The sequence below is a fragment of the Legionella wadsworthii DSM 21896 = ATCC 33877 genome (genome assembly GCF_000701265.1).
Taxonomy (GTDB): Bacteria; Pseudomonadota; Gammaproteobacteria; order Legionellales; family Legionellaceae; genus Legionella; species Legionella wadsworthii.
In genome coordinates, this window is sequence record NZ_KL370759.1 from 1127234 (window position 1) to 1184904 (window position 57671).

The following is a 57671-nucleotide window of genomic DNA, read 5'->3' on the forward strand; positions in this document are numbered from 1 at the left end:
CATTAGGGCCTAATTGGATATTAGGGTTTGGCTGAACATTCGCACCGGGTGCTGCATTAGGGCCTAATTGGATATTAGGGTTTGGCTGGACATTCGAACCTGGTGTCACATTAGGACCTAATTGTATATTGGGATTTGGCTGAACTTTGTTATTAGGGTTGTTAGGATTAGTGGGGATATTTGAACCTGGTTGCACTGTTGTTCCAGGTTGCACTGTTGTTCCAGGCTGCACTGTTGTTCCAGGTTGTACTGTTGTTCCAGGTTGTACTGTTGTTCCAGGCTGCACTGTTGTTCCAGGTTGTACTGTTGTTCCAGGTTGTACTGTTGTTCCAGGCTGCACTGTTGTTCCAGGTTGCACTGTAGCACCTGGTTGTACCTTGTTATTAGGTTGTTGTATCGTTCCAGGTTGGACCGTAGCCCCAGGTTGTGGGGTGGTACCAGGGTGTACTTTTTTACCAGGATATATCTTTGTGCCAGGCTGGATATTTGTGCCAGGCTGGATATTTGTGCCAGGCTGGATATTTGTGCCAGGTTGGATATTTGTGCCAGGTTGGATATTTGTGCCAGGTTGGATATTTGTACCAGGTTGGATATTTGTACCAGGTTGGGTAGGCTTACCCGAGTTTATTTTATTGCCATTTGACCCAGGTTGCATTTGAGGCGCTGTTTGTCCTCCTTGAATTGGGCTTGCCCCTGTATTAATAATAGTTGGCTTTCCATGCACGATAGGCTGATTAGTGTTCGCATTATTTTTTTCTCCCTTTATAGTTCTTATTTCTTTAGGCGTTAAGGGTTTGCCTGCTTTTTTCATAAGAATAGATTGAACTTGGGAGAATTGAGGAGGTGGCGACAAGGGCTGTGTTTTAACTATAACTGGTCTTGAGAAGACTTGTGCAGGAGGTATTGTTTGAGCGAAGCTCTTTCCTCCGTACAAACTAATTGTTTGAGGCGCAATAGGTGCTATATGTTTCACTACTGAATTAAAAAGTACTTTTTTGGAAACACGGGAACGTAGATTTTTTACAGCTCTAGAACTCATAAAATCTTTAGTTGTCACGACAGTAACAGCATTTGTACCTTGTATATTTCTGTAACGGATTTTCATATGACGATGCTGATATATGTTATTGATGTATGTCACATTAATCACAGTATTATTTAAATTAATTGCATAAAAATAATTTGGGGTTACGGTGTAAGGCGGTATGTAAGGTTCTCCTGGTGCCAAAGGAAACCAGCCTATGCCTAGCCCACCATCAACCACGAATTCAGGATTATTTCCACCGATAAATACAGTTAAAGCAGGTGCATACATGGGATGGGCATCAATGGGTCCGGGTACCCAGCACCATCTATTTTTTTTAAATGCCCAGCGGCCATAATGAAATGGAGCAAAGCCCCAGGGTTGATTATCAACCCAAGTCCAACCATAAGAGCTTAACCAAATCCATTGGCCGTCCTGGTACGGGGCCCAATCTGATCCTACATCATTAGGAACCCATACTGGACCATATTGCTCATCTTCTGTCCATGATCCATAATTCCCAAGATCTTCATATCCAATAGTATAAGGAGAAATATATTGAGTTGAGACAGTTCCTGCAATTTTATCTCGTTCTAAGCTCCATCTTCCAAACTCATCCGCATCACCAAGACTTGTGCATTGGTATCCATCTAGATTGGTTCCAGTGACACTGCATGATTCCCCTACTGTAATCGTATGGGTATCATTCACGCCATAAGCTGTTCCCTGTCCCTCCCGCACACTTACCGTTGTAACATTATTATCCATTGTTACATCAAAACGATAATAACCCGGTTCGGTAATTGTAAACACCAGATTTGGTGTATCTACTTCATATACTTGTTGCCTATTGATCCGCTTGATACTTAAGATAAGTGTTCCTTGGGTGATCTGAAGTTGTGCCATCCGATCATCTAAATTCAGTATTTTCAGAGCGGCTTGGCTTCCAATTCGAACAGTAGCGCCAGATAATTGCATTTCCGCAAAAGAACCAGTATCGGACCAAATCTGATCATTAGGAATTAAAGGACGATTAAGGCTGACCCCAACCCATTGTGTTTCTCCAGCTGGTATAAAGCTCACAGCTCCATTAATGAAGCTTAATCGAGCCACTTGGTACATGGGATCCGCATAAGTCAAAGATGAGAATAAGAAGACGAAGCAAGCAATTAGACTCGTTTTTATTCGGTTTGGCGTAAATAACCTTGGTGTCATGCTAATCTCCATATTATTATATATTATCCCTAATATATTAAGGAGGGGCTTTATTGCTGATTCTATTCTCTTAGTTCTCATAACCTTGTCTAAGTATAGACAAACTTATAGTGATCCTATAATAGATTGTTAACTTTTATTTGCAATTTCTAACCTGGTATGGTTTTTTTGATTAAAAATTTAGACCAGACACCGCGCTAAAGCCAAGGTGTCAGGTAATAGAGTCTGAACAAATAAATCAATATCCTGGTTGGAGAACCACAATTTTTTAGAAATGATGTTTAAGGAATTATGCAGAAACAGGCTACACAATAATCAAGCCCCCGTTTCAACTCGCTCAATCTTAATCTTTTACGTCCCGCGATTTGTTCGCGGGCTCATGTTTTTAATTGAAACGGTAAGCATTACGCAAAGAGTGAAAAAACAGTTATCATTAGAATTAAACCATTTCTGATTCAATATCATCTTTATTCACTATGGCCTTTTTATTTCTTTCTGATGATTTCGCAGAATGAGGACGACGCAATTCCTCATCATTAAAATCGTCCACTTTGATCACGTCCTGGCGCGCCATTTCTGCTTCGGTTAATTGATTGGCTTCTTTTTCAGTAAGCAAACCACATGCTAAAGCCTCATTTATTTGTTCAAGTAAAGTCAATGATTTTAAAACATGGTCTTTTACAGACCTCATAATTCTTTTTTCTAATTCTTCAGCAGCACAAATTTTATGGAAAGCCTCCTCCATACGACCTAATGGGCAATTGTCTCCTGGTTTACTATAAACTAAACGAGTTAGGCGTGACCGCGCTTCACAAGGCTCAATGAGAATACGAGCCAGTCTGTGACCTAATTGATCATTGGGTTTATTTCTTCGATTTCCTAAAGGTTTTAAAATGAAACGTAAAACAATTCGAGCCCAACCAACAGGGAAATTGACGATAACACCATGCATGGCAGTTTCGCATTCATACAATAATTGCTGACAACTCCATTCGACTATAGGCAAATCAGCTTGAGGTTCAGCGTCTTCATGAAATCGTTTCAAAACAGCTGATAGTAAATATAATGAACTCAGCATATCTCCAAGACGAGAAGACAGTTTCTCTTTGCGCTTTAAATCACCCCCTAAAAGAGTCATTGAGAAATCAGCAAGGAATGCCAAATTAGCGCTGTATTTATGTAAGAGTTGGTAATAACGTTTCATACTGCTCACGGGAGCTCTGGACATATGAGCATCAGTCCAACCAAATAGAATGGATTTGGTCAGGTTTGCAATAATAAATCCGGCATGAGCAAAAAATGCATTATCGAATGCAACCAGATCGTTATTTCTAATACTTTCAAGTTCTTTAAATACATACGGATGACATCGAATGGCTCCCTGGCCAAATATAATTAAACTGCGGGTTAATATATTTGCACCCTCAACTGTAATGGCGATGGGCGATCCTTGATATCCTCGGCCTAAATAATTGTTTGGACCTAGGCAAATGCCCTTCCCTCCGTGGATATCCATGGAATCACAGGATACTTGCCGAGCCAATTCTGTTGTATGATATTTTAAGATTGCTCCGACAACAGAAGGTTTCGCACCGTTGTCAATAGCAGCAGCAGCCATTGTAACAGCAGCATCAATGATGTAAGTATTTGCTGCAATCCTTGCTAAGGGCTCTTCAATCCCTTCAAACTTTCCAATAGGCTGATTAAATTGTTTGCGAATACGTGCATAAGCGCCTGAAGCTAAAGCAGCAGCTTGAGCACCTCCGTTAGCACTGGATGGAAGGGATATGGCCCTACCGGCACTCAAGCACTCCATCAACATGCGCCATCCACAACCGGCCATACCCACACCACCAATTAAGTAATCCATAGGAATGAATACGTCCTTTCCTTGGGTAGGACCATTTAAAAATCCTGTATTCAAAGGAAAATGACGACGGCCTTTTGTAATACCTGGAGTATTTGCAGGAATCAAAGCACAGCTAATTCCAACATCCTCGCCTTTACCCAATAAATTATCCGGGTCAAATAATCTAAATGCTAAACCAATGACTGTAGCTACAGGACACAATGTGATATATCGTTTATCCCAATTTAAACGTATACCTAATACTTTTTTACCGTTCTGTTCTTGATAACAAACAACACCTTTGTCTGGTATCGAAGCGGCATCAGAACCGGCATTAGGACCTGTTAATGCAAAACATGGAATTTCTCGTCCATCGGCTAATCTCGGGAGATAATAATTTTTTTGTTCTTCAGTTCCATATTTCAGTAACAGCTCGCCTGGACCAAGGGAATTCGGTACAGATATCGTTGTAGCAGCTGTAATGGAGCGGCCATAAACTTTAACTAAGATGGACATTTGTGCAGTCGCAGAGAATTCTAATCCGCCATAGCGTTTTGGAATAATCATGCCGAGAAATTTATTTTCTTTAATGAATTGCCAAATTTCTGGTGGCAAATTGGTGAGATTATGGGTGATATCCCAATCATCGATCATCGAGCATAAGGTATTTACAGGACCATCTAGAAACGCTTGCTCTTCATCAGTCAACCGTATGGTTGGAGAGTTTCTAAGCACAGAAAAATCAGGATCTCCACTAAATAAATCACCTTCCCAACTTACTGTCCCCGCTTCGAGAGCCTCTCTTTCTGTTGAAGACATGGCCGGCATTGCTTTGCTCACGGCTTTAAAAAAGTATTGAGATAATAATACTCGCCGCAATGGTTTTATTGCACCTACGATTAAAACAAGTTCAATTAATATCAGTGTTATTTGACTGATGATACCTGGCGATCCATATAGGAAAACGAGAGTACTAAATAAAGCAAAGCAAATCGCCCATACTGAAACAGCAGCCTGCCTGGTTAGTAATATCCCTGCAGCGCCAATAATCATGAGCACTAAAATAGCGTGTAGCACATTATTCTCCTTAATTATTTCGGATCTTTTGATCCCAAGTACCTTTTAAGTTAAAACCAGACACAACTTTTATAATCTGCTTTGCTACATCTTCAGGGTGCTCCATAGGAAATAAATGGGTGCCCTTCGTTCTATAGCCAGCTACATTGAAATATTTTTTCATGTAGCGTACATCCATTTTACCAACCACATTACTTTTGTCACCATAAATTAATGCTGTTGGAATGATCAACTTACCTTCATAGTTTGGAATAACGTGGGGAATAGTGCGATAAATTTGATACTCAATATGTCGGTCGAATCTTAAATAATACCCATCTTCTTTATATTCTAGACCATAGTTTATATAATCATTAAGGCAAGCATCAGTAAAAGTTTTAAATAAATCCCGTGTTTTTAAATAAGCCCACAATTGATCACGATTTTCCCAATACATCCGACGATTTCGAGTCCTAAATGCAGGGGTAATCCTATCAATAATTCCCAGAGCTTTAGCAAGACGAACCATGCTGGATTTGAATGAGCCAATTAATGGTGAGTCCAACATAATGACTGCTTTAAAGAGATTGGGTTTTTCTATTGCCGCCAACAAACTCAAAACACCTCCTAAAGAATGGCCTACTGCAATGACAGGACAATTGGCTTGCTCTTCAATACTGTAAATGACTTCCGAGACCAAATTATGCCAATTTTCACTAACGGGGAATAAGGAATTGTGTCCAATTTTATCAATGTAACAGCAATCAAATTCCTTTTCGAGATGATTCAGCATTTGCCTATAACACAAAGCGGGAAAGCCATTTCCATGAGCAAAATGTATTAACTCTTTCATAAAGTCACCACAAGCAAGCACTCCCTATCCGACCTGATGCATCCTATCAAGAAAGATTAATTGTTCCATTTATACTTTGACAATACGTCTGCTTTCGGATCGCAATGAAAATAAAGCAAAACTGTAATATACAATCAGCAGCGCAAGTAAAATAAACCCAGACCCTTGAAAGATAGAGTTTAGCGTTAGTAAAAGGAGTAGGAGTAATAACATAGGTGTACCAGCAACAGTCAATAATCGACAAGATTGTGGAAAGGTCACATTAAAAGAAAAGAATATATTTGAGAAAACCTGCCCTAGAAACGCCAACACCAGGAAAAAAGTAATAAAAATTGAAAAAAATATAGAAACAACCATGGGATAAATCATTAGTTGTGAGAAAAATTTCAGTTCTTTAATTGAACTTTGATCTGCAATAGATTTGCCATCAAACACCAGGTTAGTTCCTTTATCAAATTTTTGGACTAAAGGAACACCTTTGCTGGGTTTTGTTTCTGTCATATTAAAAAGTTTTAGGCTTGGAACCTTCAATGATATTTGGTCTTTATTTATTAAAATGGTGAGATAGGGATATTGGGCTGGAAAATCATTGTTTTTCCCTGTTGTATCAATGAGCACAACGACTTGTCCTTGATCGTTCTTGATTAAATAAGGCATTGGTTTTTCGAATAAGACTTCACCATTTTGGATGTAAAAAACAGGAATTTTAGATAGTGGATCTGTAATTTGGTCCTTAAAAGATTGATTTAAGCTAAAACCCATTCTCAGAGCAAACGGGATAGAACATAAAGCAATAACTAAGATAAGATAAAGAATCCCAAATCCTTTCCAACGTTTCCCTACATCCACATAAAGAAGACGTGAATAAAAGGACATATATAATGCAGACCAATAACTATAGGCAGGAGTATCAATTGGTTTTAGTGCGTTTTTTTCTTTATTCAAGCCATTCTCCAATACGTTTTCCGGATGTACGTTCAAAAGGATGTAACTTAATTTTAGGTAGCTCAACACAGAGTTGTCCACTCGAAATTTCTTGATCCGCTGTGACCCTCAAGTTGAGCATCTGTCCGTTTTTGACACATTTAGCACGGATTAACTTATCAGCGCCCATATCATCAATATATTCAACATGAATGGGAATGCCTTGAGGATTGTGCTGGGAGCAAGTCACAATATGTTCCGCTCGAATTGCTAGAATTAATTCATCTTTATCTTTAAGGTTTTGCGGACTCTTTGGTAATAAATAATTAATACCTACATCAGTGTGCACTGAATTACTGCTTTTATCAAAAATTCCAGAGATTAGGTTCATGGGGTATTGTCCAGTGAATCCTGCCACAAATAAAGTTTGCGGATTTTGATATAGTTCCTGGGGAGTACCTATCTGCTCTATAATCCCCTGGTTCAGAACCAAAATTCGTTCCGCCATGGTCATGGCCTCTGTTTGATCATGAGTGACATACACGCTGGTTGTATTTAATTGATGATGTAAGCGTCTAATTTCATGGCGCATTTCCATGCGTAGTTTCGCATCCAGATTAGATAAAGGCTCATCAAATAAAAAAACAGCTGGAGAACGTACCATAGCCCTGCCCATAGCGACTCTCTGTTTTTGTCCTCCTGAAAGTTCTTTAGGTTTTCGCTCTAAATAGGGTGTTAAATGCAATAGTTGTGCAGCTTGGCCTACCCTTTGTTTGATATCTACTTTTTTAAATCCTCTCATTTTCAATCCATAAGCCATATTATCAAATACAGTCATATGGGGATAAAGCGCATAATTTTGAAATACCATAGCCATATCTCTCTTGGCCGGTGGTATTTCGTTGACACATTGGTCATTAATTAGTATGGAGCCTGAGCTTAAGTTGTCTAAACCTGCAATTAAGCGTAATAAAGTCGTTTTGCCACATCCAGAGGGGCCTACAATGACCATAAATTCCCCTTTTTTGATGCTGATATTTATCTTATCCAGAATAGTTGTTGATCCAACCTTCTTTGACACTTCGATGAGATTGACCGTTGCCATACTTATTTTAACCCTTTTTCAAACCAGCGCTGCATCAACAAGACCACCAAACAGGGTGGAATTAGAGCAATTAATGCAACTGCCATAATATAATGCCACTGTGGGACTTGATCAGCCACTCCAGCTAAATAGCGGATGCCCATAACCACTGTAGCCATTTTTGTTTCGGTTGTAATGACTAAAGGCCAGAGATATTGATTCCATCCATATACAAATAAAATAACAAATAAAGACGCAATTTGAGTTTTAGATAAAGGTAAAACGATATCAAAAAAGAAACGCACAGCCCCTGCTCCATCTAATTTTGCGGCATCAACAAGTTCTGAGGGTATTGTTTTAAAAAACTGACGAAATAAAAAAGTACCCGTAGCTGACACAAAAAGAGGTAAAGTTAATCCAGTAAACGTATTTAACAATTGAAAAGAGGCAACCACTTGAAAAGTTGGTACTATCCGAACTTCAATTGGTAGCATCATCGTCGTAAAAATTAATGCAAAACACAGTTTTTTAAAAGGAAAATCAAAATAAACCAAAGCGAATGCAGAACCAAGGGCAAAAATTATCTTGCCCAATGCAATAGTGATCGCCATAAGAAAACTGTTGAGCAACATAAAAGTAAGAGGCTCTCCACCTGTCACGGCTAATCCTTCAGTCAAGACAACTTTTAAATTTTTAAATAATAAAGCTCCGGGAACCAGAGGAATTTGCGATTGCATCATCATGTTTCCTTCATGGCTCGCAGCAACAAGTGCCAAATAGACGGGCAGTAACATCAACATGACAAAAAAGCACAGAAACATATGCGAGCAAACACGAGTGAAATATGATTTCATGCGTAATGGACCTTTTTTTCGAGGTATTTAAATTGTGCTACAGAAACAATAATGACGATGATCATCAACAAAACTGATTGTGCTGAGGAACTCCCCAAGTCCATTCCTTCAAATCCATCCTGATATACTTTATAAATTAAATTAGTGGTACTGTTACCTGGCCCTCCATGAGTCATAACCTGTATAATGCCAAATGTATCAAAAAAGCCATACATTAAGTTAATAATGAGTAAGAAGAATGTGGTAGGAGATAAAAGAGGAAAAATAATTTGCCAAAAACGACGCCAACCTGTTGCTCCATCTATAATCGCGGCATCAATCAATGTACTGGGAACCCCCTTAAGTGCTGCAAGGTAAAATAGAAAATTATAACTAAATTGTTGCCAACTCGCTGTGAGTATCACCACTAGGAAAGCCTGTTTCACATTATTTACATAATCAAAATGAATTTCAAACGCATGAAGAAATTGGGTGACCCAACCAAGAGTAGGATGACATAGAAATCGCCATAAAATTGCGGCTACTGCAGGAGCTACTGCATAAGGCCAAATCAATAAAGATTTATATACCCCTTGCGTCTTCCCCTTATTGTTCACTAATATGGCGAGAAGTAGTCCTGAACTCATTGTAATAAAAGTGACGCTCAAAGCGATAATAAACGTGGTAGCAATTGCTTTGCTGTAACTTGGGTCAAGGAATAAATCTACAAAATTGGAAAATCCAGCAAATTTTTTATGTAGACCAAAAGCATCTGTATAAAATAAAGACTGTAATAATGCATTACAAGCAGGCCAAATAAAAAATATTAAAGTAACAATTAGTTGTGGAATTATAAAAAACCAAGCAGAAAAACGTTGGTGGTTAAATTTAGCCATTGCCCAATGTATAAGAGGGACTGTATAAGCATTATATAGGTATGATTATTTAAGTAAAGTAGTACATTTAACAGAGAATAAGGAAAATATCTTGCGCTATGTACATATCGAAAACCCCGGATCTCATAGTCGATTGATTATTGAAAGTGGATCAAAACCTGAATACAGGAAATCACAAATTTTAATTCGAGTTAAAGCAACAGCCCTTAACCGTGCCGATATCATGCAACGATATGGAAAATATCCACCACCGGCAGGGGAATCAGACATTTTAGGATTGGAAGTGGCTGGTGACGTCGTCGAAGTGGGTGCTGATGTAACCCGGTTCAAGGCAGGCGACAAAGTCTATGGTTTAGTGGGTAGTGGCGCCTATGCAGAGTTTTGTCCTGTAGAAGAGTCATTAGCGCAGCATATCCCCGAAAAATGGAATTATACAATTGCAGCAGCCCTCCCAGAATCTTTAATGACTGTTTACGCCACTCTATTTGACGTAGGGCAATTGAAATCAGGACAATCTTTATTAATTCACGGTGCAGGAAGCGGTATCGCTTCCATGGCAATTCAGATGGCCAAATTGATTCAGGCGAAAGTCATTACTACCGTAGGAAAGGATGACAAGATAGATAAAGCATATAGGCTTGGTGCCGATCAAGTAATTCATTATAAAAAACAGGATTTTGAGGACTTGATCGAAGAGCACAGTGTCGACTTGATAGTCGATTTTGTAGGTGGTGATTATTTCAACAAGCATCTCCATTTGCTTAAGCCTAAAGGCAAACTCATTCAAATTGCTTGCTTAAAAGGAAGTAGCGTGGACTGTAACCTTGCAGTAATCATGCGTAAAAGATTACAAATTATTGGTTTTGTGCTCCGTTCACAATCGCTGGAGGAAAAAAATAAATTATGGCGCGATGCGCATAAAAAATGGTCAAAAACTATAAATGAAAATATTTTAATCCCTGTCGTAGATTCAGAATTTAAATTGGAACAAATTGAAGAAGCTCATCAATACATGCAAACAGGATCTCATTTCGGCAAGATTGTTATTCTTCTAGACTAGTGGACAATGAAGACCTTTAACAAGGTAATATTATTTATAAGGTTTCTTCTTGACATGAAGCGTTCGGTTTAATAATTGCTCATAAATAGGACCATTATTGGTTAACTGTAAAACAATAGTTGCGGTAATGCATGCCATCATTACAGGGAAAATGAGATAATAATTATGCGTCATTTCGACCACCAATACTGCTCCTGTTATTGGGGAGCGGGTAGAGGAACCAAAAAGTGCGGCCATCCCTGCTACAGCAAACATACCTGGCTGCGTTAATAAATCAAGATGCACAAAACTTAAAACCTGAAAGATAGCTAAACCGAGAAGCGTTCCTAAAGAGAGGATAGGCGCAAAAATGCCTCCTGGAACTGATGTTCCATAGCAGGCCATCGTTCCAATGAATCTTATGATTAACAGGAAACATAAAAGGCCGAATCCTGGTGATAAAGTTAAGGCTTGATGTATGATGTGCATTCCCCCGCCTACTGCTGCCGGATGATAAACTGCTAAAAAGCCAATCAAAAATCCTACAGCCAATACATAATAAGATTTTTGTTTTGCATTGAGTTTGTCTATTAGATTTAATGTCTTTAGCAGTGATAGATTAAATATTAGGCCAACAAAGCCGACAACAATTCCAAAAAGTGCAAATAACCATAGAGAATCCAAATGAGGAAATTCCATGATACTCATGGGAATGGTCGGTTGGGTCCCCACAATTAAATCAAGAATAACGGTAGCAGTAATACAACAAATAACCACCATACTAAAACTTGTAAAAGAGTAGTTGAACTGATTGCGCATTTCTTCCATGACAAAAATAACGCCCGCTAATGGAGCATTAAATGCAACGGCAAGACCCGCTGCCGCGCCTGCGGCAATTAAACTGTCTATTCTGCGTCTGGAAAGGGTAAACAACCCTCCTAACATTTCTCCCAAGCTGCCTCCAATGTGGATCGTGGGTCCCTCACGACCTAAGATCATTTTTGCAGAAAGTGCCAAAATACCGAAAAAAAATTTAACAGGTAATAAACGACGCCAGGATATTTTCCTTAGGTGTAATAAGGCACCTTCAATTTCCGGCACCCCGCTTCCTGATGCTTCAGGGGCAAACTTTTTGACAGCAAAATAAGAAGCATAGACCATAACCATCGAGAGCAAACCCGAAATTAAAGCCGCTGGCCATCCTTGAAGACTGGGAATCTGAAAAAAATGATCTAATACATTTCCAAGTACATCAATGGATAGCCGAAAGGTTGAACCGACAAGCCCAACCACAATACCCAATACAAAAGATACATAATAGAGTTTTAATATCTTTTTGCGCATTGGCCTAAATCATCCCCATTAAGTTATTTATTATTTTAATTCCGGCTTGATTCACCAAAGACAATATTGTCTCTGGATGGAATTGCACTGCATGAATTGGTAGTTTCCGATGAGATATAGCCATTACAATCCCATCGTCACTCATCGCGGTAACCTTCAACTCATCGGGGATTGAGCTTAAACGAGCATATAACGAGTGGTATCTTCCCGCTTTAAAACATTGACCTAAACCAGAAAATAATTTTGGCTCATCAATTACTTCTATCATTGAAGGCTTTCCATGCATTGGATAATCTAATACATCCAAATCTCCGCCAAAATATTCTACCATTCCTTGTAGGCCCAAGCACACGCCGAATAAGGGAATTTTATAAGCTATAGCTGCAGCGATTGTTTGTGATAAATTAAAATCAGAGGGTTTTCCAGGTCCTGGAGATAACGCAACAAGATCATATTTTCCATTTTCTAAATACTGTAATGATTTATCAAAACGAACTGTGCTGACTTCAGCTCCTGTTTGACGAAAATAGTTCGCAAGGGTATGCACAAAGGAATCCTGGTGATCAACAAGCAAAACATGCTTCCCTTTTCCGTTCAAAGGAAAGCTCATGGAGATTTGTGACGTTGTTTTATTTTTTTTCTGCAACATATCTAAAAATGCAGATGCTTTGAGTCGCGTCTCCTGTTCTTCCGCTTCAGGAATTGAATCGAAAAGCAAAGTCGCCCCCACTCTAATCTCCGCAATTCCATTTTCGATACGGACAGTCCTTAAAACTAAGCCGGTATTTAAATTGCCATTAAAACCAAACCAGCCTACAGCACCTCCATACCATTTACGGGGAGATTTTTCGTGCTCTTCTATAAAATTAAGAGCCCAAATTTTAGGCGCGCCAGTAACAGTAACCACCCACATGTGGGTTAAAAAAGCATCTACAGCATCAAAATTTTTTCTTAATATTCCTTCAACATGATCTACGGTATGGATTAACCGAGAATACATTTCTATTTGTCTTCGTCCAATGACTTTTACTGTACCTGCCTCACAAATTCGTGATTTATCATTTCTATCCACATCGGTACACATCGTTAATTCAGATTCTTCTTTTTTCGAATCTAACAATAGCTGAATGTTTTCTGCATCTTCAATCGCATCTGCGCCCCGTTTGATCGTTCCTGAAATTGGGCATGTTTCTACTCTTCTTCCCTGAACCCGAACATACATTTCCGGAGAGGCGCCGACCAGATACTCTTCATGACCCAAATTAATAAAAAAACCATAAGGCGAGGGATTTAATTGACGCATTTGTTTGAATAAGGAAGAGGGCTGCTCTTGATAATGGGTATAGAACGTTTGGCTGGGGACTACCTCAAATAAATCACCGCAAGCAAAACGCTCCTTCGCCATATGGACGACTTTCGCATATTCACCAGGTTCATGATCGCAATCTTTGTCTGGTTTGTTAGGGTATTTGTATGCCAAAGACGCCCCATCCCTTGGCAAAGATTTTGTGGATTGGTTTTGATAATGAAAATCATAGCGTCTAAGAAACGCTTCTTCCTTACGATGATTCACCACATAAATTTCATCCGGTATATAAAGAACCATATCCCTTTGCAGTGGGTCTCTTTTTTTATGCTGCTTTAATTCCTCAAATTGAAAAATCAAATCAAAACCTAAAGCGCCATATAATCCCAAGTAGGGTTCTTCTTCCATTTTAAAAAAAGATAATATTGAGCGAATGACGGTAAATACCGAAGGTTGTTGGCTTCGTTCTTCTTCACTGAATATTTTTTTAGTAGATTGTATATGAATTTGCAACAATTCATCGCTTCGTTTGGTAAGGTTTAATAAAGACTCTTTTTCCAAAACGGGAATCATAAAAGCTAAAAGTACTTTGCCCCGTTGATTTAAGGCATCAATTTGAATTAAATCCTGTTTGCAAATCACGGCCAAAGGTGGATTATAGAAACCTATATCCCAGCAGGTATAACGCCCTGGAAATTCAAAACTCGAGGCAAACAAAGCACCCCTATGTGTATCCAGGCGCTCAAGAAGACTCTCTATACCTTGTGGATAATCTAAGGAGGTCTGAGCACACTCTACTTCGACGCCCCCCTGGGTTTTATAATGTTGTAACATGAATCACAAGCTCAATGTAAATAAGGTGATTCTCATTCTACTTTAAAAATGGTGTTCTGCAACAATTGTACTTAGACTGCTTTGAGGTTCCAAGGAAAAACCATGTAAATTAGCTGTTTTTTTTTAATCAGAATTTCGAATTAACAGGAGGATGGATTCCCGCCTAAGTGGAAATAATAGGGAATGGGGCAAAATAAATAAAAACTTTGCATGGATTTTAATTCGTCATTCCCGCTTAGGCGGGAATCCATCTTATCAGCACAATCAGTAATTAAGTGCAGGATATATTTTTTAACTTACAAAAAATTGAAAGAGTTAAATAATAAATTTGGTACGCATCATCACTTAATTAAGGGTTATTAATTTTCATAATCTCCTCAAGAGAACAATTTTTATCAATGGCATCTTGCACCCATTGGCCAACCTGATGATGTGCGTCCCTAAAAGGAACTCCTTGCAAGACTAGAGACTCCAATACTGCAGTGGCATTCAGAAAACCTGTATTCGCTTTTTGACCCATCCATTTCGTATTAAATGTCACACTTTCAAGAAAAGGTGTCATGATTCCCAAACACCCAGTTAATGTATTTACCGTATCAAACAAACATTCTTTGTCTTCCTGCATGTCCTTATTATAAGCAAGAGGTAATCCTTTCATTACAGTAAGAATCCCTATTAAATGACCGAATACACGACCGCTTTTCCCTCGAATTAACTCTAAAACATCCGGATTTTTCTTATTGGGCATTAAAGAAGAGCCTGTTGAAAAAGCATCATCAAGAGTAATAAAACCAAATTCCTGAGTAGCCCAAAGGATTAAATCTTCAGCAAATCGTGATAAATGCATCATGATAATTGAAGCAGTAGCACAAAATTCAATGACAAAGTCCCGATCACTTACAGCATCCAGAGTATTCTCTATCACGCCATCAAAACCCAAAAATTCTGCAACCCATTTTCGATTGAGTGGAAGAGAACTTCCTGCTAATGCGCCAGCGCCCAAGGGAGAGAAGTTCATTCTTTTTTGCCAATCCTGCAAACGACCTAAATCACGTTGAAACATTGACGAATATGCAGCAAAAAATTGGCCTAAAAATATAGGCTGAGCTTGTTGCAAATGAGTATACCCGGGAATTTTATCCTTAGCATGACACTTTGCCTTCTCTTCCAAAACAAGGTTTAAACGCTCCAGGAGATCTTTAATATGTATGCCTGCTTCACGAGAGTACAATCTTAAATCAAGAGCTACTTGATCATTTCGGCTACGGCCTGTATGTAATTTTTTACCTACATCACCTATTTTACTAATTAGTAATTGTTCCACAAACATATGGATGTCTTCAGAAGTCTCATTGAACTCATAGACGCCCTCTTCGATTTCCTTCTTTATCTCTTGCAATGTGCTACAAATCAAATTTGCTTCGGCATTAGAAATTAATCCTTGAAGAGCAAGCATTTGTGCGTGCGCCTGACTACCCAGAATATCGTGGACATATAGGACCTTATCAAAGGCCAAAGAAGCATTAAAATGCATCACTCTTGAATCAAGTTCCTTTTTGAATCGGCCTCCCCAGGTTTTATTGGCCATTAGTTGTCTCCTTTATGTACTTTGCCATAGACTTGTGCTGATAAAGAAAATAAATTAATAAACCCTTCAGCATCCTTTTGGTTATAAACCCCATCCTCTTCGAATGTAGCCAGTTCAGGATCATGCAAACTAAAAGGAGAATGCATTCCATAAGGAAGGATATTTCCTTTAAATAATTGCAGGTTAACTGTTCCAGTCATATGCTGCTGTGTTACGTCAATTAATGCATCAAGTGCTTTTTTAGCTTGTGAAAACCATCGCCCCTCATAGACGAGGTTGGCATAAGTTTGTTGTAATGATTGTTTCAAATGTAATGTGGACCGATCAAGACATAAACTCTCAAGCATTTGGTGTGCTTTATAAAGAACTGCTGCACCAGGTGATTCATAGACACCTCTTACTTTCATGCCTACCAATCGATTTTCTACAATATCTGCTACTCCAATCCCATGAGCACCCGCAATTAGATTTAATTTTTGAAGCAATTCCACAGGAGGCATTTCTTTTCCATTTAATGAAACGGAAATCCCATTTTCAAATCCGATGCTGATCAATTCGGGTTGGTTTGGAGATTGCTCTAATGAAGCAGTCATAAGCAATAAATCATCTGGTTTTGGTTGGCTTGGATCTTCTAAAACACCACCTTCATGTGAAATATACCAAAGATTATGATCCCGGGAATAAGGTGATTTAGGAGTTACGGACACTTCTATACCATGCAATTGAGCATATTCAATAGCCTCTTGTCGTGATTTAATCTTCCAGGATCTCCAGGGTGCAATGATTTTAAGTTCAGGAGCGAGTGCTTTTACGGTATATTCAAAACGAACCTGGTCATTCCCTTTACCAGTAGCCCCATGTGCAACAGCATCTGCTTTTTCCAGAGTTGCTATCTCCACCAGTTTTTTGGCAATGAGCGGACGTGAAATGGTTCCTAAAATGTATTGATTTTCATAAAGGGCTCCTGCTTTAACCAAACACCACAAATAATCTTGTACAAATTCTTCCTGTACATTAAGGACATAGGCTTTTGAAGCGCCGCTTTGTATCGCCTTTTCCTTAATTGCAGCCAAATCTTCATTTTGTCCTAAGTCACACACCATTGCGATAATATCTGCTTGTTCATAATGCTCTTTAAGCCAAGGAATCATTACTGAGGTGTCGAGTCCCCCAGAATAGGCAAGAACAATTTTTTTAATGGATTCAGACATGATTTACTCCTGATAATATTGTTTTAAATAAATAATAGGTTCAGCCAACTCTTTAGGAACAACATCTGCCACTATCTCCCCTCTTTTTAAAATAATTAAACGATCCGATATTTTGTTTAAAAAATCGAGATCATGGGAGGCGATAATCATGGTTACACCAAAAGATTTCACTGAATTTAATAAATGGATTACTTCATCAATTGTTGCCAAATCAAGACCGGATGTAGGTTCATCACAAAGTAATAAATCAGGCTCCATCATTAAGCTTCGTGCCAAAGCAACTCTTTGTTTTTGTCCCCCAGATAGTTGATGAGGATAAGCACATGCTTTATCACTTATCCCCAAACGTACCAATAACTGTTGTGCATGCTCCTCATGATTTAAATTTTTATTCTGAATACGTGGTGCATAAATTAAATTTTGCATGACAGTCATATGAGGAAAAAGCTGAAAATCCTGAAACATAAAACCGTTCTGACCTGCTACTTTAATTTCACCCGAATCCAGCATTTCCAATTGCTGGATGCATCGCAACAAGGTGGACTTACCACTTCCAGATGGACCTGCAAGGCCTAACACCGTTTGAGCATCTACCTTTAAATTAATATTATTTAATATCGGTACTGTACCGAATTTTTTATACGCCTGATTAATGACTAACATACAGACCTCTTTGTTGAATTCTTTTACCGAGGAACTCAATTAAGAGAACCATACCGTAGTAAAAGCATCCTGCAATACACAAAGGAACAAAATAAGTAAATTGCTCTGCCGCAACCGACTGTGCCCTGCGCATTAAATCCATTCCCCCTATAGTGGCAATCAAAGCAGTCTCTTTTAAAAGAGCTATCATTTCATTGATAAATGCAGGAAAAATATTTTTTATTACCTGGGGTAAAACTATATCTTTCCAAAGGTAGAAACTGGGTATTCGTAAAGTTTTTGCTGCTTCAAATTGTCCCTTAGGTAAATGCTCGATTCCCGCTCTCATAATTTCAGCGATGTATGCGGAGCTATTTAAACCAAAGGTCAGAAGTCCTGCGACCAGTATATTGGCTTTAATGCCCATTAGAGCTGGTGCTGCAAAATAAATAAAGCTAAGCTGCAATATAACTGGAGTTCCTCTCATGACTGAAATAAATCCATTAATCACTGGCTTCATGATTCCTTGATATCGAAGTAAAGCCATTAATGTTCCCAAGAGCGTACCAATCAATAAACTGCCTAACAATAAAAATAAAGTCACGAGAGTTCCTTCCCCTATAAAAAGAACGTTTTGTTTTAACTCGTCCATTGAACGCCCTCCAACCATTTTTTCTTGAGTGTAGAAAGCGCCCCGCTCACCTCTAATTCATGCAGGATTTGGCTTACTTTTTTGGTTAATTTGGAATTTTTTTTCAGGGCGATACCATACCCTTCTTCAGATTTTGCTATGATTGCAAATGATAATCCTGGATTTTTTTGACTAAAGACATCCCCTTGAACCCCATCCAACAAAACCATATCGACATGGCCTGCTTTAAGGGCTGCTATGGTTTGATTGTTGTTATCCATGACTAACAAATTAGCATTAGGAACATTCTTTTTTAGCCAGATTTCCATTGTGCTGCCTAATTGAACGGCTATTTTTTTACCATCCAAATCTTTGACCTCGATAATCGGATTTTTCTCTGGAAAGACTGCAGCCATACTTTCAAAATAGTAGGGCTCAGTAAAATCAAAACTTTCTTTCCGCTGCTCTGTAATCGTTATTGTGGAAATGGCCGCATCGACCTGCCCAGTAGTTAAGGCAGGTAAAATGCTACTGAATTGCATGGCATTAAACCTGGCCTCTTTTCCTAATTTTTTTGCAATCAATTGCGCCAGTTCAATATCGAAACCTTTAATATCCCCATGGTCATTATATTCAAATGGTGGATATTCTGGGGCGACAGCAAAATCAATGTATTTTATTTTCTCATCCTCAATATTTCCATAGCAAAGCGTAACAATTACTGTAAAACCAACTATAAAAAGGAAAAATATCTTTTTCATGTGAATACATATCCAGTTTTTATGCGTTTTATCAATTTATCAACCCGGACTTGTTCTGTCAAGAGTATTTGAATATAATTTCATTCAAGTTGGTAGTGTATTCAAAGTAATTGGAGGATTAGAATGAGTCAAGATGCTGCACTGGATGGTCATATTTTAAATATAGTGCAAACGGAAACCATTGCAGAACAAGTGGATTTACAAAATATTTTAAAACACAGAGGATATAATATTCCTCAAGCGACTCTATCCCGCCGTTTAAAAAAATTGAAAATTGCAAAAGTTGGTGGCACTTATCAGGTGGTTGATTTCAATATTCCCAATCTTCCCTTAGTACTAAACATGAGCGTCTCAGATTATGGACTGATTGTTTTGCATACTCATCCGGGAAATGCAAACAGTCTTGCTTTTTTTATGGATAGAAAATTTGTTTCTTTTTCACCCCAAAATGTCCACAACTCAGGTATATTGGGCACGATTGCCGGGGATGACACGGTTCTTCTTATTATAAAAAGCAAAGGACAACTGCAACAGGTAATTGAACTATTACATAATGAATTTCCTTATTTAAAAAAATAATTGAATAAAGGGCAAGCTCGTTTCAACTTGAGATAACAAAGCGGATTTAAAATATCGGTTCTGACTTCGCACATATATTGAGGAATAAATCCCCATCACCACATTTATAAATTTTATTTATAAGTAAAGATATCCTCGTTATAATAAGTTGTTCATTCTATAAGGCACTATTATGACCCTTTCGGCAAAAGATTTAGAAAAAATTGCTCAATTAGCTTATCTGGATACAGCCCAAGAGCATTCATCCAAGCTCATGGATGACCTTAACGCAATTATGAATTTTGTCGATCAACTGGGATCTCTAAATACCCAAGATATAGAACCTCTCTTTCATCCGCTGGCCTTAAATCAGCGCTTAAGGCCAGATAACATCACGGAAAATAATTGTTTGAATCAATTAAAAAAGCAGGCACCACACTTTGAACAGGATCTCTATCTGGTACCCCAAGTGATAGACCAGGATAAATAATATGGAAAAGTTATCATTAAAAAAAATATCCGAAGCCTTACAACAACGTGATATCTCGAGCGTTGAATTAGTGCAGCATTATTTAACACAAATCCACAATCAAAAAGATTTAAATGCTTTTATTAGTATAGATGAGGAACATGCTCTTTCGGAAGCCCAAAAAGCTGATCAAAAAATAAGTAAGGGTGAGGGATCTGTTTTGACAGGTATTCCCATGGCTTTAAAGGATCTGTTTTGCACGATTCGCATGCCCACCACTTGTGGATCTAAAATGTTGAAGGATTTCCAATCCCCTTATGAAGCGACCTTAGTGAATAAGCTTCTTGATCAAGGATCCATTCTAATTGGTAAAACCAATATGGACGAATTTGCTATGGGTTCATCGAATGAAAACAGTTATTTTGGTGCTGTAAAAAATCCATGGGATAAAGAACGTGTTCCTGGGGGCTCTTCAGGTGGTTCTGCTGCAGCTGTTGCTGCAGGATTGGTTCCATTTGCCATCGGCTCAGATACTGGAGGTTCAATACGCCAACCGGCAGCTTTATGCGGAATTAGTGGAATAAAACCCACTTATGGCCTGATTTCCAGATATGGAATGATTGCTTATGCATCCAGCTTAGACCAAGCAGGACCTTTGGCCAGAAACGCGGAAGATTTGGCCTTGGTTCTTCAGGCAATGGCTGGGTTTGATCCTAAAGATTCTACATCAGTTGAAACAAAAATTCCTGATTATTACGAAGACCTCAATAAACCTTTATCCAAAATGAAAATTGGTTTACCTTCTTGTTTTTTCCAACCGGAGGTAGAAAAAGAAATACAAGAAGGTATTATTTCAGCTGTAAAAATTTTTGAACAGATGGACGCTGAAATAGTTCCTCTTGATTTACCGCTTCAACCCCTTTGGGTTCCTTGTTATTATGTTGTTGCTTGTGCCGAAGCCTCCTCTAATTTATCTCGTTATGATGGCGTGCGATTTGGATACCGGAGTAATCAAGCAGATACTTTAACTGAACTTATTCGTAATTCTCGCACTGAAGGCTTTGGCATTGAAGTCAAGAGACGAATACTGACAGGAACCCATGTGCTTTCAGCGGGATATTTTGATGCTTATTATTTGCAAGCCCAAAAAATACGCCGTCTTATCCAGCAAGAATTAATCACTCATTTGAATACAGTGGATGTTATTCTTGGACCAACAACACCCACTTGTGCTTTCAAGATTGGTGAAAAGATAACTGATCCCATTCAAAATTACTTGGCAGATGTTTTTACAGTAGCAGCTAATCTTTGTGGATTACCAGCAATTTCAATCCCGGCTGGATTCAGTAAAGGATTACCCATGGGATTACAACTTATGGGGAAACATTTTAGTGAAAGCAGTTTGCTCCAAATAGCACATCATTATCAACAACAGACCAGCTGGCACCTTGCCAGTCCAAACCAATAAGGTGCATTATGGAATGGGATACAGTCATCGGCCTTGAAGTTCATATTCAGCTCAAAACAAAATCAAAGCTTTTTTCTGGCGCGCCCACTGCTTATGGATCAGCGCCAAACTCACAAACCTGCTTTATAGATGCAGGATTTCCTGGCGTTTTGCCTGTATTGAACCAAGAAGCCGTGATCATGGCGATTCAGTTTGGTTTAGCGATTCAAGCAGAAATTAATGATCAATCGGTTTTTGAACGAAAAAATTATTTTTATCCCGATCTACCTAAAGGATATCAAATTAGTCAATTTCAAAAACCTATTGTAAGTAATGGTAAATTAACAATCAGTTTGAATGACGATACTTTAAAAGACATTCTAATAGTCCGAGCTCATCTAGAAGAAGACGCAGGAAAATCATTACATGGAATTCATTCAGGTTATAGTGGTATCGATCTTAATCGAGCAGGTACACCCTTGTTAGAAATAGTCACCGCCCCCTGTTTATTCTCAAGCCACGAGGCCGTGAGTTATCTCCGAAAACTTCACCAATTGGTTCAATTTTTAGAAATTTGTGACGGCAACATGCAAGAAGGCAGTTTTCGTTGCGATGTAAACTTATCTTTAAAACCTAAAGGGTCTTCAGTTTTAGGAACACGGACTGAGTTGAAGAATTTAAATTCGTTTCGATATATCGAAAAGGCAATTTCTTATGAGCAGTCACGGCAACAAGATCTATTAGAAAATGGAAAACAAGTCATCCAAGAAACACGGCTTTATAACCCGGACTCGCATTCAACGCATGCCATGCGTAGTAAAGAAAATGAAAATGATTATCGATATTTTCCAGATCCTGATTTACTACCCATTCAAGTCACCTCTTCCCTTATCGAAAAAATAAAAAACAGTCTTCCAGATTTGCCTGATAAAATTTATTCTGAATTAAAGAAAGTCTCATCCTTAAAGGAAGAGGATATTCATTTTATTCTATCCTCTCCCGCAACCTATAAGTTTTATAATTCAATACACTCCCAAAGTCACGCCACAGAAAAAATGATCATCAATTGGCTTAAAGGACAATATGCAGCCGCTTTAAACGAGGCAAACCTCACTTTTGAAACCCCTCGTGTATCTGCCGAGCTAATGGCCAATCTCCTAAATAAACTGCATGACAATATCTTATCTTTGAATCATGCAAGGGCTATTTTCGCTTTATTGTGGTCAGGAGAGAGCGATATTGATGCCATTATAGAGCGTGAGGGGTATCACCAAATAAACGATACAGCGGCTTGGGAAGAAATGATTATTCAATTGATTCAACAGTATCCAGAACAGGCAGCGGATTATCGAGCCGGGAAAGAAAAATTATTGGCATTTTTTGTAGGACAAATCATGAAACAAACACAAGGAAAAGCCAATCCCGAGCAAATCAATACCCTCTTAAAAAAACATTTAGCTGGAAAAGAATAAAGTTTTAAAATTGCAGGGAATAACATTCTAAAAATATTAATTGGCATAAAAAGCTATTTGTCAGTTCTCTAACCAAATGTTCTTTCCCTCTGACTGAAAGGATAAAAAAGATATCGGGCGTGAAGCTGCCAAGGACTGAAATAACAATGTCTCAAAATAATATATTATTGTTTTGAAATAGAAAGAGTCAGTCGATAAGCCGGGTTCTGTCGCGGACAATCATTCATCTGGGGCAAGCGTCACCGCTAGCCTCAAGCGACCTACCCGAATCCCATGCGGGTCACATGTTATGACTTTTCAGTCAAATGGATTCCTATTTGGTCTTGCTCCGAGTGGGGTTTTCCCTGCCACGACTGTTACCAGACGCGCGGTGCGCTCTTACCGCACCATTTCACCCTTACCTCAAAGAGGCGGTATATTTTCTGTGGCACTTTCCGTAGGTTCACACCTCCCAGGCGTTACCTGGCACTCTACCCTTTGGAGCCCGGACTTTCCTCCCTTTGCAAACAAAGAGCGATTGTCTGACCAACTCTGTTATCAATAGTAGCAGAGTGCCTAGCTAAAGACCACTGTATCAGAAAAATTTTGTGAGAAAACCAATGAATGAGATTATCTAATTAATTAGAAATCACGAGTTCCGATAAATTCGTCATCAAAGTAACGCTTTAGTTTAGTACGTAAAGTACCACGGCTTACGCCAAGAACACGTGCAGCTTTTGATTGGTTGTAACGAGTTAACTCCATTACTGTACGAAATAATGGCGCTTCAACTTCTTCTACAATTAATTGATACAAATTTAAGTTAGAATCTTTATTGCTAACACTGGTTAAATAGCCCTTAACAGCATGAATTACTTGATGTGAAAGTGCTTCGCTGCTTTGCACCATTGTTTCTGTGCTCATTTAAGTCTCCTAGTACAAATTAATTAAATAAAATTATGCCCAGTACATACACTCACCGAACACTATGGACTATATAGTACCAAACATCTCAAAGAGTGTAAATATTGTTTTAATGATATTCATTTCTTAAGGAAATATTAAGTAAAAAAAATTTTACCATTTTAAGAGTTCTATGGACAAGACGAATTTTTAATTAATTAATGGGTAAGGACATTTCTCAAATAAGTTGCTGAAATAAAATAATAATTTTTGGTGCGATGCCCTTATAGGAATGGCTTAACGATAAAATAAATCCATGTCGAAATTAATTTATTAAAATAAAATTTATTTAAAAGATTAAGAAAAAATTAAGAATGGGCATGATTTTTAAAAAAACATACCAGGGATTTGTATTGCCGCATAATGGAATCCTGGTTAGGAATTTTCGAAAAAAAATCACTAAAATAACTTATTGAATTAAAGCAGTTATTTCATTTCATATCATTTCCAAAAAAATCTTATAATTTGAACTTAATTTGGATAAGATCCGGTTGTGTTATTTTGAAACTATTTCATTTAAACAAAAAGGGATTTCACTACCATTAGAAGTATAAGTATCAGTGCGACCTTTCAGGCTTCCAGATCGGTAGGTGGTGTCCTAATCCACGGTAAAACTTTCTCCGCACCCGCATTGTCCTGTTTGGTTGGGATTATTGAATACAAATTTATAATTTAATCCCTGTCGGACATAATCCACGCTCATGTTTTTTAAAAAAGGGTAACTGGATTTTTCAATACATACGATGTAATTTTGTGTCAAATCTAACACCAAATCCTCTTCTTGTGGCGTCAATACATAATCTATGACATAGGATAGCCCAGAGCATCCTGTTTTTTTTACTGACAAACGAACCCCTTTATATTGCGTATTTTTCTGCAAATAAGAAACTACATGTGCTACCGCATCTTCGGTAAAATGAATTTCAGGTACTTTTGATTCAATATGATGCATTACGACACTCATGATACTACCTCTTAAATTTGATGGTTCCTTTTCATTAAAAGCAGTGCTTCTTCATACACATTTTTAATTCTTATTGCTAAAGGATACTGGGTTAAAGGTATCTCTAATTCTTTAACAATCAGTTGATAATCTATTTGTGGAGTAGCATGAATACTCTTCCCTTCCACAAACCGGCATAACCACTCCAGACCTGCAATCACAAAAGGATTACAACTACTTCTAAAGCAAGCCCGAACAATTGTACCATTCGAATTACATTGCAGGTAGAGCTCGATCATTCCTTGACCTTTCTGGTGGTTTTTAGCAACCACTGCAAAATGATTTTTAAGATCGATCTCCCCTACATGCCTTGGTTTAAAAAAATAGTCGTGTACAAGTCTATTATACATTATAGTGGCGACATTTCGTGCAATCTAGTTACTTGAGTACAAATTACCTGAGTCGCGTAATCTACTTCTTCCTCCTTAGTAAAACGTCCCAACGATAATCTAATAGTACTCTGAGCTATTTCATCACTTAACCCCAAAGATCTTAAAACATAAGAAGGCTGAATACTGGCAGAACTACAGGCTGATGTGGTGGATATAGCTAATTCATTGAAGGCATAAACCAAGGAATCCCCATCCAGTCCTGGAAAACTTATATTAAGATTTCCTGCAATACGTTTGTCCTCATCACCATTCAACTGGATACCAGGCAAGTGCTTAATACCATTCCATAAACGTTGGCGATACTTCAAAATCCGGGGTTGCTCCTCTTCCCTTAGGCTTTCAGCTAATGCAAATGCCTCACCCATTCCTACTATTTGATGGGTCGCTAGAGTTCCAGAGCGTAAACCGCCCTCCTGTCCTCCACCATAAGTTTGAGGTTGTAGGCGGATTCGCGGTTTATGCCTGACATATAGGGCACCTACACCTTTAGGTCCATAAGTTTTATGTGCAGAGAATGACATTAAATCTACTGGTAGGTGTGTGAGATCAATGGGAATTTTACCGGCACTTTGTACTGCATCTACATGAAAAATAATTCCTTTACCTCTTAATACATCCCCGATAGCTTCAATATCCTGTATGACGCCAATTTCATTATTCACATGCATCATGGAGACTAGAATAGTATCGGATCTCAGGGCTTTGGCCAATTTTTCAATATCCAGCAAACCGTTCGCCTCTGGGGCTAAATAGGTCACTTCGAAGCCATCTTTTTCCAAATGATTAAAACTATCAAGCACAGATTTATGCTCTGTAGTCATTGTAATGAGATGCTTGCCTTTATTTTTATAAAAATGAGCCGCTCCGATGATGGCTAAATTATTCGCTTCCGTGGCCCCCGAAGTGAAAATGATATCTTGAGGTGAAGCCTTGATTGAGTCAGCTACCTGTAAACGCGCATTTTCTACTGCGACAGATGCAACCCGACCATACTCATGGGTGACTGATGATGGATTTCCATAATCGCCATCCGGACCTAAGTAATGGACCATCCGTTCTATAACCCGTGGATCCACGGGAGTTGTTGCCATATAATCAAAATAAATTGGTTTTTTTATTACCACTTTTTACTCCTGCCCTTTTTTTCTTGCCCATTCCAAAGATTTTTGTACCTGACTCAACATACCGCGTAATAGATTCACTTCCATTTTTTCTAGATTGACTCGATTAAACAATCTACGGACACGTTGCATCAAACGTCTTGGATTTGCTTCCTTTAAGAATTGCACCTCTATAAAAACTTTTTTTAGATGGCCATAAAATTGCTCAATTTCATCTGCTGTAGCAAAGTCATCTTGCCGTAAAGAAACTTCCGCCTTAGGCGCTAATAATTTCATTCTCAATTCGTATGTAATGATTTGTACTGCTTGCGCAAGATTCAGCGAACTATACTCTGGATTGCTTGGAATATGGATGTGATAATGGCACTTTAACAATTCTTCATTGGTTAAACCTGCGTGTTCTCTTCCAAACACAATAGCAATTTGAGTTTCTTCTGTTTGTTGGCCCACTAAATCGGCACAAGATGAAGGCGTTAAACCAGGTAAAGAGATTCCTCGAGGTCTAGCGCTTGTTCCCAAAATCAACTGAGCGCCAACCAAAGCCTCCTCCAAAGTTTCAGTAACTACAGCACTGTCTAAGAGATCATCAGCGCCAGCAGCCATTTCCTGAGCTCTTTTGTCAGGAAATGATTTTGGCTGAACCAGGTAAAGGGAATTTAACCCCATGGTTTTCATTGCTCTTGCTGTGGAGCCTATATTCCCTGGATGTGAGGTGGCTACTAAAATAATACGTATTGAACTTAGCTTCATAAATTGATTATTAATGCTTATAAATCCCTATATCATACCATTGAACTCCATTTTTTACGATTTTTGATTTTTTAATATTTAATTCTCTTTGCGTAAAAAAAATATGCTAGAATTCCCGGTTTTGTAGATCAAAGAGTATATTCATGGAACCACTTTTAAATATAGCAATAAACGCAGCACGGTTAGCTGGTGAAATTATAATCCGACATATGGAGCAAGTGGATCGTATCAAAGTAACCCCTAAAAATACCCATGATTTTTTTAGCGAAGTTGATATTAAAGCCGAACAAACAATCATAAATACCATCCATAAGGCTTATCCTGAACATGGAATTCTTGCTGAAGAAAGTGGGGTTCAAGAGGGTGATGGGGAAACGATTTGGATTATTGACCCACTGGATGGCACATCGAATTATCTACATGGCTTTCCTTTTTTCTCAGTTTCAATTGCAGTTAAAGTTAAGGGAAGAATCGAGCATGGAGTTATTTATGATCCTTTGAGGCATGAATGTTTTGCTGCAAGCCGAGGGCGTGGGGCGCGGTTAAATGATCGCAGGATTCGTGTTTCCAAGCAAACGCAACTTATTTCCTCATTGTTGGGTACTGGTTTCCCTTCGCGAGATATTAAAGTGGCTCAAAAATATTTGCCTACCTTTGAGGCACTGATCGGAAAATGTGCTGGAGTGAGAAGATTGGGATCAGCTGCATTAGACCTGGCTTACGTCGCCAGCGGTCGTCTTGATGGTTTTTGGGAGCTTGGTTTACGTCCCTGGGATATTGCAGCAGGAGCATTATTAATCCGGGAAGCAGGTGGTTTAATCAGCGATTTGCAAGGTGGCGATGATTTTCTAAATCATGGAAACGTGGTAGCCGGTACGCCTAAGGTATTTAAATCATTATTACAAACGATATCACCTGCTTTGAAAACAGAACAGTAAAACTGCTGTCTAAGTAATTTGTCAATTTTCACGCAGTAACATCTGGATGGATTCCCGCCTACGCGGGAATGACATTCCAAAAAGAGATCCTGACGAAGCGAAGATGTTCGTTGAGATGCTAGACCCCGCGGACAAGCCGCGGGGCGTAGGCCGCGGGGAACAAAACTTTGCTCTAATGACATCCCTCCGCTTGCTCAATATCTACGTCCCAACTCTTTTTATCCCGGCTCCCAAACCCCTACGCTTGGGCATTACACCCCTACGTTCCAGCTCTAAACCCCCTACATTCCGGCGCAACAACCATACGTTCCGGCTTAAACCTCCCACGTTCCGGCTCTACACCCCTATGTTCCGGCTCTACATCCTATCGCCTCAATACCCTACGTTCGCGACTTGTTCGCGGGATCTGAGATTAATCAGCGATTTACAAGGGGCAATTTTATAAACCATGAACACGTGGAGCTGATAACCTAAAGATTTCTAAATCGTTATTACAAACGATTAGAAAAAGATCCAGATGAATTGAAGATATTCGTTGATAATACTAAAACCCCGCGGACAAGCCGCGGGGCGTAGGCTGCGGGGAACAAACCCTTTCCCTAATAACATCCATGCGCTTGCTCAATATCTACGTCCCGACTCTTTACATTCCGGCTCCTAAACCCCTACGTTCCGGCGCTACAACCCTACGTTCCAGCTCTAAACCTCCTACATTTTCGGCGCTATACCCCTACGGTCCGGCTCTACACTACGGTCCGGCTCTACACCCTACCGCCTCAAAATCCCTACGTCCCGCGACTTGTTCGCGGGATCCAATAAGAGCTCCCGTACTTTATTCAAAATAATGTTTACAAGCCTTTGCAGCAAATAAAATATCTATATTGATTATAAATTCTTATATTATCTAAATCCCTGCCGTGCTCCAAAACTTAGTGGAAGCTCATCAGCCAATGCAGTCCCCAAATTCTTGGTTACTCGATCAAAAAGGTTGGGTTTATGAGTATAATCAATGACATCAGGTATTTTTATGATGTCACGTGCTAATTGACCGCTGCTTGCGAAGCCATCGATCAATCCCATGGGTAAAGCCTGCTCACCAACCCAAAAAAGTCCCGAGAAGGTTTCATCATTAATTTTTAGTCGACTTCCTCGACCTTCTTTAACCCGATCTATAAATTGCTGATGAATTTTATCGAGCATGGCCTGTAGCTTTTGCTTTGCAAAATCAGTTTCAGGAGAAAACGGATCTAAAAAGGACTTGTATGCACCGGCGGTCTGTAATCTTCGGGTCACCCCTATTTTATTCATAAGATCCACCACACCGAACCCATTATATAAAACACCAATAGAACCCACCAAGCTGGCAGGACTTGCATAAACAGAATCAGCAGCAACTGCTACATAATAAGCAGCAGAAGCGCAAGCATCCACACAAACAGAATACACTTTAATATCGGGATATTTCTTTTGATAATATTTAATCATGTTATACATATATTCCGCTTGGACAGGACTACCCCCCGGACTATTAATTCGTACTATCAATGCTTTCAAGCCTGAATTTTTATAAGCAGAATCCAAGCTCTTTGCAAAATCATCCGCATTGGCTTTAGATTCAGACATTTCACCTATAATTTCCACCAACCCCACATGAGACTTAATATTGGTGCCTTGCTCTTCTTTCGAACCTGAAAAAAGATAAAAAAGAAGGTAGATAATGATTAGCAGATAAATAACCCGCATAAACCATTTCCATCTGCGTCTTCTTTTTGAATCTCTCATATAATCAATAATAATTTGATTCAGCAAAGCTTGAGAATCCGGTGTAGAATTAGAAGAATGGTCGTTAGTCATAATCAATCACTTGAAATTAAATAAATAAGCCTCATTTTACGGTAGATGTAAGTAAATTAATACCCGTCACCCATTAAGAAGGTCATATATCATGAGAATGGATAAACTAACATCTAAGTTTCAAATCGCCCTAGCAGATGCCCAATCTCTAGCTTTAGGAAGAGACAATGGCTTTATCGAACCCGAACATTTAATGAAAGCACTCCTGGATCAACAAGGAGGAAGCTGCAGACCATTACTCAGTAAAGCAGGTGTTAATATCCCTCTTTTAAGAACACTTTTAGATCAAGCCTTGGACAAACTGCCAAAAGTGTCTGGAACTGGCGGCGATATTCATATCTCTAACGGTTTAAATCGACTTTTAAATCTCACGGACAAACTGGCACAACAAAAGAAAGATAATTTTATTTCCAGCGAATTATTTGTCTTGGCGGCAATCAGTGAAGAAGGCACCCTCTCTCGCATGCTGAAACAAGCCGGCGGTGACGCAAAAGCAATTGACAAAGCAATTACTGATTTAAGGGGTGGTGAAAACATCAATGATCAAAACGCCGAGGAACAACGACAAGCTTTAGAAAAATACACGTTAGACTTAACTGCTCGCGCAGAGCAAGGCAAACTGGATCCAGTGATTGGTCGAGATGATGAAATCCGCAGAACAATTCAAGTACTGCAAAGAAGAACCAAAAACAATCCAGTTTTAATTGGTGAACCTGGAGTGGGTAAAACAGCCATTGTGGAGGGGTTAGCTCAACGGATAATCAATGGCGAAGTACCCGAAGGTCTAAAGAATAAACGGCTACTTTCTCTGGATATGGGTGCATTAATTGCTGGAGCAAAATTTCGCGGGGAATTCGAAGAGCGTCTTAAAGCAGTTCTTAATGATCTTGCCAAACAAGAAGGACAAATTATTCTCTTTATTGACGAGCTTCATACTATGGTAGGTGCTGGAAAAGCAGAAGGAGCAATGGATGCAGGAAATATGCTTAAACCCGCTTTAGCACGCGGTGAGCTGCATTGCATTGGAGCAACCACTTTAGATGAGTACCGACAATACATCGAAAAAGATGCTGCATTAGAACGGCGTTTCCAAAAGGTTTTGGTTAATGAACCCAGCGTTGAAGACACCATTGCCATCCTGCGCGGCTTGAAGGAACGCTACGAAGTACATCATGGCGTAGAAATTACAGATCCGGCTATCGTCGCAGCTGCTACTTTATCTCATCGTTATATTACCGACAGACAGCTGCCCGATAAGGCAATTGATTTAATCGATGAAGCAGGAAGTTTGATTCGTATGGAAATCGATTCCAAGCCGGAAAGTATGGATAAATTAGACAGGCGCTTAATTCAATTAAAAATTGAACGTGAAGCTCTAAAAAAAGAACATGATGAAGCTTCTAAAAAACGGCTTGACGATTTACAACATACCATTGATGAGCTCGAGCAGAATTATTCTGATTTAGAGGAAGTTTGGAAAGCTGAAAAAGCAACGATGCAGGGCGCAACTCAAATTAAAGAATCTCTAGAACAAGCAAAACTTGAAATGGAAACTGCACGTCGTGCCGGGGATCTAAGTCGAATGTCCGAATTACAATATGGACGTATTCCAGAACTTGAAAAGAGACTGGCGCAAGTAGCAGAAGTTGAATCTCATGAGAACAAATTAGTTCGAAACAAAGTGACTGAGGATGAAGTAGCTGAAGTCGTTTCGAAATGGACAGGTATCCCAGTTGCTAAAATGATGGAAGGTGAAAAGGAAAAATTATTACGCATGGAGGAAGTATTACATCACCGTTTGATAGGACAAAATGAAGCGATTGATGCAGTTTCCAATGCCATTCGTCGATCACGGGCTGGTTTATCAGATCCAAATCGCCCTATTGGTTCATTTTTATTCTTAGGACCTACTGGTGTGGGTAAAACGGAATTATGCAAAGCTTTAGCCTCATTCCTTTTTGATACTGAAGAGGCGATGGTCCGCATTGACATGTCTGAGTTTATGGAGAAACATTCAGTGGCTCGCCTCATTGGAGCGCCTCCTGGATACGTAGGTTATGAAGAGGGAGGATACCTGACTGAGGCAGTGCGTCGCCGCCCTTATTCAGTTATTTTGCTGGATGAAGTAGAAAAGGCACACACTGATGTATTCAATATACTGCTGCAAGTGATGGATGATGGACGTCTTACTGATGGTCAAGGACGTACCGTGGATTTTCGTAATACCATTATTGTTATGACCTCAAATTTAGGATCAAATTTGATTCAAGAAATGGGTAGTAAATTTAATTACGAACAAATCAAAGATGCGGTGATGGAAATGGTTCGACAGCATTTTCGTCCTGAGTTCATCAACCGCATTGATGATACAGTGGTTTTCCATTCGCTTGCAAAAGATCAAATTGCAAAAATTGCTTCAATTCAAATTGGATATTTACAAAAACGGCTCAAACAACAAGACATCCATCTTGAGGTAACCGAGGAAGCTTTAGCTCATTTAGCGGAAGCAGGTTTTGATCCAGTATATGGAGCTCGACCTTTAAAACGGACTATTCAGCAACAATTAGAAAACCCGCTTGCTCAAGATATTCTAACTGGGAAATTTAAGTCAGGAGAAACAATTAAAATAGCTTATAAAGATGGGAAAATGAAATTTACCAGTCATTAATGGATTCATTTATACGGTTACCTATAACCTTCTTCGAATGGAAATACTATTAGAAGAAGGTTTATTCCCACTGTACGCTGAAAGAATGGTGACACCAACATAATTCCGCTTTATCTCTTCTAAAAATAGAGGTCATTCCAGCGGGAGTTCCTGTAAAAATAACATCCCCTGTTTTCAATGGAAAAAAATGACTTATGTAGACGATAAGTTTTTCTGGGTGCATTATCATGTCTGATCCTTTGGCACATTGGCAAACAGTACCATTGATTTTCATTTGGAATTCAGTTTCCAAGTAATGTTCAAATTGGTTGCGAGGAATCCATGGTCCGATAATCGCAGCATCTCTAAATACTTTTGCAGTAGTCCAGGGATGACCTTGTTTTTTTAGCTCTGATTGTCGTGTTCTTAATGTCACATCAAGACCTAGGGTGACGTCGGATATTGCATTTTTGGCTTCTTCTTCAGACATTTTAAAACCATCAAACGCAATACGTAATACAATTTCACATTCCGGTTGCACGTCGCTTTCTTCATCAGGGAACCGAGCTTCAATTTGTTCACCCCAACCCGAAACTTGTTGCAGAACGCTTGCTGGTTTTAAAAACAGCACTGGTTTCTGAGGTATGGATTCACCGAGTTCTTTGGCATGCTCAAGATAATTTTTTCCTACACAAACTACTTTATCGATAAACATGTTCGTTCCTTTTAGAAATATTTTATATATTAGAGCATTCTAGTATGTAGTTGAAATAAAATGAATATTGAATTTTTTGTCGACAATTTGCCAAATCAATGTATAATTTTTAGAAATTTTGTTCCGAATGCTTCCTTTTATGAGTGTCATAGATTTATTTAATCTAGAATATAAAATTAACAAAAAAGTTTATATATTAGGGAAAACAGAGCTGCATTGTATCGATAGGGGAAACGAAAAAAATAATTTTTCTATTCCTTTAAATCAGCTCGATCCTCATTATACTTACGGTGGATTTCAATCCCCCATGTTCTTTATCTATTTTACTTATCTGGCAGCGGGTATTCTAGTACGTAGTTTACAGTGGTTTTATAACAGCCCTAAATTCAATTTCACAGGCAATGTACAACTTATACTTTTCTTAATTTTCCTTTTCATAACAGGGTATCATTTTTACCATCAAATCAAAAATAGAGGTTTTCGGTTCTATCATATTCATGAAGGGACTATTGCAATGACGCTCCCCTTACCATTAAAAAAACAATATAAAGAAAAAACAATCGAGTTTTTGGATGAGCTCGTGCACAAAATAAATCAGATCACACCATCAAACAAACAAATTGTCTCTTTGCTTGATGAATATGGATTAATAACACAAGCAGAACAGCTCCAACTCGAGACTTATATCGTACACAATCAATCTGAAACGAAACCTTCATTCGAGAACGTTATATTTTTATCGCATTAATATTATGAACACTTATCTTCAAAAACATTCTTTTCTTTTCTATACCAAAGTATCGTTAGAGGATAATGGAATGCTTTTCCTGGAAAAAAAAGCGTTTATGAGCACCTATATCGAAGCCATTCCGCTTGCCTCATTTTTACCAGAACCTCAAATTAAACGTAAAAAGCTATCCAAAATTACTTCTTTATTATTTAATTTAGAGTTAATTGCGACTGTGAGTTTTTTTGTTTCATTGATTCGATATCCAGAATATTTATCAAGTTTTAATATTCTATGGAGTATTTTGGGCATAGGATTTTGTATCATCAGTTCAATAATTTATTATATTTTTAAGACCCGGCCCAAACTTTATTTTAACTGCCATAGCGGTATTTCTGCTTTTAAACTGCCTTACCGGAAAACAAATCTAAAACAAATAGTCTGGATTGGTTTATTTAAATCAGCTGTTCTCAAAGCTCATATCGATTTAGATCGAAATAATTTGGATAAATTAAGTAAGGGTATCGAAAACCTCAGAAAGCAGGGTTTAATTAGTCCGGTATTTGCTGAAGAATTACATCAACGATTGGAGATTCTCATCGAATCGAACATTAGATAACTTATTTCAAAATTGCATCTCATGTCGCTTTGACATGTGGTTACCAAACAAAAGGAATTAATCTTGTGGTAACTTTTTTTTGGTAAGCCGAATAGCCTGGTAAATTTTGGGCAAGTAGTTTCTCCTCATTTAAAATACGCACAATTAGGAGTGATATGAAGATAGGCATTAAAAGAAGGGTCCACCATGAGCCAAGCGCGATGGGGGTACCGAAAAGCAGAAATAAAGCACCAAAGTACATTGGATGACGAACATACCCATATAAGCCTGTCGTAATCACCTTTTGTCCCTTTTCTACTCGAATGTTGGCTGCTGCATAGGTGTTCACTTTAGCAACCAGATAGAAAATATAAAATGAGATTAGAACTAATATATCGCCCAGAAGTACAATGTACCAGGGTACGTATGACCATCCCCAACGCACATCGAGAGGTGCCAGGATCATGAGGATCATGCTTGTTGCAGACAATAAAAAAATAATAACTTTTTGTGCGGGCTCCTTTTCATAAGAAATCCCCGCTTCCGTACGTCTCCTGAGGAGCTCAGGATCATTTTTCGCCAAGTAAATACTATAAATTGAAGAGGCAATCATAAATACAGCGAAATACAGCCAGCCCTGCCAATAATTTAAAGTGCCTGCAGGAATGAATAGGAGGCAGAATAGAACAAGCGTCCCTAAAATGGAAGATCGAATGACTTGTTTATGCAGTAAATTCATAGCAATGATTTTCTTTCAGAAAGTTATCAGCGATGCCGATTTCACTTTTATCTTATACTGGAGAATTGTTTTTAACAACTTGCGACAGAGCGACATTAAATTTTACAATTGATCTGAATCCCACCCGCTTTACTTCCTGAGATCTCAGGAGTTAGTCTTTTAAGTGGTGCAATCGCATTATCAGTTTCTTTTTTATTTCAGGCCACTCTCGGGCAAGGATACTGAATAAAACAGTATCCGTAATTTGACCATTATGATGTATCATATGTTGGCGTAAAATTCCTTCCTTTGTTGCACCCAATTTGCTTAAGGTATTATAGTTTTTTATATTGCGGGGATCGGTGGCGATTTGTATGCGGTTAATGTTCCATATCTCAAATGCATTCTGAAATAATAGCAGCAAGGATTCGTGATTGTATCGTGTTCCCCATACCGATGGATTAAGCCATCCATAACCCACTTCTAATTTTTTATGCTGAGGTTCAATTTCGTAATAAGCCCTGCTTCCAATTAATAGATTATTCTTTAAGCATCTTATGACATAAGTAAGCTGTATACCTTGTATTTGTTTTAGCAGACAGTTTTCAAACCATGAATCATAAAATTCACCATTCCCCTTGTTCGGCATATAAACCCATATCCGAGAATCATTGGCAGCCTCGCGCAGCGCTTCATAATGAGTTCGGACAAGAGGCTCCATCTGAATGGTTTTACCTGTAAGTGTCTGTGGTGTTAAATCGCCAATATCTATTTCGTTCTTTATCATATTACAAACTTTAACGCGATGTTCTTAATAAATGATCAATAAATTATTTCAATGAATAAAACAACAGTTCATAAATAAATTAAAAGTATTTTGTGGTTTTTTAAATTTCAATAGAAGAACTTCAGTATTCTTTAAGAAACTGGATATGAATTCGCCAATCGAGCTACCAAAATACATTAACTCATTCTAACAAATAGAAATTTTTCAAGAAGTACCTAGTATTAAGTTGTCCTAAATGATGTGTTTATATATTATGGAAGAAATTAATTCTTAGAGAAATAATCTATGTCTCTTGATCCCCTTATTTTATCACGGCTGCAGTTTGCCTGGGTCATTGCCCTCCATATTCTATTACCCGCTTTTACAGTAGGTCTTGCCTCTTTTATTGCTTTACTTGAAGGAATATATTTTATTACTAAGAGAGAAATTTTTTTCCGTATCTCAGCATTTTGGACAAAAATTTTTGCCATCTCCTTCGGGATGGGTGTCGTCTCAGGGATTGTCATGCCGTTTCAATTTGGCACCAATTGGAGTCAGTATGCTGACGCGACGGCAAATGTTCTCTCCCCTCTTTTTGCTTATGAAGGTCTCACTGCATTTTTTCTTGAAGCAGCTTTTTTAGGCGTGCTCTTGTTTGGCCGTAGTCTTGTTCCTCGATGGGCACATTTTATGGCTGCATTAATGGTAGCGGGAGGCACCCTCCTCTCCTCATTTTGGATTTTGGCTGCAAACAGCTGGATGCAAACCCCGGCAGGATACAAGATAATTGATGGGCGATTTTTCCCAGCGGACTGGTCGCAAATTATTTTCAATCCCTCTTTTCCCTACCGATTAGCCCACAATGTGGTCGCCTTTTATATTACAACTGCTTTTGTGGTCATAGCAGTAGCTGCCTATCTAATCCGCAGGGCTCAATATGTAGAAGAATCGAAAATTATGTTTTCGATGACTCTCTGGCTTCTGACAATTCTTGTCCCATTACAAATTGTATTAGGCGATATGCACGGACTGAATACTCTGAAATATCAACCTGCAAAGCTTGCTGCCATAGAAGCACATTGGGATACAGAAACACGTGCTCCTCTGATTCTCTTTGCAATTCCTAATGAAGAAAAAGAGCGTAATGATGCTGTCTTAGAAATACCATGGCTAGGAAGCCTTATCCTGGCACATGACTTAAATGGCGAAGTACCGGGTTTGAAACAGTTTCCAGCAGATCAACGACCACCAGTAGCCATTCCTTTCTTTTCATTTCGCATTATGGTAGGGCTTGGGTTAATCATGCTGAGTTTGATTATTATAAGTTTGTGGTTACGGTTGCGTCATCGATTATATACACATTGGTTTATTCGTACTTGCCAATTTGTTGGTCCTATTGGTTTTCTTGCTGTTCTTGCCGGATGGGTTACAACCGAAGTGGGACGCCAACCTTGGACTGTTTATGGACACTTACGCACAGCCCAATCCATTTCCCCATCATTGACGGGAAGTGATGTACTCCTGTCACTTATTGGCTATATCGTTGTTTATCTGATTATATTCCCTGTAGGTATCTATCTTATGGGACGAATCGTTCGAAAAGGACTCCCTTTAATAGTTACCGATACACTATCGCCTGTCGAGGGGGGGCAACATAAAAGCCCAATTACTACATTACCGGAAAATGATTATGATTATTGATTTAGTACCTTTATGGACAATTCTTCTTGGTATTGCCATTATTCTATATGTATTACTTGATGGGTTCGATTTAGGAGTAGGGATGCTTTATGGGCTAGCTCCCGATACAGCAACACGTAATTTGATTATGAACTCTATAGCGCCCATTTGGGATGGTAATGAGACTTGGCTGGTTTTTGGTGGTTTAGGTTTACTTGCAGCATTTCCTCTTGCGTTTGCGATTATCATTCCGGCAGTTTATTTTCCTATATTGGTGATGTTATTGGCTCTCATATTTCGCGGGGTAGCCTTTGAGTTTCGTTTTAGAGATGCAGAACATGTCACATTTTGGGATCATGCATTTTCTATTGGATCCTTAATTGCCACTTTTGCTCAAGGTATCGTTCTTGGCGCGTTCATACAGGGTTTTAAAGTGGATGGGCGTCATTTTGCAGGGAGTTCTTTTGATTGCTTTTCATGGTTTTCTATGTTCACAGGTATTGCTTTAGTATTTGGCTATGGTTTACTCGGAGCTTGTTGGCTTATTTTTAAAACTGAAGATGCAATACAAGAGTCGGCACGACGGCAGGCAAAATTTTGTTTTATTGCAGTGCTCATAGCGATGATGATAACCACTATTTGGACACCTCTTATGGATGTTAATATTGGATATCGCTGGTTCTCTTGGCCAAATGTTCTTTATCTATCCCCTATTGTTGTGATTACCATAGCATTAGCAGTTTTCGAATGGCGCATGTTACATAACCATTCTGAAATCGCTCCTTTTATAGGGGCCATTGGTCTATTCCTTATTTCCTATATTGGAATAGCAATCAGTCTGTTTCCCATGATTGTTCCGCATCAATATACTTTGTGGCAGGCTGCCTCCTCACCTGATACCCAAACCTTTTTAATGATTGGGACCATGTTTTTGTTGCCCATCATCCTGATGTATACTGCTTGGTCGTACTGGGTCTTTCGCGGAAAAGTCAGGGCGGATATTGGTTACCATTAATCTGTAATGCTCATTCATAGAAATACCAGGTTGTTTGAATCTTATATTACGGATGAGAAGTTACTGACTTTTGGCCTATTTTTAGGCATAATGATACCGTCAAATATTCGGCTGTATAATCCATGATCCATAAATTATTTTATCGTATACAAAAGCTGTTTCAGCTCCCAACGAAACAGATTTTTCCAAATGCATATCGCATTATTTCAGTAGATGACTGTTATAAAAATACCTCAAAAGTGAATGTCAAAATACAAGTTGTTGGGCAAGCCACCATTTTAGACAAGCCTGTAAGCGAATTGTACCAGAACAAATGGTTGCCTCATTTTTCACATGAAGATGTGACCTATCTCTCTGCTTTATATTCTGCAGAACAAACCAATAATCTTGATTTAATTCAGAGATTTCCAAAACAAATGGTCGCTACAAAGTCCAGTGTTATTAGTGTGGGAATTTTGTTTACGACTTTTTTGATTTTGTCGAATTTAGCTGCTTTCAAAATCGCTTCTTTTGGTTCAGTTAATTTTGCTGCAGGCTTAATTTTTTTCCCATTAACTTATGTGTTTGATGATATTCTAACAGAAGTATATGGATTTAAAGTAAGCCGCCGAATTATTTGGACGGCATTGCTTGCCAACACCATTGTTTTTTTAGGCACCTGGATTACTATCTATTTAACACCCTCCCCCTACTGGATTCATCAAAATGCTTATGCAACTGTTTATCAAGGTACATTAAGAGTATTTGTTGCATCAGTGATTAGTTATTTTTTTGGTGAATTTACCAATTCAATTATTTTAGCCAAACTCAAAGTTCTCACTTCAGGAGAACGCTTATGGTTGCGTGCGATTACAAGTACGGTTATAGGTGTGGGGATTGATACCTTATTGTTTACTCATATTGCCTTTTTGTTCCTTATTCCCTATTCCGGTATTTGGCAAATTATCGGCACAATGTATTTGCTTAAAGTTCTATATGAAATATGTGCGCTACCGCTAACCTATCACTTCTCTAATTATTTAAAAAGAAAGGATAATGTGGATTATTATGATTTTAAAACTAATTTCAACCCATTTTCTTTAAAGCTTTAATCATGAAAACAGCCATAGAAAACGTTACTGAACAGAATAAACTCATGATTCATTCGAATTATTTATGGTATTTGACTTTAACGTATTCCATGGTAATTGTCTTGTCTAATTGGTTTGATCCCAGATTAATTAAAATGGGCGTGATGGTTACAGATGCAGGTACTTTAATTTTTCCTTTCTCATTTTTACTTTCGAATTTAATAACGGAAATCTATGGTTATAAATACGCCCGACGAACTATTTGGTGTGGTTTTCTCTTCAATTTGATTTTTATAATTTACGGTCAATTAATAGTTCATATGCCCAATCCTGATTTTTTAAATAACAATGCTCTTTTTGATGCACTGCTCACAATAAATTCGAGAATTATTTTTGCCTCCTTTATAAGCTACTTCGTATCTGAATGTTTTAATTCATATATTATTTCCATAATTAAGATTAAAACCAAAGGTCGACATATGGGCCTAAGGTTTTTTCTTTCTACATTTATCGCCTCGGGGCTAGACAGTATCGTTTTTATGACAATTGGATTTTACAAAACTATTCCAGATTCTTTTTTTCTTTCTATGATGCTTACCATGTGGTTTATAAAGGTATTCATTGAGTTGTGTGGACTCCCTTTTTCTTTAAAGTTAGTAAACAGAATAAAGAAAATTGAAAAATTAGATATATACGACAATCAAACTAACTTTAATTTATTTTGTTTTGATCTAAACTATACCCAGCAAGAAAACAAATATTTAGAAAAAAATTAAATAAAGAATTGCACTAAGACTGGCTAAATTTCAATAGTAATAATAGTTTGACTCGCCTCATATCACGAAGCTAAAACGTAAGCACCACTTCATGGTTCTCTTTTTGAGAAGAAACAAGTAAAGTTAGCTCCTTTTCTGCCCGGGCGATGGCTGTATTCATTTTATCTTTACTTTCAAAAAATTCACAATCCAAAACTGCTCCAGGTTCATTTTCTAAGAATTGTTTTAGAAATTTTACACCATTCAACATATCTTCCTTGGACAATTCATCCAAAGATCGCTCTAGTACTAAAGACTTTTGAATGGTAAATGAAAGATCTGTGTCGAGCATCCTTGATTGTTGCAACAATAATGCATAGCCTCCAAAAAGCATATAGCTGCACGTAAAGTCATAACATTCTTTCATCTTAGCTAAAAAATTGCTGTGATCCAGGGTATTTAAATTATCCTGAATCAAAGGTGTATAAAATAGACTGAAAATAATGTTTCTTGATGTTTCTGATTCTACATGTTTCATCAGACTGCTATTAATTGCTACATCATCCAATGCTTTAAAATGAGCAAAATTTTTATAATCTTTTGCTATCGCCTTACACCATTTCTCTATGTCTTTTTCCAGTAGAAATCGCTCGTTTTCAATTTGTACGGCAAGGGATTGAACAAAAGCAATTGCTTTAAAACGTTGTAGCATGGCGGCACCCCGCCGTGTATGCTCATCAATAATTTCTTGCAAATATTGTTTGAAATTTTCATCTTTTGCAAAATGAGGATATTTCATATATCGTGGCGTTTTTTCTTTATCTTCAAGGAGCATGTTATCACGAAAAACTTCTAATGATTTGATGATTGTTAATACATCAAGAATCTTTAAATCGTCCTCTCTGTATCTTTTTTTGACAACTGATAAATCTCGAAACTGTAAAGCTTTTCTTATGGCCAGGAATAATTTACTACTGGTCACATCACATTTACCAAAGTAAGTCCACGACGCATATACATTATAAGTATCATATTCTTTGATTAGCCTAAAATATCGATGAATTAAAGCGCCTAATAAAAATAAAGTACCTTGTTTTATTTTATCTTTATCTTCTACTGGAATTTGACGTAACTCATTGACTAGTAAACTAAATACTTCGACCTGGGTATCTCTACCCGATTTACTTTTGATGACCTCATTTGTTCTGGCGATTAATACCTCAAGACTGGATTGCTGAATTGTAGGGGGTCCATCACTTTCAACAACTTTATACCTTCCCAATAAAGTAGAATATTTTGTTTCCAAATTCAGTGTATTGACTCTAAGAATTGCAAATGCTGGCGGGACAAAAGTCATACATCCTCCTTAATACACATTCATTCCCAAAGAACTCATGATCCCTCTATATAGCCCATATAAGGACGATTGATTCTTATTAAACGTAAAATTTTTAGCCTCATGAATGTCCTTTTGAATTGTTGTTCCTAATTTCTTATTGAGATTTTTATATGTTTCTTCATTACGTCTTTCATATACAAAAGTGCAATAGTAACTCAACTCACTTAAACAGGTATTAAAAAAATCTTTATCCATATCCTCAAGAGAATAGATACCTAAATGATTGCGAAAAATATCAATCAAATTTTGATGAAGATAATTGCTTACTGAAGAATGATATTGAATCCACTTGACCAAATATATTCCAATAATAACATTTCTTCTAAATTCATTGAAATCATCTAAAGTTAATTGGGATTCTCTTTTGATGACTTTAACGTAGGTCAGTAACTCATACGTTTCATCTAAACAATGAGCAAGCATACTAATAGTGGCTGCATCATCCATGGCAACATGATTGGACAGATAGGTGGAAAAAAAATTGAAGCACCCAACATGTTGACCATATTTTCTCGCGAAACACGTCGCTAGTCGTTTTGCTTTTTGCTGAAATTCGGCAAACGGTGTCATTGCGTCCCTCCTGCAAATATTGACCCGCAATAACTGCAACGCGTCATTTGTCCAAAAATGTAAACGTCCTCCATTTTTTATAGCAACCTATAAAAAATATTGCAACTATTAATTTAACTAATTGAACATAAAAAGAATCGAAAGTTTTTTTTCTAAATTTTTTATGATCAATGCGTTCGAGGATAACCCAAGTTTTGCTAGGATTTCTCAGGATATGAACTAGTGACTATCCCGAAAACCGTTCGTCTATAGAATTAATTATTCTTTGATGAATCCCATTAAAACCTCTGTTACTCATAATGAGAACAGCATCTCCTTCTTGTACCACATCGACCACATTACGAACAATTTCATCATGATTCTTGCAAATTTTATACGGGCATGTCCAATTGTCTGTGGTTTCATGCAAATTAAAATCATTTGGCTCCAGAACAAAAGCCCCTTGAACTGGTTTCAAAGCATTTGCCATTGCATCAGCATGAACACCAGTACGCATCGTATAAGATGCAAATTCCAGGACTGCGTAAATTCGATGATGTCGATTACTTCTTTTTAAAGCATCAACAGTCCGCATAATTGCCGTAGGATGATGAGCAAAATCATCATAGATTGTGATTCCATGCTGTGCCGATCGAATCTCTAACCTGCGTTTTACAGGCGTAAAGTATTTCAAGGCTTCGGCAGCCACACCGGGACTGACACCTGCATTTATACTTGCAGCAAAAGCAGCCAGTCCATTTTCAACATTAAATCGTCCGATTAATGGCCATCTTACCTCAGCTACTTCTTCACCATGGTACAACACTTTAAATGAAGATCCATTTTCTTCGAGTAATTGCGCAGCCCATTGTGCATCCCCTTCCAGAGTGATTTCTTCCTTTCGAGAATGAAGACCCTGTTCAATTACCTCATTAAGTGCTTTATCATTTCGAGGTTTTATCACAATGCCATTAGAGGGTATCGTTCTCATGAGATAATGAAACTGCAATTGAATTGCAGCCAGATCAGGATAGATGTCGGCATGATCAAATTCTAAATTATTAAGAACAGCAATTCTTGGTCGATAATGCATGAACTTGGGACGTTTATCAAAAAAAGCCGTGTCGTATTCATCTGCCTCAATGACAAACCATTTGCCCGAACCAAGACATGCACTGGTCTTAAAATCAGACGATACGCCACCTATTAGAAAGCCAGGGTTTAATCCTGCCTGATGTAAAATCCATGCAATCATCGAAGTTGTTGTTGTCTTGCCATGCGTTCCCGAAACAGCAATGACTTGATATTTGGATAGAATATTTTCTGAAAGCCATTGAGGTCCAGAAGTGTATGGTTTACCTGAATCAATTACCGCTTCAAGCACTGGCATACCTCTTTTAATGGCATTCCCTACAATGACTATATCTGCTTGCAATGCCAAGGTGCTATCTTCATATCCCTCAGTCCAAATGATCCCTTTTGCACTCAGCAAATCACTTACTGGCGGATAACAATTAGCATCACTACCACTTACCTTATATCCTGCCTCACGCGCCAATAAAGCTAATGCGCTCATAAATGTTCCACTGATTCCTAAAATATGTAAATGCATCATAATGTCAATCTCATTGTAATAAAGAAATAATTAAAATATTCACCGCTATTGATCCGAAAGCAGCGAAGACAGATTGTATGGCTGTTGCGTTCAAGGCAAACTTATAGATATGTGCCGTAATAATAAATTGCCAAACAGAGAGTCCCAAGCTTAAAAATAAATAAATGATCCCAAGAAACAATATAAAAGGATTTTTTAAATTAAAGAGTGATAGATAAGGCGAAATTATCAATAAAGGCAGAACCAATATGTGGATAATGATATTGATAATGTACAATGAAGTAACTGTTTGAACAAGCCTTTGCGTCAACCCTTTAATATATAAAAGAAGATAAGTATATAGGATACAAGAAATGATGATGCTTATAGAAATAATGAGGTTATTGACCATCTCTTCAGAGGAGGTAATACTGGAATAATCCCATTCCATTGTCATCAGCAAAGCCAATAAAATACCACATAAAATCATTCGAGGACTAGAATAAGCCGTATTTTCTGGACTTTCTTTTAATAAGCAAATATCCCAATAGCAATCAAAAATTAGATGTAACATTTAAATCTTCATTTTAATTTAAAGGGCCAGGTTAATAGCGCTGCGCAACCTGGAGAACTCATCTATTAATTACCTGCATTTTCAATGTTCGCACTTTGCAAAGTTATAATTCACCTTTCATTATTTTTCTAACAATGCTCAGTTGTTGAATTACAGGATTATTCCAAGGGCCCGAAACTTGATAACTGTATGCCGAAATTTTCTGCATACTTTGATTAATAATTTTATTTGCCACCCACGCGGCTACCCCTGCTATAGGACCCCCAGCAATCGTTGCAACCACTGGTAAACTGGCCGTGATATGGGGAGATATTTTCAAATTTAAGTCGTAAGTATGTTTTACTAGATTCAGATCACCTTTCATGCTTGCGTATGCGACCGGACCATCAAGATAACTGTCCTGGGTACTCATAATCCCTTTTTTTACGTTAAAATTTCCTTGGAAAATATCAAAACTATATCCCTGGTTCGCTAAATCACTAAAATCCAGCTGCAAACGCCTAGGAATCGTCTGTAAACTCAAGATACTTAAAAGCTTGCCAAGATCGAGCTTTTCTTCTGTCTCTTTGCTGAGATGAGTAATTCTTCCATTCTTAAGTTGTAGATACATCGCTCCACTTAAAGAAGCCAAGGAAAAATGATCCAGACTATTTTTCCAACCACCATGAAATTCCATGTATCCTCTTTTTGCATGTACCGATGGCGTGATATTCCATCTCTCCAAAGTTTTAGCCAAATGGGTCATATTCAGTTTAACATCAAGATTGGTCTGATTGATTTTATTTTTTTGAATCCACTCCCCCTGAATATTGAATTGATATACCGGAGAAGAAATTTGGCAATAATTTAATTTCAATTTTTCACTGGTTGATTGGCTCTTCAGGATAATATCCCCTACCTGAATGTTACCCACAGTGAGGTTATCTATGCGTAAATTTAAGTTTGGTACTTGGTTTGGGTGCATTTTTGCAGAGCCCGCAAGACCTTTATTTGCAATATCAATTTTATCTAACTTCAGGTAATGGACATGGCCGCTTAATTCATCGGCAGCTGTGCGGTAGATTAGATCCGCAGCAATATTTTTTTGGTGTAAATTAAAGGACCAATCTTTGTTGGACACAATTTTTGCCTTAATCACCATTTTGTTAAACTGCTGTTTCATAAAACTTAAATTATCTATAGTAATATTGATAATTCGCAAATTGGATAAAAGAGAACCGGCAGTATTTTCTGATGAAAATTGATTATATATCTTTTTCCATTCTTGTATGTCCAAGCCTTTTAAAATTCCTACAATAGAAAGTCCGGGTAATTTTTGATTCACCGCAGTTCCACTTCCCAAACGTAACTGTCCGGAGTCAAAGGAGTAACCTTCTGTAGAATTTTTAAATAGCAAATTGGTACTTAACCGATTGTCGTAATTACCTCTTAAATTCATTAATTTTTTAGAATTAAGTTCAAGTGTTAATGCAAGAGGTGTCTTTTCATTTGATTTTTTTGCCAAAGGTTCGGGTAAATGAATCTCTAATCCTTCCAGAGTGCTACTAAAGCTCACACTGTCAGCAGCAGAGGGTTTATCACTTAATTTCAGGAGAGCATTCACATCAAATGACCCCTCAACCAAGTCCAGAAGCGGTAATTTAAATTGGTTTTTTAAAGACTCAATAGTGCATGTTCCATTTACTGCAATGGTAGTAGCAGGCTTAGGTTCTTTAACCGATTGAACTTTGATATTCATTGGATGTCCCAAAATTTTAGCGGACAAAGAGCTATCGGTGATCCCTGTTTCATTGAACATTAACCCACCGGCTACATCATTCACAGCCAATTTTCCTATGGCGTGATTTACTGTAATCGTATTATTTTTAAGAGTTAAATTTCCCCTGGCAAGAATTTCATCATTTTCTGGGTATAAAGGAACTGTGACACTGAGGTTGAGTAATCCTGAACCTTTTGCAGATAACATATTTAAAAGCGACAGCTTCTTTCTTAAAGGAGAAGCCATCACATAATTCATCATTTTTTGTATGGATGCGTCAATTTTCCCAATAACCACTAAATTTTCTTTATTTTTACCTATATCGTTAATGCTTAAAAACATTTGCTTTGTGGGTACACCCTGAAAATTAGCATGTACGATATCAATATTTAAGTTACGGTTTTTTAAATGGATATAACCATCGATCTCCTTGATTACTTTCCATTTAGAATTAATCGCTATCTCTCCCCCACTTGCATAACTATCAATTGAGAATTCGCCCGTATTGTTATCAAAAGGAAAATCTTTGGCCAAACCATTGATTCTGATCCTTCCGCTGGCATTTGCGATCTGTTTTACGTCTTTGTTTAACCAAAGGTATAATTTCGGTTTCATATACTTTTTCGGTAAAAATGCCATCCATTTTTGCCAATTCTTTCCAGAGAAATCTGCCCCAAATCGAATATGACCTACCGATTGACTGGTTACCTGATCTACTGCGCCCTGCATGCTTAACGTTAATTCCGGTTGACTGGCAACAAATCGACCTATGCTCACTCGTAGTCCATCACTCAGCTCTTTCCAATCAAAAGATCCATTAAGAAGAGTGAATGTCTGCTCTGGAAAACCAGCGGCTTTTATCGAAGTATTCTCAGAGTCGAGTTCAAGTCTTCCTTGTTCAGGTTGCCAGTTAAGTACACCAGTGAGATTGGATATTTTGGGAATTTTATTTTTCGCATTCCATCCTAATTGTTCAAATCGAGTCAGGACATAGTTGATCGAATAATCTTTGGACAAGTCATCTTTATTTTTTATCATGTTCCCGGGTGTATTTTGATTTGTTTTTATTTTTGAGGAATCCTCAGGTTTACTGAGATACACGGTGTTAAAAAGTGGAATTGGAGGGATCGCTGAGACATTTGTATTTACTGACATTAGGATTTGAGTATCCTTTAAAGTCCCATGGGGCTTCATATCTAATATATTCTGAATGCTTTCAGGCCAATTAATCGCATCAGAAAACAAAGATTCAATAAGAATAGATTTGACAAATAAAAGATAAGTTTGTTGTTCTCTATTGTGTTTAATTAATAATTTGTTTTCTGGCCATGTGATGCCACCAATCCGCAATCTTATCGGATCTGCGTGGAGCTGCCAGCCTACATCATCAGGTTTCCATGACAGATTCGCAAAAAAGGACTGTATCAGTTGACTGTGTTGATTATTTAACAATCTCCAGGCAAGCCGTTTAAAGGTTACTTGTGCCTGTACCGAAGAAACAGAACCATGATGTACATCAAGCCACAAACTAAGGTAACCTTTGCCCCCTTCCAAGTGTTCGGTTGTTTTAGGGAACAAACTTTGCCATTGAGCAGGTACTATATTTTTTGCTGAAAAATAAAAGTGTCCTTCAATATCATCAAAATGGTTTGGATCAAAATAACCATCTCCTAATAATTGAAAATTGGTACTGCTTGTTTGTGCAAGTCGTGCTTCGCCTTTGAACTTATAATGACCACCACGATTAATCACGGAAACATTTAAACCATTAACTGGGATTAATCCGCCATCACTAAAATAGAAATATGCTGAAACCTGTTTAATAATTAAATGTTCTTGCTGGGATATCCAGACTAATATTTGTTTGGTTTTTTCTGGGGTCATCTCACTGGCATTTAGGGAATCCGTTGCAACCCCGTCGATTGTCCAATGGTTGTCCTTTTCTCTCAAATTTAGATGCATGTCATCAATATAGAGCACACCAGGCTGAATCTGCCAATTCCATAAGGATTTAAATAGATTAATCCCTACTAATAATTTATTAATACGAAAATTTTGTTTTGTATCATCCCCAAGAGTCACTTGGTTTAATTTTAGTACAGGCTGAAACCAATACCAGCCCGTTTCCAAGGTTTGTATGGTAACAGGCTGTCCTATCAGGATGGATAGACGATGCTCTACCTCTCCTTTATATTCTTTTGCCCAAGGAGTAAGGGATCGGAATATACTGGATAAAACAGCGATAAGGATAATAAGGACAGCAAAAAGCATCCAAATTCTTTTTAATACTGTGCTCACACGTTGTGTTTGATTACTCATTAATTTTATTAACTATACCATTGCTTTGGCGTATACTCATCTTTTTATTTTTGTTTGATACCTTTTGATTTAAGTTTCTCGCCTTGTTCATTAAAATCCTACTTTAGGAATTTACAGTCGCCCCGTGTGTCCAACCCTGAACTAACTCCTTTCTATGCGACATGATAACATTCATTTATAACTAAAGTACTATTTCTTTGTCATTTCTCTCTTTAAATGGGTGGCGCTTTAGCAAAATAATTATTTAGACTGTATAACCTTCCTCACGCATTTTTGCTAATTTATATCGTAATGTACGCTCACTTACGCCCAATAAAGCAGCTACTTTTTGTCTATTTCCTTCATTCTCTAATAAAGTTTTTTCAATTAATTCAAACTCATGAATTTGTAAATTTTTACTGTTTGCCGCAGGAGTCGTTTCAGGAGTCAAGGTGGCGTTTAAAGACAATTGTAAATGTTCCGCTTCAATAATTCCCTGGGATTGTAAGACCAGTGCCCTTTGAATTACGTTGTCTAGTTCTCTGGCGTTTCCCGGCCACGGATAAGCTAACATAAGCTTCTGAGCCGCTGGGCAAATCACTGGAATGACATGTTGCTTATGCTGACAATGCTTGCGGATCAAATAATTTGCAAGCGGAATAATGTCATTCTTCCTTTCACGTAAGGGATCCCATTGTAAAGGGAAAACGTTCAGACGGTAAAACAAATCTTCTCTGAAACGACCTGCCTTCACTTCGTCCTTTAGCTGCCTATTGGTTGTCGCTAAAATACGTACATCCAAACTAATCGTTTTATTCGCACCAATCCGCTCAACTTCTTTTTCTTGTAAAACTCTTAGCAATTTTGCTTGTAAACTCAAGGGCATCTCACTTACTTCATCTAGCAGCAAAGTACCTCCTTGTGCCTGTTCAAATTTACCGGGAGTGGATTTATAAGCGCCTGTAAATGAGCCCTTTTCATACCCAAATAAAGTAGCCTCAAGCATTTGTTCTGGAATTGCAGCGCAATTGATCGCAATAAATGGTTGTTTTTTCCTAGGTGAATGATCATGAATAAAATGGGCTAAAACTTCTTTCCCGGTACCGCTTTCTCCACTTATCATGACTCCAACATCGGATTGGGCAACTTTTAATGCCATAGTTAATAATGCTTGGCTTTTAGGATCTTTGGCTATGGGCTCGCCCGTATCTTCATCGAATTCAACTTTAATGTATTGATTTATTTTTTCGGTTAGGACTTGAGCACTGAATGGTTTTTGTAAATAATCCACGGCACCATGCTGAAGCGCATTGACTGCATCTTGAACTGATCCATAGGCTGTCATCAAAATAACAGGTAAGCCAAGTCTTCTTTTTTGGATTTCTGCCAGTAATTGATTTCCATCAAGTCCATCCATGCGAATATCCGTAAGTACTACAGATGGATTGTGTATTTCGAGAAGCGCTAATGCTTCCTTGCCATCTTTGGCAGTGATATAGGTATGGCCAGCAATAGTCATTGTTTCAGCCAGCGCTTCCCTTAATACTGGATCATCTTCAACGATTAAAACATGACTCATAGAAATTCCCTTTTTTCTAAGTGTTATAAAAAGGATATCACCTCAGACACGTCAAAACACCTCCCGAATTCCATTAATTTAAATCAGGAGGAACATGCCCAAGATGACGACTCATCAATATTACGGTAAATATAAATTAACTTGAGTACCAACTCCTTCTGTTGACTCCAATGTTAATTGACCACCGTGTGCTTTAACAACAGCATATACAACGGCTAATCCTAAACCATTGCCTTGAGCTTTCGTAGTGTAAAAAGGTGAAAAGGCCTGGTTCTTCACTTCTTCTGTCATACCTTTACCATTATCCTCAACTGTTATTTGTATACCTGAATCATCCATAGATGCAAGTGTTAAATTAATTTCTGTTGCATCTGATTGCAATGAATTAATCACTAAGTTTAATACAGCACCAATTAACGATTCTGCATGGATTAAAGATTCACTGGTAACCAGCTGATTGTTCACATTAAAAGTTACATTCTGGGACAATACATAAGGTTGCGCTCTTTGTACCAACATAGAACACCAGTACTTCATATCAGTACGTGTTGGCTCTATGGTTGTACCACGCGCAAATAATAATAAATCTTGGATCTGCTGCTCAATGCTGGTATGGCACTCTTGCAAACGAAGAATCCAGTTTTGCGTGCGCACATCCAGATCAGGTAGATTATTCAAGTGTTCTGTATACAACATAGCTGAAGCCAAAGGAGTTCTAATCTGATGGGCTAATTGGGCAGTCATAGTACCAATGGATACCAAACGCTTTTCATTTTCTTTGGCTTTTTCATAATCTCTTGTGGCGGTGATATCAGTTAAACTCACTAATATGCCAGGTAAGCTGTCCAGAGTAGAAATGGCCACATGAACGCGACGGCCATCGGCTAAAGAGACATCATGTCCATCGTCTGCACGAGGAACAAAAGCACGTAAAATCACATCCAACCATAAAGAATCGAGTAATCCATATCCCAACATTGCTTCAGCTGGCGGGTTTAACCATACAATTCGTCCTTGAGAATTAATGATCACTAAAGCAGTGGGTAAGCTAGATAAAATATCCCATTCAGATAGAGGGATTTGTGGTCTCACAGCACATGTTTGGTAATTAGAATAATGCATACGTGATGATATTATTATAATTAATAAGATGACTGTAACAAATTTAAATTAAAATGAAAATATATTTAAAATCAAATAATTAATTTGTCGTGGACACAATTTGTAATTTTATTTGACATAAAAATACAAACATGATAAAAATATTAACACTTATTTTGAAAAGAAATGATGATGAACTATATGCGTTCTTATATGTCGATGTACATGAGCTACCTGAGCACTGTTTTTCAGGTTGGGCATGTGCGGTTGAATTTGGCGCTATAACCTTCTATATCCCCAATACCAGTGTTCAGGTAAAAAATTCTAAAAAGCGCCCTTATTGAATTTGAGGGCTTACTTATGAGCATATGTATTTTAAAAGGGATAAAAAGCGAATCGATCCCTGAAAACCATTACTCTATTATAAAACAATGTTATCAAAATTTTATTGATGCATTAGTCAAAAAAGGTTTTCCTTTAGAAAATATAAAAATTTTTTTTGATGATGAGAAAAGGCAAATTCATTTAGATTATTATCCAGATGAACTGGATGTTCTCATCACTTATACTGATTTTGATGAAAAATTACAACTTAATGTCACGAAACAACCCTTTGATTCAGGGTGGGAAGGGGACAAATATCTTCTGTGGCATAATAAATCAGTAGAGGAATATGTTGCTGACATCGTGTCCCTGAGCCAAGAATCAATTGAATTAGCCCAAAAAACCCATCATTCATTGCCCAGCTGGAACTTTTCACTGGCATCTCATCCTTATTTATCTGTATCCCAACGAAAGGAAGCATTAAAGAAAACACTTTCAGAGTTCACCAAAAAAGATATCTATCCATTTGGACTTTTTGTAGGTGAGATCCATCATCATAAATTTTCCAAAAAATTTTTGGCAGAGAATCTTCAATATTTAAAGGAACAATTGGGGATAAAAACCTTATTTTTTGAATTTCTTTTTTATGATCGGCATCAAAAATTGCTGGATGAATACTTAAGTGATTCCAATAAAGAACTTCCTCCCGAATTAGCCGCTTATTTGCATTATAAAGATGTAGCGAGTGGATGTGGTTTTTCAGGATACACCGATATAATAAAAGCGGCTAAGGAGGCCGGAATAAGAGTGGTAGCACTTGATTCATATCCTTCTATTTTATCCTCTCTCAGAAGTTTTCAAATTAGATATTTAAAAGGAGATGAATGCTTCAGAATACATAGTTTTAACGGATCGGCGGCAAAAATCATTGAAAAAGAAAGCAATGGAGAACCTTATCTCGCATTCTTGGGATTTGATCACAGTTATGTCAATGGAAATACGCGTTATAAGAATATTAAAAGTGTCGCAGAGTTGCTACCCAATACCTGTTCCATATTTCTAACTGATCAACAAGTAAGCTATAAAGATTTTTATTCTCCATTCTTTAGTAACGGTAAACCCTTGGTCTTTAACTACAGTAAGAATCATGAAGCAGGGGCGGACATCGTCGAGTCGAGCTGGCAGGTAGATTGTAAATTATAAAAATCCATGTGGACTGATTGATATCGGTTCACTTGATTTGCATTTTTTGGAATAAAGGATTAGCAAGCGAAGAATTGAATAAAAAGGTACTATTAAGTGCAATTTTAGTCTGCTAATCCTTGTCATTCTCTTTATCCAATGTTCTTAAAAAAGCCAGTTTCTCAGCAATTTTTATTTCTAAACCGCGGTCCACGGGTTGATACCACTTAGGTTCTTGCATCTCCTCTGGTAAATAGCTTTCTCCGGCAGCATAAGCATGCGGTTCATCATGAGCATAACGATACTTCTTCCCATATCCTAGTTTTTTCATGAGTTTGGTTGGCGCATTTCGCAAGTGTATAGGGACCTCTCTGGATTTGTCCTTTTTAACAAAATCCATCGCCTGATTAAAAGCAACATAAGCTGCGTTACTTTTTGCAGCAATAGCCAAGTAAATAACTGCTTCACCTAGAGCAAGCTCTCCCTCAGGAGAACCCAGTCTTTCATAAGTTACCGCCGCATCATTTGCGATTTGAATGGCGCGCAAATCGGCTAATCCTATATCTTCCCAGGCCATTCTTACAATCCGTCGTGCCAAATAGTGCGGGTCCACTCCCCCATCTAACATGCGGCATAACCAATATAGTGCCGCATCAGGATGAGAACCACGAACAGATTTATGTAGTGCTGAAATTTGATCATAAAAATTTTCTCCGCCTTTATCAAAACGTCTAACCTGTTCAGCCAGAGAATTCATAACCAACTCTTTCGTGACCTGTGAGGTATTCAACGCATTACAGGCAGTGCTTAATTGTTCGAGGCTATTTAATAATCTTCTCGCATCTCCATCGGCAAATCCAATAAGCATGTCTACAGCATCCTCATCAAATCGAATCTGGGATAAAGCTTTATTGTGTGCTTTCTGAAACAACTGTTTCAATTCTGCATCAGTCAAAGGTTTTAAAACATAAACTTGGGCACGGGATAATAGCGCCGAATTCACTTCGAAGGAGGGATTTTCAGTCGTAGCGCCTATGAAGGTAATTAATCCTGATTCCGTGTAGGGTAATAATGCGTCTTGCTGGGCTTTGTTAAAACGATGAATTTCGTCTATGAACAATATGGTGTGCTTTCCATGCAGCAAATTCTCTTGTGCTTTTTCGACTGCGGAACGAATATCTTTTACTCCTGAAAATACAGCTGAAAGAGCAATCCATTCACAATCAAATGCTTCAGCAGCAAGACGGGCAATGGTTGTTTTTCCAACCCCGGGAGGACCCCATAAAATCATTGAATGAAGTTTATTGCCAGCAAAGCTAAGCCTTAATGATTTACCTTCACCCAATAAATGAGATTGGCCAATCACTTCCTCCAAATTTTTTGGCCGTAAAAGTTCAGCAAGGGGAGGTGTTGGCATGGTTTGAAACAAACTCATTGCTGTACCACATCAACCCCCTTGGGCGTTTTGAATCGAAATAAACTTTCCGCTAGTTTGGGGTTTAATTTAATTTGAGATAATTGGACTGTAGTCACCTGACCTAATTGATCATAGAGTTCCAATCCAGTTAACGAATTTTGGCGAAACATTAATTTTATTCTTTGAAAGTTGGCTTTAGCTGATTTTGATTTTAAATCAAACACAAGCTCATTTCCCAGTGTACTCTGAGTGACATTAAAATCACGGGTTACTGTATTGTCATAGCCGCTTAGGAATAAAGCTGCAGTTCCGCCCAAACCTTTTCGCTGGGTCTTTACGGTTACTTGTTCTAAATCTTTATCATAGACCCATATCTTTTGACCATCAGCGACCATTAATTGCGCCATGGGTTGATTGGTTTGCCAACGAAATTTGCCCGGCCGTTGTAAAGCCATTGTCCCAGATGAACGGGATACTATCCGATGTTTCGCTTTAACTGTTTGTTTAAAAACTGCGGTCATTGAGCGAATACTATTTAATTTTGATTGCAATAATGCATCTGGCGCCTCACAAAATCCGGCAGTGGAAACACTTAAGAGAAATGCCATTAATATTTTTTTCATTTTAATCCTCCGTAACTGATGTCACTAAAACATCACGATAGCCGCCGTCTAGGGGTCCAACAATTCCTGTACGCTCCATTTCTTCAACCATTCGTGCTGCACGGTTATATCCTATTTTTAACCTTCTTTGCACTGCAGAAATACTGGCTTTCCTTGTTTGAATAACGAATTCAACGGCTTGATCATAAAGCGGATCATCATCTTCCGCAGATTGCCCATCCTCATCTGTACCATTTTCATTGCCATCTGCAGTCAATTTTAATATGTCTTCTATATAATCAGGTTCTCCTCGAGCACGCCAATCATCAGCAATACGATGTACCTCTTTATCATCTACAAAAGCACCATGGACCCGCAAAGGTGCCCCGCTTCCGGGAGCCAGATACAACATATCTCCATGACCTAATAATTGTTCTGCGCCTTGTTGATCTAATATAGTACGGGAATCAATTTTTGACGAAACTTGAAATGACATTCGCGTTGGAATATTTGATTTAATTAAGCCAGTCAATACATCCACAGAAGGTCTTTGGGTCGCTAAAATCATATGAATTCCTGCAGCCCGGGCTTTTTGGGCAATACGGGCTATGAGCTGTTCTACCTTTTTACCCACGACCATCATCATATCGGCAAGTTCATCAATGACCACAACGATATGCGGTAATGGTTCCAATTCAGGTGCCGTCTCATCCATTGAATCAGTTGGCTTCCATAAAGGATTAACTAAAGGTTGACCGTTCGTGATGGCCTCGGCAATTTTACCATTATAACCTGCTAAATTTCTAACACCTAAGGAAGCCATAAGTTTATAACGGCGTTCCATCTCTTCGACGCACCAACGCAAAGCACTTGCAGCCTCTTTCATATCTGTAACTACAGGAGTCAATAAATGAGGAATGCCATCGTATACTGATAATTCCAACATCTTCGGATCGACCATAATAAGACGTACCTGATCTGGAGTGGCTTTAAATAAAATACTTAAAATCATAGCATTAATGCCCACCGACTTACCTGAACCAGTTGTTCCTGCTACTAACAGATGAGGCATTTTTGCTAAATCCACCACAACAGGATGACCTGCGATATCAACGCCTAAGGCTATTGTAATAGGTGAATGAGCTTGCTGATAAACATCGGCAGATAAAACGTCGGATAAGCGAACGGTTTCTCGAGAATGGTTAGGTAATTCAAGACCCACCACTGTTTTACCTGGAATAACCTCGACAACTCGAACTGAAATGACAGATAAAGATCGTGCCAAATCTTTGGCCAAAGCGGTTAACTTGCTTACTTTTATCCCGGCTGCCAACTGTAACTCAAAACGGGTCACTACAGGTCCAGGATGCACAGCGACTACACCCGCCTGAATGCCAAAATCGAGTAAATGTTGTTCTACATCACGTGATAAATTCTCTAGTTCCTGGTGCGTGTAACCACCCATGGGTTTTCCAGGTTGTCCTTTATCCAATAAATTCAGTGAGGGCAACTCGCCGGATGTACTCACTTTCGGAATTCGGATTTCCTTTATTTCTTTAGGTTGTACCGGTTTTACAATTTCGGTTTTAAAAATTTCCGGTCTAGCCTCATTGCTGATTACAACAGGAGAAACTGAAACTTCTTTTTCTACTTTAGGTTTAAATAATTTAGGGCCAGGTTTTTCACGAGGAGTTTTGATCTTTTCCTTAGATTGCGAACTTTCAAATTTATTCTTGAAAAAAGCAAAAATTGTATTGATTATCTTAGAAACTTTGTTTATTACAAATAAGGTATAGAAACCAATCAGCTCAATTGCTTTTATCCAGGACAAACCCGTGAGCCAGGTAGTACCAACTAAAAGCATCGCCAATAAGACTAAACTGGCTCCATGTAAATTCAGCATTTGGTACCAGCCCCCCCCTACCGATTGACCTATAAAACCTCCGGCACCGTGAATGGAATCCAGTTGATTCATCTCAGCTTCCAAACTTAATAACCCGCAGCCTCCTGCGAACATAAGCATCAATCCGATCGTACGAAGCAGCAACACGCGTTTATCCAAAGACTTTAAAGCTCGTAGATCTTGCAATAAGGCCCATGAAATATATACAAATGCAACAGGTACCAAATAGGCAAAATATCCAAATACAAAATAAAGTGCATCCGCAATGTAAGCCCCAACCTGGCCGCCTGAGTTCGCTACAACAGTCCCTGCCCGCGTAGCATGAGAAAATCCCGGGTCACTCACTTTATATGTCATTAAAGACAAAAGTACAAAAATTGCACTTGTTAAAACTAAAATAAAACTGCCTTCGCTAATTCTCTTTATAACGTAGCTAGGCATGTGATTTTTTGAAGTACCAGATTTTTTTCCCGATTGTTGTTTTTCCATAGGTATTTTCATATTGTTGTTTTTGTCATAATATTCGCCATCTTACCACAAAATATCAAAATATTAAGGAAGGCAGAGACAATGAGCTCAAGCAATCATCATCGCTTAATCATATTAGGTTCAGGACCAGCAGGTTACACCGCTGCAGTCTATGCTGCAAGAGCCAATCTTAAT

General features: G+C 38.2%; 48 protein-coding genes and 1 other RNA gene (1 of these 49 cut by a window edge). 15 read left to right on the forward strand and 34 right to left on the reverse strand.

The features are described from left to right. The 7 genes from BU07_RS17015 to BU07_RS0111260 all read right to left on the reverse strand — a co-directional run. The coding region (locus BU07_RS17015) for a DUF6600 domain-containing protein (RefSeq protein ID WP_211249046.1) at positions 1-2239 on the reverse strand (2239 nt) is incomplete at its 3' end. Between the two features lie 439 nt (positions 2240-2678). Beyond that, positions 2679-5141 (reverse strand): acyl-CoA dehydrogenase, encoded by a 2463-nt coding sequence (locus BU07_RS0111235; RefSeq protein WP_031566078.1) that lies wholly within the window; start codon positions 5139-5141, stop codon positions 2679-2681. Between the two features lie 34 nt (positions 5142-5175). Continuing rightward, on the reverse strand, positions 5176-5997 hold the full coding sequence (locus BU07_RS0111240) for an alpha/beta fold hydrolase (protein WP_031566080.1): 822 nt from the start codon (positions 5995-5997) through the stop codon (positions 5176-5178). A gap of 69 nt (positions 5998-6066) precedes the next feature. Further along, positions 6067-6942, reverse strand: a complete 876-nt coding sequence (locus BU07_RS0111245; RefSeq protein ID WP_031566082.1) for a DUF1189 family protein — start codon at positions 6940-6942, stop codon at positions 6067-6069. Then, on the reverse strand, positions 6935-8026 hold the full coding sequence (locus BU07_RS0111250; protein WP_031566084.1) for an ABC transporter ATP-binding protein: 1092 nt from the start codon (positions 8024-8026) through the stop codon (positions 6935-6937). The genes BU07_RS0111245 and BU07_RS0111250 overlap by 8 nt, the downstream gene beginning before the upstream one ends. A 2-nt stretch (positions 8027-8028) precedes the next feature. After that, positions 8029-8859: a sn-glycerol-3-phosphate ABC transporter permease UgpE gene (gene ugpE / locus BU07_RS0111255; protein ID WP_031566086.1), complete on the reverse strand. Its 831-nt coding sequence runs from the start codon at positions 8857-8859 to the stop codon at positions 8029-8031. Continuing rightward, on the reverse strand, positions 8856-9734 hold the full coding sequence (locus BU07_RS0111260) for an ABC transporter permease subunit (protein ID WP_031566087.1): 879 nt from the start codon (positions 9732-9734) through the stop codon (positions 8856-8858). Before BU07_RS0111260 ends, ugpE begins: the two co-directional genes overlap by 4 nt. Positions 9735-9825: 91 nt before the next feature. On the opposite strand from BU07_RS0111260, the gene BU07_RS0111265 reads away from it, so the two are divergent. Then, complete coding sequence (locus tag BU07_RS0111265) at positions 9826-10794, forward strand: NAD(P)H-quinone oxidoreductase (RefSeq protein WP_031566089.1); 969 nt, start codon at positions 9826-9828, stop codon at positions 10792-10794. A gap of 30 nt (positions 10795-10824) precedes the next feature. Here the strand turns inward: BU07_RS0111265 and clcA are convergent, their stop codons facing one another. The 7 genes from clcA to BU07_RS0111300 form a co-directional block, all read right to left on the reverse strand. Beyond that, a complete protein-coding gene (clcA, locus tag BU07_RS0111270) occupies positions 10825-12117 on the reverse strand; it encodes a H(+)/Cl(-) exchange transporter ClcA (protein ID WP_031566091.1) in 1293 nt (430 codons plus the stop codon). A gap of 4 nt (positions 12118-12121) precedes the next feature. Next, entirely contained in the window at positions 12122-14257 is a 2136-nt protein-coding gene (locus tag BU07_RS0111275) for an anthranilate synthase component I (RefSeq protein WP_031566094.1), read from the reverse strand. A 349-nt stretch (positions 14258-14606) separates the two neighbouring features. Further along, positions 14607-15845: an argininosuccinate lyase gene (gene argH, locus BU07_RS0111280; RefSeq protein WP_031566096.1), complete on the reverse strand. Its 1239-nt coding sequence runs from the start codon at positions 15843-15845 to the stop codon at positions 14607-14609. Continuing rightward, a complete protein-coding gene (locus tag BU07_RS0111285) occupies positions 15845-17056 on the reverse strand; it encodes an argininosuccinate synthase (protein ID WP_031566098.1) in 1212 nt (403 codons plus the stop codon). Before BU07_RS0111285 ends, argH begins: the two co-directional genes overlap by 1 nt. Before the next feature lie 3 nt (positions 17057-17059). Continuing rightward, positions 17060-17719 (reverse strand): amino acid ABC transporter ATP-binding protein, encoded by a 660-nt coding sequence (locus BU07_RS0111290; protein WP_031566100.1) that lies wholly within the window; start codon positions 17717-17719, stop codon positions 17060-17062. Beyond that, complete coding sequence (locus tag BU07_RS0111295; protein ID WP_031566102.1) at positions 17706-18350, reverse strand: amino acid ABC transporter permease; 645 nt, start codon at positions 18348-18350, stop codon at positions 17706-17708. The genes BU07_RS0111290 and BU07_RS0111295 overlap by 14 nt, the downstream gene beginning before the upstream one ends. Beyond that, on the reverse strand, positions 18338-19090 hold the full coding sequence (locus BU07_RS0111300; RefSeq protein WP_031566104.1) for an ABC transporter substrate-binding protein: 753 nt from the start codon (positions 19088-19090) through the stop codon (positions 18338-18340). Before BU07_RS0111300 ends, BU07_RS0111295 begins: the two co-directional genes overlap by 13 nt. Positions 19091-19213: 123 nt before the next feature. On the opposite strand from BU07_RS0111300, the gene BU07_RS0111305 reads away from it, so the two are divergent. From BU07_RS0111305 to gatB, 4 genes are all read left to right on the forward strand, one after another. Continuing rightward, positions 19214-19669, forward strand: a complete 456-nt coding sequence (locus tag BU07_RS0111305; RefSeq protein ID WP_031566106.1) for an arginine repressor — start codon at positions 19214-19216, stop codon at positions 19667-19669. A 172-nt stretch (positions 19670-19841) separates the two neighbouring features. Then, positions 19842-20138, forward strand: a complete 297-nt coding sequence (gatC, locus tag BU07_RS0111310) for an Asp-tRNA(Asn)/Glu-tRNA(Gln) amidotransferase subunit GatC (RefSeq protein WP_031566110.1) — start codon at positions 19842-19844, stop codon at positions 20136-20138. Between the two features lies 1 nt (position 20139). Next, complete coding sequence (gene gatA / locus BU07_RS0111315) at positions 20140-21585, forward strand: Asp-tRNA(Asn)/Glu-tRNA(Gln) amidotransferase subunit GatA (protein WP_031566112.1); 1446 nt, start codon at positions 20140-20142, stop codon at positions 21583-21585. An 8-nt stretch (positions 21586-21593) separates the two neighbouring features. Next, complete coding sequence (gatB, locus tag BU07_RS0111320) at positions 21594-23036, forward strand: Asp-tRNA(Asn)/Glu-tRNA(Gln) amidotransferase subunit GatB (protein ID WP_031566114.1); 1443 nt, start codon at positions 21594-21596, stop codon at positions 23034-23036. A 179-nt stretch (positions 23037-23215) separates the two neighbouring features. On the opposite strand, the gene rnpB is transcribed toward gatB, so the two are convergent. From rnpB to trmJ, 6 genes are all read right to left on the reverse strand, one after another. Continuing rightward, positions 23216-23569, reverse strand: an RNA gene (gene rnpB, locus BU07_RS17025) — RNase P RNA component class A. Between the two features lie 88 nt (positions 23570-23657). Further along, the gene (locus BU07_RS0111330; protein ID WP_031566118.1) at positions 23658-23939 is read right to left on the reverse strand and encodes a helix-turn-helix domain-containing protein; all 282 of its coding nucleotides are present in this window, start codon (positions 23937-23939) and stop codon (positions 23658-23660) included. 637 nt (positions 23940-24576) lie between these two features. Next, positions 24577-24942 (reverse strand): HesB/IscA family protein, encoded by a 366-nt coding sequence (locus BU07_RS0111335; protein ID WP_031566120.1) that lies wholly within the window; start codon positions 24940-24942, stop codon positions 24577-24579. 11 nt (positions 24943-24953) lie between these two features. Continuing rightward, positions 24954-25331, reverse strand: coding sequence for an iron-sulfur cluster assembly scaffold protein (locus BU07_RS0111340; protein ID WP_031566122.1), 378 nt, complete (start codon positions 25329-25331; stop codon positions 24954-24956). Then, a complete protein-coding gene (locus tag BU07_RS0111345; RefSeq protein ID WP_031566124.1) occupies positions 25331-26464 on the reverse strand; it encodes an IscS subfamily cysteine desulfurase in 1134 nt (377 codons plus the stop codon). The genes BU07_RS0111340 and BU07_RS0111345 overlap by 1 nt, the downstream gene beginning before the upstream one ends. Before the next feature lie 36 nt (positions 26465-26500). Beyond that, a complete protein-coding gene (trmJ, locus tag BU07_RS0111350) occupies positions 26501-27244 on the reverse strand; it encodes a tRNA (cytosine(32)/uridine(32)-2'-O)-methyltransferase TrmJ (protein WP_031566126.1) in 744 nt (247 codons plus the stop codon). Positions 27245-27387: 143 nt separating this feature from the next. On the opposite strand from trmJ, the gene BU07_RS0111355 reads away from it, so the two are divergent. After that, the gene (locus BU07_RS0111355; RefSeq protein WP_031566128.1) at positions 27388-28182 is read left to right on the forward strand and encodes an inositol monophosphatase family protein; all 795 of its coding nucleotides are present in this window, start codon (positions 27388-27390) and stop codon (positions 28180-28182) included. A gap of 900 nt (positions 28183-29082) precedes the next feature. Here BU07_RS0111355 and BU07_RS0111360 read toward each other — a convergent pair. Beyond that, the gene (locus tag BU07_RS0111360) at positions 29083-30036 is read right to left on the reverse strand and encodes a S49 family peptidase (RefSeq protein ID WP_031566130.1); all 954 of its coding nucleotides are present in this window, start codon (positions 30034-30036) and stop codon (positions 29083-29085) included. A 91-nt stretch (positions 30037-30127) separates the two neighbouring features. Between BU07_RS0111360 and clpB the strand changes: the two genes are divergently transcribed. Continuing rightward, positions 30128-32704 carry an ATP-dependent chaperone ClpB gene (gene clpB, locus BU07_RS0111365; protein WP_031566132.1) on the forward strand — a complete coding sequence of 859 codons (2577 nt, stop codon included), beginning with the start codon at positions 30128-30130 and terminating at the stop codon, positions 32702-32704. A 61-nt stretch (positions 32705-32765) separates the two neighbouring features. Here the strand turns inward: clpB and BU07_RS0111370 are convergent, their stop codons facing one another. Further along, complete coding sequence (locus tag BU07_RS0111370; RefSeq protein WP_051635549.1) at positions 32766-33398, reverse strand: fumarylacetoacetate hydrolase family protein; 633 nt, start codon at positions 33396-33398, stop codon at positions 32766-32768. 139 nt (positions 33399-33537) lie between these two features. Between BU07_RS0111370 and BU07_RS0111375 the strand changes: the two genes are divergently transcribed. Together BU07_RS0111375 and BU07_RS0111380 are read left to right on the forward strand one after the other, a co-directional pair. Further along, positions 33538-34146 (forward strand): hypothetical protein, encoded by a 609-nt coding sequence (locus BU07_RS0111375; RefSeq protein WP_031566135.1) that lies wholly within the window; start codon positions 33538-33540, stop codon positions 34144-34146. A gap of 4 nt (positions 34147-34150) precedes the next feature. Further along, positions 34151-34744 (forward strand): hypothetical protein, encoded by a 594-nt coding sequence (locus BU07_RS0111380; protein ID WP_133134485.1) that lies wholly within the window; start codon positions 34151-34153, stop codon positions 34742-34744. 40 nt (positions 34745-34784) lie between these two features. Here BU07_RS0111380 and BU07_RS0111385 read toward each other — a convergent pair whose 3' ends face one another. Further along, positions 34785-35462, reverse strand: coding sequence for a methyltransferase family protein (locus BU07_RS0111385; RefSeq protein WP_031566139.1), 678 nt, complete (start codon positions 35460-35462; stop codon positions 34785-34787). 151 nt (positions 35463-35613) lie between these two features. Continuing rightward, positions 35614-36228 (reverse strand): GNAT family N-acetyltransferase, encoded by a 615-nt coding sequence (locus tag BU07_RS0111390; RefSeq protein WP_031566141.1) that lies wholly within the window; start codon positions 36226-36228, stop codon positions 35614-35616. A 285-nt stretch (positions 36229-36513) separates the two neighbouring features. On the opposite strand from BU07_RS0111390, the gene BU07_RS0111395 reads away from it, so the two are divergent. From BU07_RS0111395 to BU07_RS0111410, 4 genes are all read left to right on the forward strand, one after another. Next, positions 36514-37908, forward strand: a complete 1395-nt coding sequence (locus BU07_RS0111395; RefSeq protein WP_031566143.1) for a cytochrome ubiquinol oxidase subunit I — start codon at positions 36514-36516, stop codon at positions 37906-37908. Then, positions 37898-38902 (forward strand): cytochrome d ubiquinol oxidase subunit II, encoded by a 1005-nt coding sequence (gene cydB / locus BU07_RS0111400; protein ID WP_031566146.1) that lies wholly within the window; start codon positions 37898-37900, stop codon positions 38900-38902. Before BU07_RS0111395 ends, cydB begins: the two co-directional genes overlap by 11 nt. Before the next feature lie 122 nt (positions 38903-39024). Beyond that, positions 39025-39993 carry a queuosine precursor transporter gene (locus BU07_RS16790; RefSeq protein ID WP_031566148.1) on the forward strand — a complete coding sequence of 323 codons (969 nt, stop codon included), beginning with the start codon at positions 39025-39027 and terminating at the stop codon, positions 39991-39993. 2 nt (positions 39994-39995) lie between these two features. After that, a complete protein-coding gene (locus tag BU07_RS0111410; protein ID WP_031566150.1) occupies positions 39996-40748 on the forward strand; it encodes a queuosine precursor transporter in 753 nt (250 codons plus the stop codon). A 70-nt stretch (positions 40749-40818) separates the two neighbouring features. Here the strand turns inward: BU07_RS0111410 and BU07_RS0111415 are convergent, their stop codons facing one another. The 7 genes from BU07_RS0111415 to BU07_RS0111450 all read right to left on the reverse strand — a co-directional run bounded on the left by BU07_RS0111415 (position 40819) and on the right by BU07_RS0111450 (position 51601). After that, positions 40819-42084, reverse strand: a complete 1266-nt coding sequence (locus tag BU07_RS0111415) for a hypothetical protein (protein ID WP_031566151.1) — start codon at positions 42082-42084, stop codon at positions 40819-40821. 9 nt (positions 42085-42093) lie between these two features. Continuing rightward, the gene (locus tag BU07_RS0111420; RefSeq protein WP_031566153.1) at positions 42094-42696 is read right to left on the reverse strand and encodes a hypothetical protein; all 603 of its coding nucleotides are present in this window, start codon (positions 42694-42696) and stop codon (positions 42094-42096) included. 226 nt (positions 42697-42922) lie between these two features. Next, complete coding sequence (gene mpl, locus BU07_RS0111425; protein WP_031566155.1) at positions 42923-44287, reverse strand: UDP-N-acetylmuramate:L-alanyl-gamma-D-glutamyl-meso-diaminopimelate ligase; 1365 nt, start codon at positions 44285-44287, stop codon at positions 42923-42925. Positions 44288-44300: 13 nt separating this feature from the next. After that, positions 44301-44843 (reverse strand): hypothetical protein, encoded by a 543-nt coding sequence (locus tag BU07_RS0111430; RefSeq protein ID WP_031566156.1) that lies wholly within the window; start codon positions 44841-44843, stop codon positions 44301-44303. A gap of 103 nt (positions 44844-44946) precedes the next feature. Next, the gene (locus BU07_RS0111435; RefSeq protein WP_031566159.1) at positions 44947-48921 is read right to left on the reverse strand and encodes a YhdP family protein; all 3975 of its coding nucleotides are present in this window, start codon (positions 48919-48921) and stop codon (positions 44947-44949) included. 244 nt (positions 48922-49165) lie between these two features. Further along, a complete protein-coding gene (locus BU07_RS0111445; RefSeq protein ID WP_031566160.1) occupies positions 49166-50479 on the reverse strand; it encodes a sigma-54-dependent transcriptional regulator in 1314 nt (437 codons plus the stop codon). A gap of 120 nt (positions 50480-50599) precedes the next feature. Then, positions 50600-51601: a sensor histidine kinase gene (locus BU07_RS0111450; protein ID WP_031566161.1), complete on the reverse strand. Its 1002-nt coding sequence runs from the start codon at positions 51599-51601 to the stop codon at positions 50600-50602. Between the two features lie 339 nt (positions 51602-51940). Between BU07_RS0111450 and BU07_RS0111455 the strand changes: the two genes are divergently transcribed. Continuing rightward, a complete protein-coding gene (locus tag BU07_RS0111455) occupies positions 51941-53107 on the forward strand; it encodes a ChaN family lipoprotein (RefSeq protein WP_031566162.1) in 1167 nt (388 codons plus the stop codon). Positions 53108-53219: 112 nt separating this feature from the next. Here BU07_RS0111455 and BU07_RS0111460 read toward each other — a convergent pair whose 3' ends face one another. The 3 genes from BU07_RS0111460 to BU07_RS0111470 are packed head-to-tail and all read right to left on the reverse strand — an operon-like array spanning position 53220 to position 57497. After that, on the reverse strand, positions 53220-54521 hold the full coding sequence (locus BU07_RS0111460) for a replication-associated recombination protein A (protein ID WP_031566164.1): 1302 nt from the start codon (positions 54519-54521) through the stop codon (positions 53220-53222). Further along, entirely contained in the window at positions 54518-55111 is a 594-nt protein-coding gene (gene lolA, locus BU07_RS0111465) for an outer membrane lipoprotein periplasmic chaperone LolA (RefSeq protein ID WP_242601914.1), read from the reverse strand. Before lolA ends, BU07_RS0111460 begins: the two co-directional genes overlap by 4 nt. Before the next feature lie 16 nt (positions 55112-55127). Continuing rightward, the gene (locus BU07_RS0111470) at positions 55128-57497 is read right to left on the reverse strand and encodes a DNA translocase FtsK (RefSeq protein WP_031566168.1); all 2370 of its coding nucleotides are present in this window, start codon (positions 57495-57497) and stop codon (positions 55128-55130) included. A gap of 81 nt (positions 57498-57578) precedes the next feature. Between BU07_RS0111470 and trxB the strand changes: the two genes are divergently transcribed. Further along, positions 57579-57671, forward strand: the 5' portion of a protein-coding gene (gene trxB / locus BU07_RS0111475; RefSeq protein ID WP_031566169.1) for a thioredoxin-disulfide reductase. Its footprint extends 858 nt past the window's final position; the window shows 93 of its 951 coding nt (coding positions 1-93); it begins with the start codon at positions 57579-57581; its stop codon lies off the right edge, out of view.

What these genes read in the sequence shown, in the direction of transcription:
- trmJ (WP_031566126.1), bottom strand. Translation starts at nt 27,244, where the DNA reads ATGAAGCTAAGTTCAATACGTATTATTTTAGTAGCCACCTCACATCCA.
- BU07_RS0111375 (WP_031566135.1), top strand. Translation starts at nt 33,538, where the DNA reads ATGAGTGTCATAGATTTATTTAATCTAGAATATAAAATTAACAAAAAA.
- BU07_RS0111410 (WP_031566150.1), top strand. Translation starts at nt 39,996, where the DNA reads ATGAAAACAGCCATAGAAAACGTTACTGAACAGAATAAACTCATGATT.
- BU07_RS0111455 (WP_031566162.1), top strand. Translation starts at nt 51,941, where the DNA reads ATGAGCATATGTATTTTAAAAGGGATAAAAAGCGAATCGATCCCTGAA.
- BU07_RS0111290 (WP_031566100.1), bottom strand. Translation starts at nt 17,719, where the DNA reads ATGTTAGTCATTAATCAGGCGTATAAAAAATTCGGTACAGTACCGATA.
- BU07_RS0111240 (WP_031566080.1), bottom strand. Translation starts at nt 5,997, where the DNA reads ATGAAAGAGTTAATACATTTTGCTCATGGAAATGGCTTTCCCGCTTTG.
- BU07_RS0111390 (WP_031566141.1), bottom strand. Translation starts at nt 36,228, where the DNA reads ATGATAAAGAACGAAATAGATATTGGCGATTTAACACCACAGACACTT.
- BU07_RS0111345 (WP_031566124.1), bottom strand. Translation starts at nt 26,464, where the DNA reads ATGGCAACAACTCCCGTGGATCCACGGGTTATAGAACGGATGGTCCAT.
- BU07_RS0111370 (WP_051635549.1), bottom strand. Translation starts at nt 33,398, where the DNA reads ATGTTTATCGATAAAGTAGTTTGTGTAGGAAAAAATTATCTTGAGCAT.
- BU07_RS0111295 (WP_031566102.1), bottom strand. Translation starts at nt 18,350, where the DNA reads ATGGACGAGTTAAAACAAAACGTTCTTTTTATAGGGGAAGGAACTCTC.
- BU07_RS16790 (WP_031566148.1), top strand. Translation starts at nt 39,025, where the DNA reads ATGATCCATAAATTATTTTATCGTATACAAAAGCTGTTTCAGCTCCCA.
- BU07_RS0111275 (WP_031566094.1), bottom strand. Translation starts at nt 14,257, where the DNA reads ATGTTACAACATTATAAAACCCAGGGGGGCGTCGAAGTAGAGTGTGCT.
- clcA (WP_031566091.1), bottom strand. Translation starts at nt 12,117, where the DNA reads ATGCGCAAAAAGATATTAAAACTCTATTATGTATCTTTTGTATTGGGT.
- BU07_RS0111420 (WP_031566153.1), bottom strand. Translation starts at nt 42,696, where the DNA reads ATGACACCGTTTGCCGAATTTCAGCAAAAAGCAAAACGACTAGCGACG.
- BU07_RS0111380 (WP_133134485.1), top strand. Translation starts at nt 34,151, where the DNA reads ATGAACACTTATCTTCAAAAACATTCTTTTCTTTTCTATACCAAAGTA.
- BU07_RS0111395 (WP_031566143.1), top strand. Translation starts at nt 36,514, where the DNA reads ATGTCTCTTGATCCCCTTATTTTATCACGGCTGCAGTTTGCCTGGGTC.
- BU07_RS0111460 (WP_031566164.1), bottom strand. Translation starts at nt 54,521, where the DNA reads ATGAGTTTGTTTCAAACCATGCCAACACCTCCCCTTGCTGAACTTTTA.
- BU07_RS0111445 (WP_031566160.1), bottom strand. Translation starts at nt 50,479, where the DNA reads ATGAGTCATGTTTTAATCGTTGAAGATGATCCAGTATTAAGGGAAGCG.
- BU07_RS0111250 (WP_031566084.1), bottom strand. Translation starts at nt 8,026, where the DNA reads ATGGCAACGGTCAATCTCATCGAAGTGTCAAAGAAGGTTGGATCAACA.
- argH (WP_031566096.1), bottom strand. Translation starts at nt 15,845, where the DNA reads ATGGCCAATAAAACCTGGGGAGGCCGATTCAAAAAGGAACTTGATTCA.
- BU07_RS0111385 (WP_031566139.1), bottom strand. Translation starts at nt 35,462, where the DNA reads ATGAATTTACTGCATAAACAAGTCATTCGATCTTCCATTTTAGGGACG.
- BU07_RS0111340 (WP_031566122.1), bottom strand. Translation starts at nt 25,331, where the DNA reads ATGTATAATAGACTTGTACACGACTATTTTTTTAAACCAAGGCATGTA.
- BU07_RS0111235 (WP_031566078.1), bottom strand. Translation starts at nt 5,141, where the DNA reads ATGATTATTGGCGCTGCAGGGATATTACTAACCAGGCAGGCTGCTGTT.
- BU07_RS0111450 (WP_031566161.1), bottom strand. Translation starts at nt 51,601, where the DNA reads ATGCATTATTCTAATTACCAAACATGTGCTGTGAGACCACAAATCCCT.
- ugpE (WP_031566086.1), bottom strand. Translation starts at nt 8,859, where the DNA reads ATGAAATCATATTTCACTCGTGTTTGCTCGCATATGTTTCTGTGCTTT.
- gatA (WP_031566112.1), top strand. Translation starts at nt 20,140, where the DNA reads ATGGAAAAGTTATCATTAAAAAAAATATCCGAAGCCTTACAACAACGT.
- BU07_RS0111260 (WP_031566087.1), bottom strand. Translation starts at nt 9,734, where the DNA reads ATGGCTAAATTTAACCACCAACGTTTTTCTGCTTGGTTTTTTATAATT.
- lolA (WP_242601914.1), bottom strand. Translation starts at nt 55,111, where the DNA reads ATGGCATTTCTCTTAAGTGTTTCCACTGCCGGATTTTGTGAGGCGCCA.
- mpl (WP_031566155.1), bottom strand. Translation starts at nt 44,287, where the DNA reads ATGCATTTACATATTTTAGGAATCAGTGGAACATTTATGAGCGCATTA.
- BU07_RS0111305 (WP_031566106.1), top strand. Translation starts at nt 19,214, where the DNA reads ATGAGTCAAGATGCTGCACTGGATGGTCATATTTTAAATATAGTGCAA.
- cydB (WP_031566146.1), top strand. Translation starts at nt 37,898, where the DNA reads ATGATTATTGATTTAGTACCTTTATGGACAATTCTTCTTGGTATTGCC.
- BU07_RS0111330 (WP_031566118.1), bottom strand. Translation starts at nt 23,939, where the DNA reads ATGAGCACAGAAACAATGGTGCAAAGCAGCGAAGCACTTTCACATCAA.
- BU07_RS0111415 (WP_031566151.1), bottom strand. Translation starts at nt 42,084, where the DNA reads ATGACTTTTGTCCCGCCAGCATTTGCAATTCTTAGAGTCAATACACTG.
- gatB (WP_031566114.1), top strand. Translation starts at nt 21,594, where the DNA reads ATGGAATGGGATACAGTCATCGGCCTTGAAGTTCATATTCAGCTCAAA.
- BU07_RS0111300 (WP_031566104.1), bottom strand. Translation starts at nt 19,090, where the DNA reads ATGAAAAAGATATTTTTCCTTTTTATAGTTGGTTTTACAGTAATTGTT.
- BU07_RS0111335 (WP_031566120.1), bottom strand. Translation starts at nt 24,942, where the DNA reads ATGAGTGTCGTAATGCATCATATTGAATCAAAAGTACCTGAAATTCAT.
- BU07_RS0111285 (WP_031566098.1), bottom strand. Translation starts at nt 17,056, where the DNA reads ATGTCTGAATCCATTAAAAAAATTGTTCTTGCCTATTCTGGGGGACTC.
- BU07_RS0111430 (WP_031566156.1), bottom strand. Translation starts at nt 44,843, where the DNA reads ATGTTACATCTAATTTTTGATTGCTATTGGGATATTTGCTTATTAAAA.
- BU07_RS0111355 (WP_031566128.1), top strand. Translation starts at nt 27,388, where the DNA reads ATGGAACCACTTTTAAATATAGCAATAAACGCAGCACGGTTAGCTGGT.
- BU07_RS0111470 (WP_031566168.1), bottom strand. Translation starts at nt 57,497, where the DNA reads ATGGAAAAACAACAATCGGGAAAAAAATCTGGTACTTCAAAAAATCAC.
- clpB (WP_031566132.1), top strand. Translation starts at nt 30,128, where the DNA reads ATGAGAATGGATAAACTAACATCTAAGTTTCAAATCGCCCTAGCAGAT.
- BU07_RS0111435 (WP_031566159.1), bottom strand. Translation starts at nt 48,921, where the DNA reads ATGAGTAATCAAACACAACGTGTGAGCACAGTATTAAAAAGAATTTGG.
- BU07_RS0111360 (WP_031566130.1), bottom strand. Translation starts at nt 30,036, where the DNA reads ATGACTAACGACCATTCTTCTAATTCTACACCGGATTCTCAAGCTTTG.
- gatC (WP_031566110.1), top strand. Translation starts at nt 19,842, where the DNA reads ATGACCCTTTCGGCAAAAGATTTAGAAAAAATTGCTCAATTAGCTTAT.